Raw genomic sequence first — 55,022 nt, 5'->3', positions numbered from 1 at the left:
GAGCACTCAGCCCCGCGAACTCCACGACGTCCAGCCGGATGGCTTTTTCACGCGCGGCCTCGCCGATGCTGACGCTGCCGTATTCGCCGGCGTGGCCGCCGAACTGGAACGTGAGCAGACGCAGATCGAGCTGATCGCGTCGGAGAACATCGTCTCGAAGGCGGTGCTCGAGGCGCAGGGCTCGGTGTTCACGAACAAATACGCCGAGGGCTATCCGGGCAAGCGCTATTACCAGGGCTGCGCGCCGTCGGACACGGTCGAGACGCTCGCGATCGAGCGCGCCAAGCAGATCTTCGGCTGTGGGTTCGTCAACGTTCAGCCGCATTCGGGCGCGCAGGCGAACGGCGCGGTGATGCTGGCGCTGGTCAAGCCCGGCGACACGATCCTCGGCATGAGCCTCGATGCGGGCGGTCACCTGACGCATGGGGCGAAGCCGGCGATGTCGGGCAAGTGGTTCAACGCGGTCCAGTACGGCGTCGACGCGACCACGCACCTGATCGACTATGATCAGGTCGAGGCGCTGGCGGTCGAGCATCAGCCGAAACTGATCATCGCGGGCGGTTCGGCCTATCCGCGGACGATCGACTTCGCGCGCTTTCGGGCTATCGCGGACAAGGTCGGCGCGTATTTCATGGTCGACATGGCGCATTTCGCGGGGATCGTCGCGGCGGGCCTGCACCCGACGCCGTTCGGCCATGCGCATGTCGTCACGACCACCACGCACAAGACGCTGCGCGGTCCGCGCGGCGGGATGATCATGACCAATGACGAGGCGCTGGCGAAGAAGTTCAACTCGGCGGTGTTCCCGGGCCTCCAGGGTGGGCCGCTGATGCACGTGATCGCGGCGAAGGCGGTTGCGTTCGGCGAGGCACTGCAGCCTGACTTCAAGAGCTACATCGCTGCGGTCGTCGAGAACGCGAAGGTTCTCGCGGCGACGCTCAAGGAGCGTGGTTCGGACGTCGTCTCGGGCGGCACCGACACGCATCTGGCGCTGATCGACCTCACGCCGCTGGGCATCACCGGGCGCGATGCGGACGAGGCGCTGGAGCGTGCGGGGATAACCTGCAATAAGAACGGCATCCCCAACGATCCGCTGCCGCCGGTCAAGACCAGCGGCATCCGCGTCGGTTCGCCAGCGGGTACGACGCGTGGGTTCGGGCCGGCGGAATTCCGCGAGATCGGCAACATGGTCGCCGACGTGCTGGACGGCCTCGCGAAAAAGGGCGAACATGGGGACCCGGAAGTCGAGGCGGACGTTCGGACGCGTGTTCGTGCACTCTGCGCGCGCTTCCCGATCTATCAAGGATAAACAGCATGTCGAAGTTCGACGACGTCCAGAACGACATCAAGGCGACCCCCGGCCTCGGCAAGAGCATGGCCAAGTGGAGCGCGCTCGGCGCGGTCGTGGCGATCCCGGTGCCGGTGATCGGCCCGATCTTCGGCGCACTCGCGGGCGCGGGCTACGCGTACTACAAGGGCAAGAAGAAGGTCTGAATGCGCTGCCCCTTTTGCGGACATGAAGACAGCCAGGTAAAGGACAGCCGCCCCACCGAAGACGGGGCGGCAATCCGACGCCGGCGCCAATGCGAAGGCTGCGCCGCGCGTTTCACGACGTTCGAGCGGATCCAGTTGCGCGAGCTGTTCGTGCTGAAGAGCGAGGGGCGCAGGGAGCCGTTCGATCGGGAGAAGCTGCTCAGGTCGTTGTCGATCGCTACGCGGAAGCGGGCGATCGAGGCTGGGCGTATCGAGAAGCTGGTGAGCGGTATTCAGCGGCGGCTGGAGACGCTGGGCGAGAACGACGTCACGTCGAAGCGGATCGGCGAGATGGTGATGGACGGGCTCAAGGGGCTCGATTCCGTGGCGTATATCCGGTTTGCTAGTGTGTACCGGGATTTCAGCGAGGCGAAGGACTTCGAGGCTTTTGCCGGGAGCGTTGAGGAGGTTGGGCGGGCGGAGTGATTTGGGCCTGCCTTGCGACCCAAGTGAGGCACCCTTCGACTTCGCTCAGGGCGAACGGGTAGGGTAATGTCTGCCCCTGGTAGCAAGTTCAACACCCAACCCCGTTCGTCCTGAGCGAAGTCGAAGGACTTGTCCCGACACCACGCCCCCGCGTAAGCCGCCCCGATGACATTCTGGGCCTATGTGGTGCGCTGCGCCGACAACAGTTATTACACCGGACATACCGATAACCTGGAGCGCAGGATCGGCCAGCATAACCTCGGCGAGATATCGGGATACACCCAGACGCGCCGGCCGGTGACGCTCATGTGGTGCCAGGATTTCGGCAGCCGGCAGGAAGCGCTTGCAGCGGAGTTCCAGGTCAAGGGTTGGTCGCGGCGCAAGAAGGAAGCGCTCGCGCGTGAGGATTGGGCGGATTTGCACGACGCGGCGATCCCCCCGCGGGAGCGGGCCCTTCGACTTCGCTCAGGGCGAACGGAAGGGGGGGGCATCTCTTCGGAAGAGGAGAAGCGTGTCATTTCGGGTGGTGAGACCCACGACCGATCGGAAGAGGGGGAGGGGCCCCCATCTCCCCCCCCCGTTCGTGCTGAGCGAAGTCGAAGCACCTTGGCGGACGAAACCCCACCCCCAGTCATCGTCTTGGTCCGCCCCCAACTCGGCGAAAACATCGGCAAGGCCGCGCGCGCGATGCTCAACTTCGGCCTAACCGAGATGCGCCTAGTCTCCCCAAGGGACGGCTGGCCCAACCCCTCTGCCGGTCCCGCCGCCAGCGGTGCCGACATCGTGCTCCAGAACGCCAAGGTCTACGACAGCGTCGCCGCCGCCACCGCCGATTGCGCGCAGATCTACGCCACCACAGTGCGGAAACGCGGCGTAACCAAGCCCGTCGTCACCCCCGAACAGGCCTCGACCGAGATCCACGCCGCGCCCGGCCGCTCCGCCATCCTGTTCGGGCCCGAGCGTTCCGGGCTCGAAACCGACGACGTCGCGGTCGCGCGGACGATCATCACGGTGCCGATCAACCCTGAGTTCGGTTCGCTCAACCTCGCCCAGGCGGTGATTCTGGTCGCGTATGAATGGTCGAAGGGCCTGACCGCCGATCGCGCGCTGTCGCAGCCATCGATCAATCCGATCATGCCGCCTGCACCGCAGGAGGAGCTCGACGGGATGATCGGGCAGCTCGATGTGATGCTGACGGGGGCGGGGTTCTTCCACCTGCCCGACAAGATGCAGTCGACGCGGCGGACGCTGCGGACGTTGCTGACGAAGCCCGGCTGGTCGTCGCAGGAGGTCCGGACTCTCCGCGGGGTGTTGTCGTCGCTGGCGGGGAAGCGGCCGCGGGGCTGATTCCTGCCCGGCTCACCCCTTTCCGTCCGCCCCCGCCTTCCGTTCGCCCCCGCCTCCGTTCGCCCCCGCCTTCCGTTCGCCCTGAGCGAAGTCGAAGGGTGTGACCCAAGCGAAGGTGCTTCGACTTCGCTCAGCACGAACGGGTGAGGGGGCGGTGTCGGTGACGGGGTCGGGAACGAAATTGGTAGCAGGCTTAGCGCCTGTCGAACGCTGCCAGTTCATAGGCGATCGAGGCTTCGACCAGCGTCTCCCATAGGTCCGCGACCACCGCGTCCGGCACTCCAAGCTTAACCGCTTCAGCCCGCGCGTTGTCGATTACCTGCGTCTTCCGCGCTTCGTCTCGCACATGCCCGCGCTCGGGCTTGATGCGTGCGGCGGCGTCCATGTACGCGAACCGCTTGGCGAGCAACGCGACCAACTCTCGGTCGAGCGCGTCGACGCCCGCGCGGACGTCGGTCATGGTCGTGCAGTCTGGGCCGGATAGTATGGTCATGCGCCGCCTCTTGCCGAGACCCTCGCAGCCTGTCCAGCACGACCGCCGAGCTTGACTCTGACGTCCCTCCCGTCTAGGCGCCCGCGTTCGCAATGGCCCTGCACCCCGGTGAAGCGGTGGCCCTGCCCTGTCTCGTACAGCAAGCAGAGCGATACCGGGACAAACCCTGCCTTCCCCGCAAACGTGGGAACCGGTTTTCGGATCGGGAAGGCAGATCACGTTGTTCGAATTGCCAAGGACTTACTATGTCGAAGCGTCAAAGCGCGAAGTACAAACTCGATCGCCGTATGGGCGAGAACATCTGGGGTCGTCCCAAGTCGCCGGTCAACAAGCGCGAATACGGCCCGGGCCAGCACGGCCAGCGCCGCAAGGGCAAGGTCAGCGATTTCGGTATCCAGCTGCGCGCCAAGCAGAAGCTCAAGGGCTATTATGGCGACGTCACCGAGAAGCAGTTCCGTGCGTGCTACCACGAAGCTGCGCGTCTGAAGGGCGATACCTCGCAGAACCTGATCGGCCTGCTCGAGCAGCGCCTCGACATGATCGTCTACCGCGCCAAGTTCGCACCGACGATCTTCGCGGCACGCCAGATCGTTTCGCACGGCCACATCCGCGTCAACGGCGTGAAGTGCAACATCGCCTCGCGTCGCTGCTTCGTCGGTGACGAGATCACGCTGGGTTCGAAGGCGCAGGAAATGGCGCTGGTCATGGAAGCCCAGAGCCTCGCCGAGCGCGAGATCCCCGACTATGTCGCCCCCGACGGTGCGGCCAAGGTCACCTTCACGCGCGTTCCGACGCTCGACGAAGTGCCTTACCCGGTGAAGATGGAGCCGAACCTGGTCGTCGAATTCTACTCGCGTTAAGCCGAGTAAATTCGTCGACCGGCCGGCGTCGCTCAAGCGATGTCCGACGACGTGGCTTTGCCACGGCGAGGTTTGGAACAGAAAAGGGCGGTCCTGCGGGGCCGCCCTTTTTCGTTGCCCCCTGTCGCCGCGTGGACATAGGCCCCCGGCTTTGCCAGAACGCGCGCAACTCATCGGGGAAATGATCATGCGTGCTGCCATCCTGTCTCTGTTGCTGCTCGGGACCGCCGCGTCCGCGCAGACTACTCCCGTGATCTCGGTCGAGACGTTGAAGACCGTCACGCAGGTGCTGTCGTCCGACGCGTACGAAGGCCGCGCGCCGACCACGCCCGCCGAGGCGAAGACCGTCGCGTATATCGTCGAGCGGATGAAGGCGGCGGGGTTGAAGCCCGGCAATAAGGGGGCGTGGACGCAGGACGTGCCGATGGTGGAGATCACCGCCACGAACGTGAAGCCTTACGTGTTCACCGGCGGCAAGGCGCCCGTCAGCCTCGCCTATCGCACCGACATGGTGGCGGGCACGTACCGCGTGGCGCCGAAGTCCGCAGTGGCAAACAGCGACGTGGTGTTCGTAGGCTACGGCATTACCGCACCTGAAAAGGGTTGGGACGATTATGCCGGCACCGACGTGAAGGGGAAGACGGTGGTCATCCTCATCAACGATGCCGATTGGCAGACGATGTCGCGCGAGGGGCCGTTCGAGGGCCGCGCCATGACGTGGTACGGGCGCTGGCCGTACAAGTTCGAGAATGCGGCGAAGCACGGCGCGGCGGCGGCGATCATCGTCCACGATACCGAGCCGGCGGCGTATCCGTGGGCGGTGGTGCAGTCGTCCTGGACCGGGCCGCAGCTCGAGCTGGACGAGAAGGGCGATCATCTCGACCAGTCGCAGATCGTCGGCTGGATGCAGAAGCCTGCGGCGGAGCGCGTGTTCGCGAGCGCGGGCAAGGATTATGCGACGCTGGCGGCGGCGGCCAAGGTGAAGGGGTTCAAGGCGGTACCGCTCGGGCTGAAGTTCGGCGGTGGGTTCGACAACACGATCAAGCGGCAGGCGTCGAAGAACGTGATCGGCGTGCTGCCGGGGACGGCCGCGCCGAACGATTACGTGATGTATTCGGCGCATTGGGATCATCTCGGGCGCTGCGACGCGGTCGATGGCGACGACATCTGCAACGGCGCCGCGGACAATGCGAGCGGGGTCGCCGGGCTGGTGGCCTTGGCCGAGGCTCAGGCGAAGGCGGGGCCGGCCAAGCGCTCGATCGCGTTCCTGGCGGTGACGGCGGAGGAGTCCGGGCTGCTCGGGTCGCGCTATTATGCCGAGCATCCGATCTACCCGCTCGCGCATACCGTCGGCGGCGTGAACATGGATGTGCTGAACGTCGATGGCCGGGCAAAGGACTTCGTGCTGACCGGTGCGGGCAAGTCAGAGATCGAGGATCTGGTGAAGCCGTTCGTCGCTGCCGAGGGCCGCGTGATCGGCGTCGAGGCAAATCCTGAGCGCGGCGGCTATTATCGGTCGGATCACTTCAGTTTTGCCAAGCTCGGCGTGCCAATGCTCGATGGCGGCAGCGGCGAGGACCTTGTCGTTGGCGGTACGGCGGCGGGGCATGCGGCGCGCGAGGATTATGTCGCGCATCGGTACCACAAGCCTGCGGACGAATATGATGCGAAGTGGGACTGGTCGGGTGCGGTCGAGGACCTAACGATCTATTACGGGCTCGGGCGCAAGCTCGCGGACGATACCAGTCTGTGGCCAAACTGGTATAAGACCGCCGAATTCCGCGGCATCCGTGACCGCGATCGCGCAGGAGCCAAGTAAGTGACCACGACCGTCTCTACCCCCGCCGAATGGGCGCACCACAAGGCCGTCTGGATCGGCTTTCCGAGCCATGCGGACCTGTGGCTTGAGGATCTCGAGCCCGCGCGGGACGAGGTCGTCGCGTTTGCCAAGGCGGTGCACGCCGGCGGCAAGGGCGAGACGGTGATCCTGGTCGCGGCCGACGTCGGGTCGGCGACCACCGCCAAGAAGCTGGCCCCTTTCGCGGACGTGGTGGTCGAGCCGTTCGGCGATATCTGGCTGCGCGATACCGCGCCGATCATCGTCGGCGACGGCAGCGCGCGGGACTTCCGGTTCAACGGCTGGGGCGGGAAGTACGACCTGCCGGGCGACGACACGATCGGGCAGCGGCTGGCGGAAAGCCGGCATAAGCGGGTCGAGGCATGCGAGTGGGTGCTCGAGGGCGGCGCGATCGATGGCGACGGTACCGGGACGGTGGTGACGACGCAGCAGTGCCTGCTCAACCGCAACCGCAATCCGTCGCTGACCAAGGCGGAGATCGAGGCGCGGCTGGCATCCGATCTTGGCTACACTCGCGTGGTGTGGCTGGGCGACGGGCTGGTCAACGATCATACCGATGGCCATGTCGACAACCTCGCGCGGTTCGTCGGCGAGGGGCGGGTGGCGATCCCGAAGGCGACCGACAACGACCCGAACTGGCAGGTGTACCAGAACGCGGCGCGGGATGCCGAAACTGCTGGGCTGCAGGTCGTGACGATCCCTTCGCCGGGGCGCGTGCTGCGTGACGAGGAGGTCGTGCCGGCGAGCTACATGAACTTCTATATCGGCAATGCCGCGGTGGTGGTGCCGTTGTACGGCGCCGAGAACGACCAAGCGGCGGTGGTGGCGATCCAGGCGCTGTTCCCGGACCGTGAGGTGGTCGGGCAACGTGCGGATCACATCCTGACGGGCGGCGGGAGCTTCCACTGCATCTCGCAGCAGATTCCGGGGTAAGCGGGAGTTTCTCAACCAACTACCACCCCGGCGAAGGCCGGGGCCCAATTGGGGGACTTAGCCAACGGAGGACAACCCTTCGTTACGCCAACCTTTCCAATTGGGCCCCGGCCTTAGCCGGGGTGGTGCCTAATCAAAGCGGGCTTAGCGGCTCCAGCGGGCCCAGATCGCCGTCGGCAATACTAGGCCGCGCGCTTCTTCGCGGACGCCGAGTTCGCCAATTTCGATCTTGCCGGGGAGGTCTGCGAACACCTGGTTCAGCAACTCGCCGATCGCCAGCGCGGACATCCGCACCGCGTAGACCGTCAGGAACAGGAAGCGGGAGTTCTCGTCGAGGAGTTTCCGACAGTCGGCGATAAGCTTGGGAAGGTCCTCTTCAAGCCGCCAGACCTCACCCTCCGGCCCACGCCCATATTTCGGCGGATCGAGCAAAATCCCATCATACCGCCGCCCCCGCCGAACCTCCCGCGCGACGAACTTCGCCGCATCATCCGTCATCCAGCGGATCGGCGCGTCGGCCATGCCCGACAGTTTCGCGTTGGCCTTGGCCGCCTCGACCGACTTCTTCGACGCATCGACGTGCACCATGCGGACGCCCTTGGTCGCCATCGCCAGCGTGCCGACGCCGGTATAGCCGAACAGGTTCATGCATTCGGGCGAATCGAGCCCCGCGACGCGCTCGCGCATCCAGCTCCACACCGGCGCCATGTCGGGGAAGAAACCGAGGTGGCGGAACGGGGTGGTCTGCGCGGTGTACGACACCTCGTTCCACTTGAGCGTCCAGCCTTCGCGGGGGACGGGCTCGGAGAATTCCCATCGGCCGCCGCCGTCTTCGTCCGAGCCGGGGACAAATTCGCCCTGCGCCTGCCAGTCGGTCGAGGCGGGCGCCCACATGGCCTGCGGCTCGGGACGGATGAAGCGGAAGCGGCCATAGCGCTCGAGCTTCTTGCCGTGGCCGGAATCGATCAGGCCGTAGTCCGCCCAGGGTTCGCCGATGAGGGTTTCCAGCTTCATGCCGACGGCTTCGCGCGCTGGGTGATGTACGCGGTGATCGCCTCGAAGGTCGCAGGCAGCGTGGCGTAGCGCTCCTCGCGGTCGAACAGGTCGCCCACGCGGGTTGGTAGCGAGGGACGGACGCCGGTGGCGCGCTCGACCGCATCGCCGAACTTGGCGGGGTGCGCGGTGGCGAGCGTCACGATGGGAACGCCGGCGGGGACTTCGGTACGCAGGGCTGCGGCGAGGCCGATCGCGGTGTGCGGATCAATTACTTGGCCGGCGTGCTCGTGTGCCCAGCGCATCGCCAGCGTCATGTCGTCGAGGTCGATCCGCTCGCTCTGGAAGAGGGCCGCGGCACCCTGCGACTGCGCGTTGGTCAGGCGCATCGCTCCCGATGATTCGAAGCCGGCCATCTGTGCCGCGAGGGCTGCGCCGTCACGGTCGCCGAGATCGAACAGCAGGCGTTCGAAGTTCGAGCTCACTTGGATGTCCATCGACGGGGTCGGGGTCTGCTGGACACCCCCCTTCGAGTAATCGCCGGTGCTGAGCGCGCGGTGGAGGATGTCGTTGACGTTGGTCGCGACCACCAGCTTGGCCACCGGCAGCCCCATCTTTGCCGCGACATAACCGGCGAAGACGTCGCCGAAATTGCCGGTGGGGACCGCGAACGCGACTTCGCGATCGGGCGCGCCGAGGCGGACGGCCGCGTAGAAGAAGTACACCACCTGCGCCATCAGGCGGGCCCAGTTGATAGAATTGACCGCGGACAGCGCGAACTTGGTCGAGAAGGCGCGGTCGTTGAACATCGCCTTCACGAGCGCCTGCGCGTCGTCGAAGCTGCCCTCGATCGCGATGTTGTAGACGTTGGGGCTGAGCACGGTGGTCATCTGGCGGCGCTGGACGTCGGAGATCCGGCCGACAGGGTGGAGCATGAAGATGTCGATCCCCTCGCGCCCTGCGACCGCGTCGATCGCCGCCGAGCCGGTGTCGCCGCTGGTCGCACCGACGATCGTCAGGCGCTTGTCCGTGCCGGCGAGGAAGCGCTCGAAGAAGAGGCCAAGCAGCTGGAGCGCGACATCCTTGAACGCGAGAGTCGGGCCGTGGAAGAGTTCGAGCAGCCACTGGTCGTGGTCGAGTTGCACCAGCGGGGTCACGGCGGCGTGCGAGAAGCGACCGTATGCCTGTTCGCAGAGCGACTTTAGTTCGGCACGCGTCATCGCGTCGCCGACGAACGGGGCCATCACTGCAATCGCCGTGTCGACATACGACAGCCCGGCGAGCGCGGCGATCTCGTCGCAGGTCATCGTCGGCCACGCGTCGGGGAGGTAGAGGCCGCCATCGGAGGCGAGGCCGGTAAGTGTCGCCGCTTCGAAATCGAGGATGGGCGCCGAGCCGCGGGTGCTGATGTAACGCATGGCCAATCGGTTAGCGAATGGGGGGGAGGGCGACAAGCGTTCGGACGCTCCCTTACGCCGTCATCCTGGGCTCGACCCAGGATCCAGAGCCGCGGAGGGTGCGTGCTGTACCCCTGGGTCCCGGATCAAGTCCGGGATGACGGAGGAGGTGTTGGCCGGCGCCGTAGCGCGAGCGTGTAGATGATCGCGGCGGTGGCGGCGAAGAAGAACCATTGGCCTGCGTAGGCGAGGTGGTTGTTCGGGACCGACGCGATATCGGGCTTGCCGTTGGGACTTAGCCCCGCTTGCGGGGTGTCGGCGACCAGCATCAGGCGCTGCGGGGTGTGATCGAACAGCGATCCGATCAGCGAACGGCCGTCGGGCGCGTGGCTGATGAAGCCGGAGACTTCGCCGCCGCTCCAGGCGACTTTGGCCATCGGGTCGCGCGTCGTACCGAGCTGAACGATCATGCCGGGCCCTTCCGCGCCGGTCCTGCATTCGGCGATCGCGCGGAAGCCGGATTTGCCGGCGCCGGCAAGCTTGATATCGGTCGGCTGGAGGCAGAGGCCCGAGGCGCGGCGGAAGAGGAGCGTCTCGTCGGGAAAGCGCGGGAAAGCCATCTGCGGCTTGGCGGGGTTGGCGGCGAGCTGCGCGAGGAACGCTTCCTTTTTCGGGAGGCGGTCGAGGAGTTGCCATAGGCCGAGCGCGATCATCGCCGCGATCGCGAGCGTGACGAGGATGGTGGGGATGATCGGGATGCGTCGGGTCACGGGTCGATTCGGCCTTCGCGGGCTGCGTTGCGGTATTCGGCGGACATGAGCGCGCCCTTGGCTGCTCGGAGCGAGAGGACGACTCCGCCGGCGGTGAAGGGGATCCAGATCAGCATGTGCAGCCAGAGCGGCGGGTGGACTTTGAGTTCGAGCGTGATCGCGAGCGCGACGACGAGCGCGCCGAGGATCAGGGTCAGGAATGCAGCGGGGCCGTCGCCGACGTTGAACTTACTGAAGTCGAGCTCGCAGTTCGGGCAACGGTCGGCGAAGTTGGACCATTTCGCGAAGAGCGTGGGCTTGCCGCAGCGGGGGCATAGGCCTTTGAGCGCGACCTGGGCGATCGTGGGGGCGTTGGCGAGCGGGTATGGGTCTTCGGTCATGGCTTTATTGAGCCCACTTGTGTCCCCGCGAAGGCGGGGACCCAGACTGGGCTCCCGCCTTCGCAGGAGAACAAGGGAAGGGAGAAGGCTTGGATAAGTGCCCTGGCGTTCACCACCCCGGCGAAGGCCGGGGCCCAGTTGGGGGACGTTGCTAACGGAGGAACACGTTTCGTTACTGCAACCTTTCCAACTGGGCCCCGGCCTGCGCCGGGGTGGCGGCTAAAGACGGGACAGTAGAAGCTCAACCGCCGTGGACGGGGGCGCCCCAGCCGCCCCAGACGTAGACGGTGACGAACAGGAACAGCCAGACGACGTCGACGAAGTGCCAGTACCACGCCGCTGCTTCGAAGCCGAAGTGCTGACGCGGGGTGAAGTCGCCCTTGTACGCGCGGACCAGGCAGACGATCAGGAAGATCGTGCCGATCAGCACGTGGAAGCCGTGGAAGCCGGTCGCCATGAAGAACGATGCGCCGTAGTTGATGCCCTTGAACGGGAACGGCGCGTGGACGTATTCATACGCCTGGATCGAGCTGAACAGCGCGCCGAGGATGACGGTCAGCCACAGGCCCTTGAGCACGCCGTCGCGGTTGCCGACGCCGATCATCCCCCAGAGCCCGGTCTTTTCGCCGCCGCGCTGGTTGTGGATCAGTGCGTGATGCGCCCAGGTCACCGTGGTGCCTGAGGTGAGCAGGATCAGCGTGTTGAGCAGCGGCAGTTCGAACGGGTTGATGACCGTCAGTCCCTTGGGCGGCCACTGCGCAACGATCGCCGCGCCGCCTTCGACCGCCCGCGTGACGGTGCCGTCGGCGAAGGTCATCGCGGTGGGGAACAGCGAGAAGTCGAAGAACGCCCAGAACCAGCCGACGAAGAACATCACTTCGGAGGCGATGAACAGGATCATCCCGTAGCGGAAATGAAGCTGGACGACGGGGGTGTGATCGCCGTCGTGCGCTTCCTTGATGACCTGTGCCCACCAGCTGTAGAAGGTGAAGAGCAGCCCGGTCAGGCCGATGAAGAAGATCCAGCCGCCGCCATTGGGCTTGTCAATATGGCCGCCGTGCATCCACATGATGCCGCCCACCGCCATGATCAGCGCCGAGAACGATCCGACCAACGGCCAGATGCTCGGCGGCAGGATATGGTAATCATGGTTCTTGGCGCCAGCCATTGGTACTCCCCTAGTCGTTTTGCCGCACCCTAGCTTGCGATTTTCGCGGAATCCACCGGGTAAAACGTATAGCTGAGCGTGATCGTCTGGATATCGGCGGCGTCGGGATCGGTGAGGATCTTCGGATCGACGAAGAAGATCACCGGCATCCGCGCGGTCTCGCCGGGCTTGAGCGTCTGCTGGGTGAAGCAGAAGCACTGGATCTTGGTGAAATACTTGCCGGCCTGCGCGGGCTGGACGTTGAACGTCGCGGTGCCGGTGAGCGGCTTGCTCGACGTGTTCGTGGCAGTGAAGAACGCCATGTCGCGCGCGCCGATATCGACCGTGTCCGAACGATTCTCGGGCGTGAACTTCCACGGCAGCTTGGGGCTGACGTTGGTGTCGAAGTCTATCGTGATCTTGTGGTCGACCGCGCCGGGGGCGGCCAGCCCGCGGTTGGTGGTGCCGTTGAGCCCGGTCGCGGCGCAGAACAGGCGGTAGAGCGGTACGCTGGCCCAGGCGAGGCCGGTCATGAAACAGATGAAGAGCACCGCGAGCGCCGCGGTCCGGTTGGTGCGCGACATGGCCTTCCAGCCGGCCATCAGTGCGGCATGCCGGCGCGGATCTTGGCGATCGAGATCGCGAAGACGAGGATTACGAATGCGCCCAGCAGGATGGCCATTACGCGCGCGCGACCGCGTTGACGGCTCCGGATGAGATCTTCCTCGCGGATGGGATCGGGAATGCTCATGCGAACCACCGGTCGACGACCAGGGCGCCGAACATCACGAACAGATACAGGATCGAGTATTTGAACAAGGCCTTCTCCGGTTTCATCGCATCGTCGGCATGCGTGGTACGCTTCGCGACGCGGACGGCGAGCAGCGCGAACCAGCCGGTCAGCAGCACCGCGGCGATGCCGTAGATCTGACCTGTTAGCCCGAGCGGCCAGGGCAGGACCGCCACCGCTGCCATCGGGATCGTGTAGAGCCCGATCTGCGTCCGCGTGGTGCGCTCGCCCGACACGACCGGGAGCATCGGCACGCCCGCGGCGGCGTAATCGCTCTTCATGAACAGCGCGAGCGCCCAGAAATGCGGCGGCGTCCAGAGGAACACGAACAGGAAAAGCAGGACGGGGAGCAGCGCGATGTCACCGGTCGCCGCAGCCCAGCCGATCAGTGGCGGGAACGCACCCGCGGCCCCACCGATGACGATGTTCTGCGGCGTGCGGCGCTTCAGCCAGACGGTGTAGATCAGCACGTAGAACAGGATCGAGACGGTCAGGATCGCCGCGGCGACGGCGTTGACCGCAAACCCCATGAACAGGACCGAGAACGCGCCGAGCCCGACGCCGAAATGGAGCGCTGCCTGACGGTCCATCCGGCCGTCGGGAAGCGGGCGCTTCTGCGTGCGGCGCATGACGGCGTCGATGTCCGACTCGTACCATTGGTTGAGCGCTCCTGCTGCCCCGGCGCCGAGCGCGATGCAGAGGATCGCGGTAAAGCCGATCACCGGATGCACGCTGACCGGGGCCGCGAGCATCCCGCAGAGTCCGGTAAAGACGACGAGCGTCATCACGCGCGGCTTCGTCAGCGCAAGGAAGTCGCGCCAATGCGCCGGTGGCAGGAGCGGCGGCGGCAGGAGGGGGGCAGCAGGAGTCATGGTTCGGGTACGCTATACGCGCTGCGGCGGAGGTCGGAAAGCCTTCGCGTCGTGACGGTTCAAGGGGTTGGACGAGGCGCGGGTACGGCCTGGTGGATGACCGCGGTGCCGTCCGCATAGATCCGCCGCCACGCAGGGTCGTGGTCGAGCAACGGCACCAGATTCGATCGTGGCGGCAGGATCGTCCAGCCGAAATGCCATTTCGCGTTCGCGGCACGCCAGCGATCCACGTCGCCTTGGGCGATCGCGAAATAGTCGAGCGTGAACGGGTCGCCGTACATGTCGGATCGGCCATCGATATAGGGACGGATACCGGCGAGGATCAGCGAACCGCCGAAGCCATAGTCGTTGAAGACCGGCTGATCGCGAAGCTGCCGCGGTACGTGGCGGAGCGCCGTGACGGGGATGGCGGCGCTGTCGGCGCGGACGACCGGTACGGCAATTCGGTATGCCGAAAGACCCGCCGCGAGCAAACTTAGCAGCGCGATGATCGGCGCGCTCTCGCGAGCCCTGCGGAAGCCGGGCGCGGCGCTGACTGGCGTGGTCCAGGCTCTGCCGATCGGTTCGGCGAGCAGGAGCACGCCCACGACGACGAGGACGATCTCCTGGCGGGTATGCTGCAAGGTCAGATGGAGCACGGCGAGCAGCAGGATCAGGCGGACGGGCGGGATGCGGACCGGGCGGACTAGGAGCACGAACAGCGTGGCGAGCAGGATCAGCTCAAACCCGGAAAAGCTGGAGAAATCTGCGGGCTGCCATTCGTTGAGATGCTTCAAGAGCGCGAGGTTGTTGACGTAGAAGGGGAAGATCAGGCCGTCGATGCCCGCGGGGGTTGCCGTCGCGGCGATCGCCGACAGGATGCCGAACATGCCCCAGCCGATAACGACGTGGCGCCGGTCGGATGGCGTTGCGGCGATCAGCGCTTCGAGCGCGAAGACCCCGACCAGCGCGAGACCGAAAACGAAACTGCCATGTGCGTTCGCCCAGACCAGCATCAGCGCGGCGAGAACGAGCGGCGGCGATCGATCGCGGTCGCGGGCACGCAGGAGCGCGATCGTCCACCCGGCCAGCAACGGCAGCGCCAGGATATGCGGGCGCGCCAGCAGAGACGGTAGCAGGCCGGTGGCGAGCATCAGCAACGCGGCGATGCTGGCGCGCGTACTCAGCCAGCGACGAATCTGATAGGCGACGAGCGCGAACAGGGCCGCCATCGCCGCGCCGATGAGCACGATCAGGCCGCTCCAGCCAGCCGCGCGGTAACTCGCATGCATCGCCAGTTCGGATAGCCATTCGTGCGCCACCCAGTGGCGCCCGGCGGCGGTGAACGAGAACGGATCCGTGGTCGGGACGCTGGCGTGCGCGACGATCCACGCACCGGTCGCAAGGTGCCAGCCCGTGTCGCCGTCGCGCAGCGCGGTGGGGACGATGATCGTGAACGCGAACGCGGCGAAGCCGGCGAGCAGGGCGAAGGTCGCGCGCGGCATGCCGGTGGTGGCGTTGGGGCGGACTAGGGTTGGCGCGCGCGGCATGGCGGTGGGGTTAGCGCGATTGTCCTTTGGAATGGTGAATGGGGACGGGAGGGTGCATTGGCCGATGCCATTCCGTCAGTCGGTTTTTCCCATCGCGCAGACGCTTCCTGGCGTTCCAGCCTCCTCCCGTCGGCCCGGTCCTCTCCCTGACCCGAGAGCCATTCCCTCGCCCCAGGCGCTTCCCGCCACCTCCGCCCCAACCGTCGTCCCAGCGAAAGCTAGGGTCTCGCATTTGGTCAGCGCATGGAGTCACAGGTGTGATTCCAGCTTTGCTGGGATGACGGGTTGAGGGGACTGGCGTGGAAGGTGGCGGGCGTGGGGATCGCGTACGTGGGATGACGTAGGTCGGAGACGATGCAGGTCGGCTCCTGCCTCCTTGTTCTCCCGCGAAGGCGGGAGCCCAGACTGGGTCCCCGCCTCCGCGAGGAAACATCTTGGGTTTCAGGACGGCTGTCGGACGCGGCGTTGCCACGCCGGCCGGTCGGATGCGTGCGGCCGGGCCGCACCGGCGCGTAGCTGACGCTACGCGGCCTCGCATCCTAGTCGATCTTCGGCAGCGTCTCGAACTGGTGGTAAGGCGGGGGCGAGGAGATCGTCCACTCCAGCGTCGTCGCACCGTCGCCCCAGGGGTTGTCGCCTGCCGGCTTGCCCGCGACCAGCGACCAGATGAGGTTGACGAAGAACACCACCATGCCAGCGGCCATGATCATGTAGCCGACCGAGGCCACCGTGTTCCAATGCTCGTACTGCGGGGTGTAGTCCGGGATGCGGCGCGGCATGCCCTGCAAGCCCAGGAAGTGCATCGGGAAGAACATCACGTTCACGCCGACGAAGAACACCCAGAAGTGCAGCTGGCCGAGGAACTCGTTGTACATCTTGCCGGTCATCTTCGGGAACCAGTAATAGAACCCGGCGAACAGCGAGAAGACCGCACCCAGCGACAGCACGTAGTGGAAATGCGCCACCACATAGTAGGTGTCCTGCATGTAGTCGTCGATGCCGCCATTCGCGAGCACGACGCCGGTCACGCCGCCGACGGTGAACATGAAGATGAAGCCGATCGACCACACCATCGGTGTCTTGAAGGTGAGCGAGCCGCCCCACATCGTCGCGATCCACGAGAAGATCTTGATGCCGGTCGGGACTGCGATGACCATCGTCGCCGCGGTGAAGTACATCTTGGTGTTCACCGAGAGGCCGGTCGTGAACATGTGGTGCGCCCACACGACAAACCCGACGACGCCGATCGCGACCATCGCATACGCCATGCCGAGATAGCCGAAGACCGGCTTGCGGCTGAACGTCGAGATGATCTGGCTGACGATACCGAAGCCCGGCAGGATCATGATGTAGACTTCGGGATGGCCGAAGAACCAGAACAGATGCTGGTATAGCACGGGATCGCCGCCGCCGGCCGGATCGAAGAACGTCGTGCCGAAGTTGCGATCGGTCAGCAGCATCGTGATCGCCGCGGCGAGCACCGGCAGTGCCAGCAGCAGCAGGAACGCGGTGACGAGCATCGACCACACGAACAGCGGCATCTTGTGCAGCGTCATGCCCGGCGCGCGCATGTTGAAGATCGTGGTGATGAAGTTGATCGCGCCGAGGATCGACGACGCACCCGCGAGATGGAGCGCGAGGATCGCCATGTCGGTCGACGGTCCGGGCTCGCCGTAGGTCGAAAGCGGGGCGTAGAGCGTCCAGCCGTTACCCGCGCCACCGAAGAACGGCGACGCCAGCAACAGCGTGAAGGCGGGGATCAGCAGCCAGAACGACACGTTGTTCATGCGCGGGAACGCCATGTCCGGCGCGCCGATCATGATCGGCACGAACCAGTTGCCGAAGCCACCGACCATCGCCGGCATGACCATGAAGAACACCATGATCAGGCCGTGCGCGGTGATCAGCACGTTCCAGAGATGGAGCGATTCGTCGAGGCTGGCGGGACCGCCGTGGAGCATGCTCGCCCAGCCCTGGAGATACTGGATGCCGGGATGCGCGAGCTCGGCGCGCATGAGGCCCGAGACCGAGCCGCCGATGATCCCCGCGACGATCGCGAAGATCAGGTACAGCGTGCCGATGTCCTTGTGGTTGGTCGACATGAACCAACGCGCGAAGAAGCCCGGCTTGTGATCGGTATCGTGATGGTCGTGCGCTTCGTGGGGCACGAAGGCCGACGGGGTGAGAGCGGTGTCGGTCATCTTACTGTCCCGCGTTGCCGGCGCCGGCCGGGTTTGAGGTCGCGCCCTGCGTCGTCGCGGGAGCGGTTGCGTTGGCGGGGGTCGCTACGTTCTCGACCGGGCCGGTGGCGTTGGCGGTTTCCGCCGCCTCCTCGACCTTCGCCGCGGAGCCGTCGGCGCCGGGCTGCGGGATGACCTTATCGGACGCCTTGCCCGGGGTGGGCATCGTGCCGCCCTTGGCCTTGACCCATGCCGCGTACTCGGCGGGCGGAACCGCCTCGACCGCGATCGGCATATAGCCGTGGCGCGCTCCACAGAGTTCCGAGCACTGGCCGAAATATAGGCCGGGCTTTTCGATCGTGAAGCTGGTCTCGTTCAGGCGACCGGGGATCGCGTCGAGCTTGATCCAGAACGCTGGGACCGCCCAGCTGTGGATCACGTCGTTCGACGTCGTGATCAGGCGGATCGGCACGCCGACGGGGAGAACGATGCGGTTGTCGGTGGCGAGCAGCTTGGGGCCATCGGCATCGGTACGGCCACGCTCGCCGGCGGCGACGTCAGCCTTTTCCTTCAGCATGTTGGCGGTGATCTCGAAGCCGCCATTGTCCGGATACTGGTAGGTCCAATACCATTGGTTGCCGATCGCCTTCAGCGTGACGGCTCCCGAGGGCGCCGGCTTGAACTGCGCTTGCAGTAGACCGATCGACGGGACCGCGATCAGGACGAGGATCACGACCGGTGCGAGCGTCCAGATGATCTCGATGAAGGTGTTGTGGCTGGTCTTCGATGCGACCGGATTGCGGGCCTTGCGGTAGCGGAACGACACCCAGAACAGCAGCGCGAGGACGAACAACGAGATGATCGTGATCGTCGGCACCAGGATCGAATTGTGCATCCAGTGCGCGAACTGGCCGTTCTTGGTGACTTGGGGCTGGAGGCCGAACAGGCCATCGGTCGGCTGGCCGATCATCGGCTTGACCGTCATCACGGGGGCACCGTCCATCGCCAGCTCGGGGCTGGACGGGTTGGCGGTGGGTTTCGCAGCGGCTGTGGTCGGCGCAGTGTTCGACACACCGCCCGGAGTAGCGGCGGCCTGCGGTGCTGGTGCAGCTGGTGCAGCTGGCGCGGTTGTAGCAGCTACGGGCTGGGCCGCATGCCCGGCGACGCCACCGAGACTCGCCAGTGCGAGCCCCGCTGCCATCGCAAATCCTCTCATCCCCATCTTGCGCATCGTTTTTATTGACCCCGGTTTATAGCGAACCCGATTCCGGACGCGCGGATGTCTGCTTATGATTTGGGAAGAGCTATACCCAGCGGGGGGGCTCGCCTCAAGCCTTGTCTCGATTGCTCGCCAGTCTCTCGTCATCCTGACGAAAGTCAGGATCCAGAGTAACGACGGTCGACGTGCCTGGCTCTGGATCCTGACTTTCGTCAGGATGACGGGGTAGGTGACGTGTGATGCCTGAAGCACCGGTAGTCGTTGCACGTGGTTTCGCGCGCTCGTATCAGCGCGGCAGACCATTTGGAGCGATGACCCGCGATGACCGAAGACGACGTGCTCGCCGAATTCCGCGCTGCCGAAGCGTTGCTCGAAGGGCATTTCATCCTGTCCTCGGGCCTGCGCAGTTCGCGCTATCTGCAATGCGCGCGGGTGTTGATGGATCCGGCGCGGGGCGCCCGGCTGTCGGAGGCGCTCGTCGCGTCGATCCCGGCCGAGTTGCGGGCGCAGATCGATATCGTGGTCTCGCCGGCGATGGGTGGCGTGATCGCCGGCCACGAGATGGGCCGCGCGCTGGGTGTCGAGGCGGTATTCCTCGAGCGGCCCGACGGCGTGTTCGAGCTCCGCCGCGGGTTCCGGCTCGCGCCCGGCCAGCGCGTGCTGATGATGGAAGACGTCGTCACCACCGGGCTGTCGTCGCGCGAGGCGATCGCGGCGATCGGGCGCGCGGGCGGCGTGACGGTCGCGGCGGCGGCGCTGGTCGATCGCTCGAACGGGACGGCGGACCTGGGCGTTCCGTTCTTCCCGCTGATCCGGCTCGACGTGCCGACCTACCCGGCGGATGCGTTGCCGCGTGAACTCGCCGCGATCCCGGCCATCAAGCCTGGAAGTCGGGCGGCGGCATGAGCCCCCTTGGCAACGACCACCTGCGCCTTGGGGTGAACATCGACCACGTCGCGACAGTGCGGAATGCGCGGGGGGCGGGGTATCCTGATCCGGTGCGTGCGGCGCTGGTCGCGGCGGCGGCGGGGGCGGACGGGATCACCGCGCATCTGCGGGAGGATCGCCGGCACATTACGGATGACGACATCGCGCGTCTGTCGGCCGAGCTGACGATCCCGCTCAACCTGGAGATGGCGGCGACCGACGAAATGCTCGGTATCGCGCTTCGTCACAAGCCACACGCGGCGTGCATCGTGCCGGAAAAGCGCGAGGAACTTACCACCGAAGGCGGGCTCGACGTCGCCGGGCATTACGACCGGATGGCGCGGCTGGTCGACGCGCTGGCGGGGGCGGGCATCCGCGTGTCGCTGTTCATCGAGCCCGACGCGAGGCAGATCGAGGCGGCGGTCCGGCTCAAGGTGCCGGTGGTGGAGCTGCACACCGGGCTGTATGCGGAATTGTCGGGCGAGGCGCGGACGGTCGAGCTGCGGCGGCTGAGCGACGCGGCGGCGTTGGCGGCGAAGAACGGCATCGAGGTGCATGCGGGCCACGGGCTGACCTATGACAACGTCGCACCGATCGCGGCTATCCGGCAGGTTCGGGAGCTGAATATCGGGCACTTCCTGGTTGGCGAGGCGCTGTTCGTCGGGCTTGGCGAGGCGGTTCGGCTGATGCGTGAGGCTATGGATGCGGCGCGATAGCTTTCAGAATTTGTTCACGCAAAGGCGCAAAGGCGCGAAGAGAAAGGAGAGAGCCCATAGCTCGCTTCCCTTCTTGTTCTCTTCGCGCCTTCGCGCCTTCGCGAGAACCAAATCTGTCTTCCGACTCCAGGCCGCCTCGTGATCATCGGGCTCGGGTCGGACCTGTGTAACATCGAGCGGATCGCGGCGTCCGTCGCGCGGTTCGGCGATCGGTTCGAGCAGCGGGTGTTTACCGATGTCGAGCGGGCGAAGGCGGCGCGGCGGCCTTTTACCAAGGCCGACACGCTGGCGAAGCGGTTCGCGGCCAAGGAGGCGTTTTCGAAGGCGGTCGGGACCGGGTTTCGGGCAGGCGTGTTCATGCGCGATATCGGCGTGGTCAACGCCCCCAGCGGTGCGCCGACGCTGGCGTTGACCGGGGGCGCCAAAGCGAGGCTTGACGCGTTGACCCCTGAAGGCCACGCCGCGCGCGTGCATTTGACGATGACGGATGATCATCCGTGGGCGCAGGCCTTCGTGATCATCGAAGCTATACCTCTGATATCCCCGGACATGCGCCAGGATACGAATCGATGAAGGACGCGGCGTTGGACGGCAACGAGTTCCCCGAAAAGCCCCTCGCGCAGACCCCCCTTGCGCAGACCAGCGCGGCCGATACCGCGCCACCGGCCGGCACCGCACCGGAAACTGGTTCCGAGACTGGCCGCCGCCGCGGCACCGACTGGTGGGGGGAGGTGAAGGGCATCTTCTGGCTGATCCTGGTCGTGCTCGGCTTCCACAGCTTCATCGCCAAGCCCTTCTATATCCCTAGCGAGTCGATGCTGCCGGGCCTGCGCATCGGCGACCGGCTGGTGGTGACCAAGTTCGCGTATGGCTGGTCGTTCGTGTCGCCGACGATCCCCAACCCGGTCGCGATCTTCAAGGGCGTCGTGTTGCGCCAGCAGGAAGACAGCTGGAGCGTGTCGCTGCCGTTCATCCACGGCCGGCTGTTCGGCTCGCTGCCGACGCGCGGCGACGTGGTGATCGTGACGCCGCCGGGCACGCACAACGACTATATCAAGCGCGTCATCGGCCTGCCGGGCGACAAGCTCGCCGTGCGCGGCGGGATCGTGTTCCTGAACGGCGTCGCGGTGAAGCGCGGCCCGCTGCACGACACGCTGATCCCGGTCGACACCAACAGCCCGTGCAGCGAGATCGACTATCCCGGCGCGCGCGAGACGCTGCCCGACGGGCGCGAGATGTGCCGCTTGCCGACCTATACCGAGACGCTGCCCAATGGTCGCCGTTACGAGACGATCGATCTGGAGTCCGACAGCCAGGGCGACAATTTCGCGGAAGTTACGATCCCCGCGAACCACGTCTTCCTGATGGGCGACAACCGCGATCGCTCGGCCGACAGCCGGTTCGCGCTGAGCCAGCTCGGGCTCGGCGGGCCGGTGCCGTACGAGAATCTCGGCGGCCGTGCGGAGTTCATCACCTTCAGCCTCGACGGCGATGCGACGTTCAGTCCGCTGAGCTGGTGGAGTTCGCTGCGCCCGGATCGCGCGGGCACCTCGCTCCATCCCGCCAAGGCGAACTGAGATGGCCGAGACGAAGACGGTCGACGAACTGAGCCCGGTCGAGATGCGCGATCCGTTCCTGCGCAAGGAACTGAAGCGCGCGGCGATCTGGCTCGGACTCGCCTGCGTGATCGCGCTGCTGATCGTGCTGGTGCAGCCGTTGCTGATCATCTTTGCCGGCGTCGTGTTCGCGGCCTTGCTCGATGGCGGCGTGCGGCTGCTCGGGCGGGTGCTGCCGATCGGGCGTGGCTGGCGGTTGCTGATCGTCGTGCTGCTGACCTTCGCGTTCCTCGTCGGCACGTTCGTGCTGACCGGGGTGCAGGTGACCGAGCAGGTGACGCAGCTGCGCTCGACCCTGGAATCGCAGGCCAATCGCTTCACGGGCTATCTGACCTCGCAGGGGCTGATGCCGGGCGCGTCGGACGTCAACGGGATCGTCAAGCAGGCGCTCGGCTCGGTCGGGCGCGTGACGTCGTGGGTGGGCAGCGCGATCGGCGCGATCACCAGCATGTTCATGATCCTGATCCTCGGGCTGTTCATCGCGATGGACCCGGGGACGTACTCGCGCGGGCTCCAGTGGATGGTGCCGCTCGATCTCCGCCCCGAGTTCGCCAGGACTTTGGTCAAGATGGGCGCGACATTGCGGCGGTTGCTCGCCGGGCGCCTGCTCGGGATGGCGGTCGAGGGTGTCGCGAGCGGCATCGCGCTGGCGGTCGGCGGCGTACCGATGGCGATGCTGCTCGGCATCATTGCGGGCATCCTGGCGTTCATCCCCAATGTCGGCGCGATCGTGACCGGCGTGCTGATGGTCGCGGTCGGGTTCAGCGCGGGGGTCGATACGGGCTATTGGGCGATCGGCACGTACCTCGTGGTGCAGACGATCGACGGCTATGTGATCGTGCCGATGGTCGCCAAGCGCACGGTCGATTTGCCGCCGGCGTTGACGCTGGGCACGCAGATCCTGGCGAGCGCGCTGTTTGGGATCCTGGGGCTGGCGCTGGCCGATCCGATGACCGCGATGTTGAAGACTGCGCTGGAGCGTCGGTCTGAGCGGGAAGAGGAGAAGGCCGAGGCTGACGAGGGTGTGGCTGCTACTGCGTGAGTGGCGTTACTCGTCCGGTCGGCACGCGCAACCGTACTGACCTCCGGTGGGTAAGCACCCTCGTTCTACAATGGTGGTGAGATAGAGCTCACAATCCGTCATCCCCGCGGACGCGGGGACCCATATCCTCCGAGGTTTGCCAATATGGGTCCCCGCGTCCGCGGGGATGACGGAACGGGGGGTCGGTACCACGGAATAAGGTGGGGCCGGTCAGCTATTCACGGAACAGAGACGAGCAGGAAGTTACCGCCTTAACAATTGGTCGAAGAGAGCAAGGTAGCGCTCCGCTGAGTCTGCACCGGGTTGCGGTACTGGCGCCGGTCGCTGCGTAGTCGGCGCTAGCCATGCATCCAACGCCGCGATCAACGCAGCCGCGTCGTCTCTCGCGACCACCGTCCCACGGTCGGGACGATCAACGATCTCCGCCACCGCTGCGCTCGAGTCGGTCGAGATCACCGGCGTTCCGACCGACAACGCCTCGCGCAAAACCCCCGGTACGCCTTCGTATTCCGACGTCAGCACCAGTACCGCCGCGCGGGCCATCACCGGGAGCGGATCGCTGCTGTGGCCGAGCAGGAGCACGCGATCCTGCAAACCGAGCGCACGGATTTGCGCTTCAATCGCCCTCCGCTCGCTACCGTCACCAAGAAGAACGAGCGGTATCGCTTGGTCCGCCAGCAGCGGCAGCGCGGCGATCAGGCGGTCCCAGCGCTTCTGCGGTTCGAGGCGCCCTACCCCGAGAATGAAGCGCGCCGGCAGATCGGGCAGCGCGCCCGGAATCGCCACCGCCGGCGGGTTCGGAATGACGCTCGTCCGCCCGACCATCCGGGTCGCCAGCGCCGCCTCGTCCGCGGTCGCAGGCGTCATCGCGACGAGGTGATCAAGGAACCCGCCGTGCCGCGCCAGCCAGAGCTGGTGCGCCGCGTGCATCAGCCGCCCATGATCGGCGCGCGTCGGGGCGTTCGACATCTTCGCGACGATCGGCGGGCAAGCCTTGCCCAGCCGCAGCCTCGTCCACGCCGCGCTCCAGGTATAGAAATTGCCGGGGCAGAAGATCACGTCCGGCGACAAACGCCGCACGACATTCGGCAACGTCAGCAACCGAAGCGGCGAAACGATCTCCAGTCCCGCGGGCAGTTCCGCCGCCAGCGGCCCGGAGATATCCTCGATCGCCAGCGTCACGCGCCGCCCCGCCGCGAGCCAGCCGCGCGCGAGGCGCAGTTGCGCGCGCTCGACCCCGCCGCCGCGGAGGTCCTCGGCATAGGTCAGGATGTGCTGGGCGACCGGCGACATACACAACACTGAAACATGGGAGTCATCATAATGCACGATTGGTAGAGCGGAGATCGCGACCGAATGAAACCGACTTTACGTGCACGACCGGCGGCTAAAGGCTATTGTCTCGACCCGACACCGGCAATGGCTGGTGCACCGTGCGACCCTTGCAGACATGGCGTGAGGACAAGCGATTGACGACGCGACCGCCGATTGCGGCCGATCCTGCCGGTTATGCCGACGTCTCGAATGTCGGGCTGGAACCGCTGAAGACGGTCCGCAGCCGCTGGCCGGCGATCATCGGCGCGGTGCTGACGGGCGCGATGATCGTCGGGTTGGCGCGCGAGTTGTTCGGGCATGGCCTGGCGGGGCTCGGCCGCTCGGTGCCCGCCGATCCCCGCTTCTATCTGTGTTTCGTGCTGCTCTACATGGCGTCGCCGACCGGCGACTATGTGATCTTTCGGCGGCTCTGGGAGATTCCGATCGGCGGGCTGGTCGCACTGATCAAGAAGCGGATCGCGAACGAAGTCGTGTTCGGCTATTCGGGCGATGCGTATTTCTACGCCTGGGCGCGGGCGAAGGCGCAGATGGTCGCGTCGCCGTTCGGGGCGGTCAAGGATGTCTCGATCCTGTCGGCGATCGCGGGCAATGCGGTGACGTTGCTGCTGGTGGCGATCGCGCTGCCGTTCGGACGCGACCTGCTGACTCACGATCAGTTTCGCGCGGTGCTGGCATCGGCGGGCGTCACGCTGGTGATATCCCTGCCCTTCCTGATCTTCTCGCGGCGGGTGTTCTCGCTCGCGCGGCCGCTGTTGTGGTGGGTGTTCTCGGTCCATTGCATCCGGCTGTTGCTCGGGTCCTTGCTGATCGCGCTCGCCTGGCATTTCGCGTTGCCTGGCGTGTCGATCGGCATGTGGATGTTTCTCGCTGCCGGGCGGTTGCTCGTGTCGCGGCTGCCGCTGGTGCCCAACAAGGACCTGCTGTTCGCCAATGCCGCGATTCTGCTGATCGGCCAGGATCAGGCCCTGTCCGAACTGGTCGCCTTCACCGCGGCGCTGACCCTGCTCGTGCATGTCGCGCTGATCGTCGCGTTCGCCGCGCATGCGATCGCGATGCGACCGACTGTCGGCAGGGCAAGCGATCGCGGGCGCGATCACGGGGCTTGAGGGGCTATCGCAGGGCTGGGTTCGGCGATGCGGCGGGCGGCACGTAGAGCGTGAAGCGCGTGCCGGGAACCGCGACCGATCGATAGCCGCTGCGAATTGTCCAGGCGGCGAGCGCATGATCGAGACTGGCGTCGCCGCTGGTGTCCGCGGCTTCGCCGCCGGTGAGGATCGGTGCGTTCGTCACGCGCGCACGCGCACGTGACATCAGATGGAGCGTGCGCTCCTGTCGCGGATCGAGCAGGCTTGTGCTGCGGAAATAGAACGGGCCGGTGGCGAAGACCGGGTCGGGCAAGCGGTTCGCGGCGGGCAGCATCTGCGGAGACAATGTCGCGATCGTACCGCCGATCCCGCGTCGATCGAGGGCCCGGCCGAGCGCGCGGCCTTCGCGCAGCGCCTGGGCTAGCGATAGTCCGTCCGGGCTGGCCAAGGCTGCGATCGACGGCGCGAGTCCGGCAATCGCGAAGACACCGAGTGCGACTCGCCACGATCGGCCAAGGCGCGTGATCAGCGAGAGCCGGACGAACAGCGCGGGCAGGACGGGAAGCAGGTACTGCCGCCAGGTCGGGAACGGCAGCAGGGCGGCTACGAGCCCGGCGAGGATGAGCGCCTCGAACAGCCCGATTGCGCGGCGGCGGCTTGCGTCTCGGGCGACCAGGATCAGCGCGGGCAGCGCCGCACCGAGCGCGAGGAATTTGAGCGTGTCGATCGCCTTGGCGGGGAGCGACATCTTCCAGGGCCGGGACGCGTAATATTCGGCGGGGCCGCGCGCCGGGAAGGTCAGCGTCCCGAACACGAAGCCGGCGGGGCTCGTCGTGTAGCTCCATGCGACGAAGACGATCACCGGCAGCGTGCCGAGCAGGATCGCGCCTGGGCGGTGGCGGCGGTGGATCAGCGCGTACAGCCCATAGGCGAGCGCGGGGAACGCGTAGGAGATCTTGGCGGCGGCGGCACTGGCCAGAAGTAGCCCGATCAGCAGCGCCCGGTCTCGCGTCGCATCACGGGTTTCCGCGCGTGCGATCAGCGATAGCGCGGCGGCGAGCAGTGCGGCGGGGAGCGCATCGTTGCGCGCGGTACCGATGCTGAAGAGGAGAATGTCGCAGGCCGCGAACAGCGCGGCGCAGGCGAGCGCGGCTTTGGGTTTCGCGCCGAGGGTTCGGGCGGCGGTGTGGACGCAGGCGATCGTCGCGACGCCGAGCAGCGCGTTGACGATGCGGAGCGCTGGCCAGGTCCAGGTTCCGGCTAGGAGCGCGATTGGCGCGAAGAGGTAGGGCTGGAGCGGTGTCTGGAGGTAGGCGAAGTCCCTGTACGGGAGCAGGCCCTGCGCGGTCAGCGCGGCGGCGGCGACGTACTGGCTCTCGTCGTGGTCGACCGGGTGGAGGAGGGCGAGGGTGATGAAAATCGCGGCCATGGCTGCGACCGCCAAAAGCATGTTGACCCGCGAAGGCGGGTGTCCAGTCTGGGCACCCGCCTTCGCGGGTGAACAATTTTGGAGAGCGGTGTCCTCCATTACTTGGCCCCACCCTGCTCGCGACCACCCCGGCGGAGGCCGGGGCCCAATTGGGGGACGGTCATGGTTGAGGATGGCACTCCGTTACTGCGGCTTTCCCAATTGGGCCCCGGCCTTCGCCGGGGTGGTGTGAAAGGGGGCAAGGTCAGGCTTTGACGGCGGTCAGGAAATAATCGAGGCTCGTCGAATCGCTGAGCGTGAAGCCAGTCGCCGGCGAGAAGCTCAGCCCCCGCGTGTCCGTCACGCGAAGCCCCGCATCCTTCAGCAGCGCGGTCAATTCCTCAGGCGTCAGGAACTTGTTCCAGTCGTGCGTGCCCTTGGGAATGACTCCAGCACCCTCAGCCACGGTGATCATCGCCAGCCGCGACAGCGGCGTACGGTTGGGCGTCGAGAGGATCAGCAATCCACCCTCCGCCAACGTCCGCGCCAAGCCCCGCACGAAGCCGGCGGGATCGCTGACATGCTCGATTACCTCGAGGCTGGTGACCAGATCGAACTGCCCGACCAGCCCCTCGACGCCCCCCGCCCGGTAGTCGATCGCAAGACCACTCTGCGCCGCATGGATCTCCGCCACCGCGATATTCTCGGGCGCCGCATCGATCCCCGTAACCTCTGCGCCAAGCCGGGCGAGTGGTTCGCACAGCAACCCCGCACCACACCCCACGTCGAGCGCGGTCTTCCCCGCCAGCGGCGTGAAGGTCGAACCATCGCCCCCCCAATGCGCGTCGACCTGCTCGCGGATGTAGCGCAACCGCGGCGGGTTCAGCTTGTGGAGCGGGGCCGACGAGCCCTTCGGATCCCACCAGTCCTTTGCCATGGTGCCGAAATGCGCGGCCTCGCGCGGATCGATTGTTGCGTTATTGTGCGTGTCGCTTGCCAGTATCATGCGCGCTACCTATCAGGGCCGCCGCTTCGACCCAAAGGGATTTGCGCTGCCAATGGCCCGTATCGTGATGAAATTCGGCGGGACGTCGATGGCTGGGATCGAGCGTATCCGCAACGTCGCCGCGCGCGTGAAGCGCGAAGTCGACGCCGGCAACCAGGTCGCCGTCGTCGTCTCCGCGATGGCCGGCGAGACCGATCGGCTGGTCGGCTTCTGCCGCGAGGCGTCGTCGCTGTACGACGCGAAGGAATATGACGTCGTCGTCTCGGCCGGCGAGCAGATCACGAGTGGCCTGCTCGCGATCGCGCTCCAGGCGGCGGGCTGCAAGGCACGGAGCTGGCTCGGCTGGCAGTTGCCGATCAACACGTCGGACGCGCACGGCTCGGCCCGCATCGGCGAGATCGACACGGCCGCGCTCGACGCGAGCCTCGCGGACGGCGTCGTCGCCGTGATTCCCGGCTTCCAGGGCGTCGCGGATGGTCAGCGCGTCACGACGTTGGGTCGCGGCGGCTCGGATACGTCGGCGGTGGCGATGGCGGCGGCGATGAAGGCCGACCGCTGCGACATCTATACCGACGTCGACGGCGTCTACACGACCGACCCCAGGATCGTGCCTCGCGCGCGGAAGCTGAGCAAGGTCACGTACGAAGAGATGCTGGAACTTGCCAGCGTCGGTGCCAAGGTGTTGCAGACTAGGTCTGTAGGCTTGGCGATGAAAGAGAATGTGCGGGTACGCGTGCTGTCTTCGTTCGAAGACGGCGATACCAATGACGGACACCGCGGCACGTTGATCGTGGGCGAAGAGGAAATCGACGATATGGAACGCCAGCTCATCACCGGCATCGCGCACGACAAAAACGAGGCGAAGATCACCCTGACGCAGGTCAGCGATCGGCCGGGCTCGGTCGCCGCGATCTTCGCGCCGCTCGCCGATGCGGGGATCAACGTGGACATGATCGTGCAGAACGTCGCGCATTCGACCGGGTCGACCGACGTGACGTTCACGGTGCCGGCGGCGGATCTGGCGCGCTCGCTCGACGTGCTCGACAAGGCGAAGGACGCGATCGGCTATGCGACGATCGTCCACGACACGCGCGTCGCCAAAGTGTCCGTCGTTGGTGTCGGCATGCGCAGCCATGCCGGCGTCGCCTCGACGATGTTCACCACGCTTGGCGAGCGCGGCATCAACATCCAGGCGATCGCGACGTCGGAGATCAAGGTCAGCGTGCTGATCGAAGAGGATTATACCGAGCTCGCGGTGCGCGTGCTGCACACGGCGTACGGGCTCGATGCCGAGGATGCGGCTTGAGCTTGATACATAACGACATGATCCCGGCAGGCGTCGGGACGACGGGGATGGATGCATGACGATCGGTACTGAGCGGCTGCAACGCCGGATGGCGCGCGGCGCCGCGTTCCTCGGGTCGGAGGTCGCTATTCTCGGCGGCGCGATGTCGTGGGTGAGCGAGCGTCACCTCGTGTCGGCGATTTCGAACGCGGGCGGGTTCGGCGTGATCGCGTGCGGCGCGATGACGCCCGCGCTGCTCGATACCGAGATCGCCGCGACCAAGGCGATGACGGACAAGCCGTTCGGCGTGAACCTGATCACCATGCACCCCGACCTGTTCGAGTTGATCGCGGTCTGCGCCAAGCACAAGGTCGGCCACGTCGTGCTCGCGGGTGGCCTGCCGCCAAAGGGCAGCATCGAGGCGATCAAGGAGACGGGCGCCAAGCTGATCGCGTTCTCGCCCGCGCTGGCGCTGGCGAAGAAACTGATCCGCTCGGGTGTCGATGCGCTGGTGATCGAGGGGATGGAGGCCGGCGGGCATATAGGCCCGGTCTCGACCAGCGTGCTCGCGCAGGAAATGCTGCCAGAGATCGCCGAGCAGGTTCCCGTGTTCGTCGCGGGCGGGATCGGTCGCGGTGAGGCGATCGCGGGGTATCTCGACATGGGTGCGGCGGGCGTCCAGCTCGGCACGCTGTTCGTCTGCGCGACCGAATCGATCGCGCACGCCAATTTCAAGAAGGCGTTCATCCGGGCGTCGGCGCGCGACGCGATCGCCAGCGTGCAGATCGATGCGCGGCTTCCCGTCATCCCGGTGCGTGCGCTGAAGAACGCGTCGAGCGAGCTGTTCACGGCGAAGCAGCGCGAGGTTGCCGGGCATCTCGATGGTGGCCGCGTGGAAATGGCCGAGGCGCAGTTGCAGATCGAGCATTACTGGGCAGGTGCGCTGCGCCGCGCGGTGATCGACGGCGATGTCGAGCATGGCTCGGTGATGGCGGGCCAGTCGGTCGGCATGGTCAAGCGCGAGGAGCCGGTCGCGGACATCATCGGCGGCCTGATGGCGCAGGCAGCGGCGGCGCTAGAGGCGCGCGCGGTTTAACGCCTGATCCTCCCCCGCAAGGGGGAGGTGGCAGGCTCTTGCCTGACGGAGGGGGCGGCAGGCGCCAACCTCTGTTCCGTGTCCTCCCCCTCCGTCGCCTGCGGCGCCACCTCCCCCTGGCGGGGGAGGATCGTGAGGGATAGCGTCTTCTGTATACGGTGATCTTGGGTTCGTTGCCTGCATCCAGCACCACCCCGGCGGAGGCCGGGGCCCAGTTGGGGGACATCGCCGACTAAGGTCGCGGTCCGTTACTGCAACCTTTCCAATTGGGCCCGGCCTCCGCCGGGGTGGAAGTGATCCGTGGCAGGGCGCGACCTTCTGGCAATCTTGAAACTCCCAACCCCACCCATCTCCACTCGCCGCAAATCGCGTACGGCTTACGCATCGTTAACCTTCCCCATGCCAGACATGTCCCGTCGGGGGACATCACGAGGTGGTTGCGATGAGTCGTCGGTTTGCGTTGCTTTCATTTACCGCACTCGCCTTGGTGGCGGGGTGCGCGCCGAAGCCCAAGACGGTCGCCGTCGTTGCGCCGCCGGTGGTCGCGGCACCGGTCGCCGCGCCGGCAATGCCGAAGGGTGCGTCGCCGACCATGGTGATCCCAGTCGCGTTGCCCGATGGCACCTATCCCACGCCGAATCGCAACCTGACCCCGGCCGCCAAGGTCTGGCACCTGCGTGCCGCGCTCAACGTCGCCGCGCTCGCCTGCCGCGGACCGCAGGAAGGCGCGATCATCGCCAGCTACAATGCGATGCTGTCGGCGCAGAAGCCGGTGCTCGCCAAGGCCGAGGCGACCTATGCCAGCGAGTGGAAGTCGGGCGGCCGCGATTGGCAGGATCGCTACGACGATGCGATGACGCGGCTGTATAACTTCTTCTCGCAGTCGCCCGCGCGCGACGATTTCTGCGCGGCGGCGAGCACCGTGCTGGCGCAGAGCGCTGGTGTGACGGCAGAGGCGATGCCCGCGTTCGCGGCGCAGCAACTGCCGACGCTCGAACGGCCGTTCACCGATTTCTACCGTGCGTTCGATGCTTGGCGTGGTCGGGGTACCCCGGCACCGGTGTATGCGCAGCAACCGCGGCCAGTGCTGGCTTCGCGGCAATACGCGTCGAACATGACCGTCCAGACGATCACGCAGGCGCGTCTCCAGCCGATCTCGCAGCCGGTACCGCCATCGCAGCCACGGCTGAAGCTGGATCCCAGCGTCTTCCAGTAATCAGGTCTTGAGCGGCGATCCGAGCGACCAGCTATGGCCGAACGGATCGCGCACTTGGCCGTATCGATCGCCCCAGAACTGGTCGGCGACGGGCATCGTCACGATCGCGCCAGCCGTCGCCGCGCGCTCCACCCAGCCATCCGCATCGTCGACCTGCAGGTGCAGCGTGATACCGGCGGGCTCGGGTTCGTCGTGGCCGCGCCATTCGGGAAACTCGTCGCCCAGCATCAACCAGCCGTCGTTGATTCGGAGGCTCGCCTGCATCAGCCGGACGCCGTCATCTGCGACGTTGGTCTCGACGACCGTCGCGGCGAACGCGGCTTCGTAGAAGGCGAGTGCTTCGTGTGCGCGCTTGCCGCGGATGACCAGAAAAGGCGTGATACCGCGAGTGGGACGATCGGCCATGCGAGTCTCCTGCGTTCGAGGAGTCGAGACTAGGCGCATGATTCGCCCCCGGCCAGTGCCGACATGATGAAGGCAATGGTTGGCTTCGTGGCAAAGACTGGGTTAACAGCCGCGGCAATGGCTGAAGTTTCAGATCGTCCGGCGGAAGGCCGCTTCGAAGGGCGCGAGCACCGGTTTCCGGTGCGCGTCTATTTCGAGGACACCGACCTGTCGGGTGCGGTTTATCACGCCAATTATCTGCGCTACATGGAGCGCGCACGGTCGGACATGTTGCGGCTCGGCGGGATCGACCAGCGCGCGACGTTCGAGGCAGGCGAAGGCTCCTACGCGATCGCCAACGTGACCATCCGCTATGCCGCACCGGCGCGGCTCGACGACGCGCTCGTCGTCGTCTCGCGGATGACGCAGGTACGCGCCGCTGGCGTCGCCATTCATCAGAGAGTCATGCGCGACGGGCTTGTCTTGGCCGAGGCGGATGTTGTGGCGGCGTTGGTCGCTCCCAATGGTCGCCCACGCCGCCAGCCACGCGCCTGGATCGATATCTACGAACGCCTAGTCTGGCAGGGGGAAGCATGAATCCGGTGTTGACTATGGAGAGCGCGACGCTGTCGCCGATCCACTTGTTCCTCCAGGCCGACTGGGTGGTGAAGGGCGTGATGATCGGGCTGCTGCTCGCCAGCATCTGGACCTGGGCGCTGATCGTCGCGTTCTGGCGGCGGATCGGCAAGACGCGGAAAGGCATGACCCGGTTCGAGCGCGACTTCTGGAAGGCCGAGGATATCGACGTCTTCTACAAGGCGGAGGGCGAGAACGACCTACCGTCGGCGCGCGTGTTCGCGGCCGGCGTCACCGAGTGGCGGCGCTCGACCGCGGGCGGCACGATCGACAAGAGCGGTACGCGCGAGCGGCTGGCGACCACCATGGGCGCAGCCGTCGCTGGCGAGATCGACAAGCTGTCGGACCGGCTCAACGTGCTGGCAACGGTCGGCTCGGTCGCGCCGTTCGTCGGGCTGTTCGGCACGGTGTGGGGGATCATGCGGAGCTTCACCAGCATCGCGGCGGCGCAGAACACGTCGCTCGCGGTGGTCGCGCCGGGGATCGCGGAGGCGTTGTTCGCTACGGCGATCGGCCTGTTCGCGGCTATTCCCGCGGTGATCGCGTACAACCGGTTCTCACACGGCATCAATCGGATCGAGGCGAGCCTCAACCGCTTCGCCGACGGTTTCCATACCACCCTCTCGCGCCAATTGGACGGGTCGCGATGAGCGCGACGCAAATCCTCCCCGGCACGGGGAGGGGGACCGCGACGCGCAGTGGCGTGGTGGAGGGGGTTCTCCCCGCAGCGCAGCGCCCTTGGAACGAGGCCCTCTACGCACCACAGCATATGACGCACGCCCCCACCACCAGCTTCGCTGGTCCCCCTCCCCGCTTGCGGGGAGGATTTTAGATGGCGATGAACCTTCCTTCTTCCCGTGGCCGCGGTCGCCGCGCGCCAATGGCGGACATCAACGTCACGCCGCTGGTCGACGTGATGCTGGTGCTGCTGATCATCTTCATGGTGACCGCGCCGTTGATGACCGCGGGCGTTCCGGTGAACCTCCCCGACGCGCGTGCGAAGGCGCTCGACCAGGAGCAGAAGCCCGTCGAGATCTCGATGGATGGCACCGGCGCGCTGTTCATCGACAAGGATCAGGTGACCGACGACGCGTTGCCGGTGCGGTTGGCCGCGATCGCCGCCAGCCGAGCGGTCGGCGACGAACCGCAGGTGTTGCTGCGCGCGGACCGGAAGCTCGATTACGGGCGCGTGATGCGCGTGATGGGCGAACTCAACCGCGCTGGGCTGAACCGCGTCGCGCTGGTGACCGTCGAGGGTAATCAGAACTGATGGCGCTGGCCTGATGGATCGTTCGGAGAAGATCGGCTTAGGCGTTGCCGTCGTCGGGCATGTCGTGCTGTTCGGCTTGCTGTCGCTTAGCTTTCTCAGCGCGCCCGAACCGCCGAAGATCCAGCAGCAGCCGATCGACGTGAGCCTCGTCCCCGACGTCGCGCTCGAGGCGACCGCGCCGCAATCGGCGGAGACGCCGGCCGAGTCGGTCGCGCCGGACGAGGGCGCTCCCGAGGATGCCGCGCCGCCGGCCCCGCAAGAGGCCGAGCCCGAGCCGAAGCCCGATCCCGTGCCACCTGCGCCGAAGCCCGCACCGCCGAAGCCCAAGCCGCAGCCGGCACCCGAACCAAAACCCGAGCCCAAGCCGCAGCCTAAACCCAAGCCGCAGCCTAAACCCAAGCCTGCGCCACCAAAGCCCACCGCCAAGCCGGCACCGGTGCCTAAGCCGGCCGAGAAGCCAAAGCCGGTGCCCGCCAAGGCCAAGCCGACCAAGCCCGCGCCGGAGAAATCGGCACCTGCGAAGACCGCGACGAAGTCGAAGGACTCTGCTGCAAAGTCGTCTTCTAGTGCAGCCAAGCCCGCCAAGCCGTCCTCGACCAAGGGCAGCGGCTCGACCGCCGAGGCCAAGACCTCGCGGCCACGCGGTTCGCGGCTCGGCGACAATTTCCTCAAGGGTCTGTCGGCCGATCCGTCGCCAAGCAAGTCGGAAGCGCCCAAGGCGGCCAAGCTCGGCGCGCAGGCGGCGGCGAACATCGGGTCAGCGATCCTGCGCCAGGTGCAGCCCTGCGCGAACCGCCAGGTCACGCCTGGACCCGGCGCCGAGCGGATCCGCGTGACGATCAACCTGCGGCTCAACCGCGACGGCACGCTGAAGTCGCGGCCGACGATCAGTGGTCATGCCGGCGTCGACGACGACAACCGGCGCTATGTCGACCGCGTCGACGATCTGGCGATCGCGACCTTCGTCGGGTGTTCGCCGCTACGCGGTTTGCCCGACGACCTGTATGACGTGCAGAACGGCTGGAGCAATTTCAGCCTGCGCTACAAACTTCCCGGCTGAGGATGTCCGTTATGACTCGATCGATCCTGGGGTTTTTCCCTTCGCGCCCAACCCCGATTGAAGAATACCACCCCGGCGTAGGCCGGGGCCCAATTGGGACGGCCAACGTAATGATGCGCACCGCTTCCTCAGCGGCGTCCCCCAATTGGGCCCCGGCCTTCGCCGGGGTGGAGGTTGTGTTGGGTGGGCGTAAGGCTCGATCGGTTCTCGCATCGGTTGGGTTGCTCGCGTTCGTCTCTTGCGGTGCCGCCAACGCGCAGGACGCACCCGCTCCAGCGCCACAGCAAGCCCCCGCCGATCCAGCCGCCCCAGCCCCGGCAGGCGATCAGTCCGGTGGCCTCGTGGTCGACGTCACCGGCGGTATCTCCGCACCGATGCCGATCGCGATTCCCGTCATGCCGACGTCCGCGGTCGTTTCCACCCCAGCAGGCTCGACCGACGTACTCGGTCGCCAGCTCGCTGACATCGTCACCAACGACCTCCGCAACTCCGGCCTGTTCACGCCGCTGTCGCCCGGCCAGCTCCGCCCGATCACCTTCCCCGAAGTCACGGCACCCGGGTTCGATTACTGGGGCAGCACCGGCGCGCAGGCGCTGGTGCAGGGCTTCATCCGCGCCAACGGCGACGGCAATCTGACGGTCGGCTGCTACCTCTACGACGTGTCGTCGAAAGCCGAGCTGACGCGCACTGGCTTCGTCGTGCCGCCGTCGGACTGGCGTCGCGCAGGGCATAAGTGCGCCGACATGGTCTACACCCGCCTGACCGGCGAGGGCGCCTATTTCGATAGCCGCGTCGTCTACGTGTCCGAGACCGGCCCCAAGGGCCACCGCATCAAGCGGCTCGCGATCATGGATCAGGACGGCGCCAATCACCGCTTCCTGACCAACGGCCAGTCGATCGTGCTGACGCCGCGGTTCGCGCCGAACCAGCAGTCGATCGTCTATATGAGCTATCTCAACAATCGCCCGGCGATCTATGTCTACGATATCGGCTCGGGCAAACAACGGCTGGTGGTCGCGAACGCGAACCTGACGTTTGCGCCGCGCTTCTCGCCGGACGGTCGCAACATCCTGTTCTCGATGGCGCAGGGCGGCAATACCGACGTCTACCGCGTGTCGTCGCAAGGGGGGACCCCACAACGCCTGACCAACTCTCCCGGGATCGATACCGGCGGCAGTTACTCGCCGGACGGCTCGAAGATCGTGTTCGAGAGCGATCGCTCGGGCGGGCAGCAGATCTACGTGATGAACGCGGACGGCTCGAACCAGCAGCGGATCAGCTTCGGCGGTGGGCGGTATGCGACGCCGGTGTGGAGCCCGCGCGGCGACCTGATCGCGTTCACCAAGCTCGGCGGCGGGTTCCGGATCGGCATCATGAGCCCGAGCGGCGGCGGCGAGAAATTGCTCACCAACGACTGGCAGGACGAGGGGCCGAGCTGGTCGCCGAACGGCCGCGTGATCAACTTCTACCGCTCGGGACGCGGCAGCGGCGGCAAGGCGGACCTCTGGTCCGTCGACCTGACCGGCGTCAACGAGCGCAAGATCCCGACGCCGCTCGACGGCTCGGATCCGGCATGGGGCCCCTTGCGGCCCTGAACCTGCTATGGGGACGTAACGGGGAATATGATTTTCTACGGGAGACTGTCTATGTCGAAGCTTTCCAACATCTTGCTCGCATGTACCGCGTTGATCGCCGTTTCGGGTTGCGCAAAGAAGCGTCCTGCCGTGCTGCCGCCCGCACCGGTCGACAACAACGCCGCTGTCGATCCCAATGCGGGCCAGAACAACGGCAATGTCGGCGGCGCGATCGTGCCGGGGTCGGATGCCGATTTCCAGCGCTCGGTCAGCTCGAACACGGTGAATTTCGGGCTCGACATGTACGATATCGATCCGACCGCGCGCGCGATCCTGGATAGCCAGGCGCAGTGGCTCGCCAAGTTCCCGAACCAGCGGATCACGATCGAAGGCCATGCCGACGAGCGCGGCACGCGCGAGTATAACCTCGCGCTCGGCGATCGTCGGGCGAACGCGACCAAGAACTATCTGGCCGCCAAGGGCGTGTCGGCGTCGCGGATGACGACGATCAGCTACGGCAAGGAACGCCCGGTGGCGCTGGGCTCGGACGACCAGAGCTGGGCGGCCAACCGCCGCGCGGTCACGGTGGTGCTGAACTGATCTGACTTGTCCCTCTTCCCTCCGGGGAGAGGGAAGGAGGAGCTCTTGCGACGGGAGGGTGAGAGGCTGTTGGCGCGGGTGTCCCGAGCCTCACGCCCCCTCGCCCTCCCACGTGCAAGGGCACGCGGGCCCCTCCCTCTCCCCGGAGGGGAGAGGGGTTTTAGCCCAGCGCCTTGTCGAGCAGCTTCGCCAGGCGAATACCCCCGCGGCGGACTTCTTCTCGCGACACCGGCACCATCTTGGCGATCGTCGCGTCGTCCATTTTTACCCGCGCCGGCACCGTACCGCACGCATCCCCGCCCAGCGCCGCAGCATACGCCGTATGCGCGGCTTCGTAGCTCTCCCGGCTCCAGTCGGTAACCGTCCCAGCCCCAACCTTCGCCCGCTCGGCCGCCGGATAGCGCCTTATAAGCGACGGCGGCGTCGAGATCGCGCGCTCAGCGAGCGGGCCGTCCCAGATCGAATGCAGATTGAACCGCGCCGGACCATAGATCCCGTAATCCGCCTTCACGTCGTTGCCACCTTTGTCATGCCGATCGCCCGCATGGAGCGGCTGATGCAGATCGCCGACGAAGTGGATCAGGAACGCTAGCGCCTGGACGCGGTCCTTCGGCAAAGTGGCGCGGTCACGGAGCAGTTTCACGTCGCGGTCGATCTGGACCGAGACGCAATTGCCGTCTTTGCACGACTCGGTGACGTCGAACGGCGCGCAAACGTCGGCGTCCTGGAAATGCCAGTTATATGCAAAGCCGAAACGCGATTTGCCGTCGGCGGTCTTGAGCGGCTTGATGCAGTCCGCCCAGACGCTCGCCTCCTCAATCGTGCCGGCCGGGCATTCGGGCGTGCCGAGCAACGCCTGTTGCGCGAGCAGCCGGCGGATCGCGGCCTTGGTCTTAGGCGTGACGTTGGCGTAGGCGATCTGCGCGACGGTCTGGTGGCCATACTCCCAGAACGCGGTGGCGGGGGAGGCGAGGCCGAGCGAGGCAATCGCGGCAAGGAGAAAGCGCTTCATGCCGGCTCGTTAGCGTAGATCGCGACGGTCCGGCTACCCTCGGACGACGCACGTCCGCGGTACATGCCGACGGTGTTGAACCCCCACGCAATGTCGCCGTCCGGCCCCGCGACGATCACCCCGCCAGTGCCGCCAAGCGCCTTCACTTCGGCGAGCACCCTGTCGGCGGCGACTTGTAGCGATTCGCCCGACAGGCGGACGCGCGCGGCGATCTCATGACCAACGCCGACGCGGAGGAAGAACTCGCCCGAGCCGGTGCAAGATACCGCACAGGCGCGATCGTCGGCGAATGTCCCCGCGCCGATCACAGGCGTGTCACCGATCCGGCCCCAGCGCTTGCCGGTGACGCCGCCGGTCGAGGTGGCGGCGGCGACGTGGCCGTGCGTGTCGCACGCGACCGCGCCGACCGTGCCGTATTTCATGTCGACGTCGAACCCGCCGCCATCGGCCTGGAACTCGGCGAATTGCCGGCGACGTTCGTCGGTCGCGAACCACGCGGCATCCGCCTGGGGAAGGTCGCGTTCGAGCGAGAACGCATCCGCGCCCTTGCCGGCGAGGAAGACGTGGCGGCCGTCGTCTAGGATCGCGCGGGCTAGGCCGACGGGGTTGCGCGTGGCGGTGGCTGCGGCAACGGCCCCCGCCGCCCGCGTGCGCCCGTCCATGATCGCGGCGTCGAGCTCCAGCGTGCCGTAATGCGTGAAGACCGCGCCGCGCCCCGAATTGAAGTGCGGGTCGTCCTCCAGGGTACGAACCGCCGCCTCGACCGCGTCGAGCGCGCTGCCGCCGTCCGCCAGCACCTTCGACCCGACGTCTAGCGCGCGCGACAGGCCGGCCCGCGCGCCCGCGTCCTGTTCGGGCGAGACCATTTCGCTGTCGAGTTTGCCGGCGCCGCCGTGGATGACGAGGGTCCAGGTCATGCTGAGTCTTTCGAGGGTAGGGCGCGGAGGCCGATGAGGGGACGGAGCGGCGCGATGCTGCGGCCGATCCAGTAGAAGGCGATGCAGCCGATCGTCGTCGCGGCGAGCAGGCATGCGAACTCCGCCCAGCCCGGCAGGCCGGCGGGGAGCAGCGCGTACATCACGAGGACGATGATCGTCTGGTGGATCAGGTAGAACGGGAACACCGCCTCGGTCAGCGTGCGGCGCCAGCGGTGATCGCGGTTCCAGTGGCGCTCGGCGATCCCGATCAGCGCGACGATCGCGCCCCATTGCTCGAGTGCGTGCGCGATGCCGTAGCCGGGATAGATCCAGCGCGGCGCGACGATGTCGCCGGGCCATTCGAGCTCGACGCCGATGATCGCGACATAACCGAGCACTGCGGCGATCGCGCCGATCTTCCACCAGCGCGCCATCGCCGCCATTACGGGCTCTGAGCGAGCGAGGCCGAAGCCGAACAGGAAGGCAGGGAAATAGGTGACGTGCGCGACCCAGTCACCGAACAAAGCCTGGCTCTCGGCGGCCATCTGGAACCACCATGCGTGGACGAACACGAGCCACGCGACGGGGAGGACGAGCACCGCCCGGCTGCCGAAGACCCAGTCGAACGCGCGTTGCAGCCAGTCGCCGCGAACAACGACCAGCCCGAGCGTCAAAACACTCGTGTAGACCCAGAGGTAGACGACGAACCAAAGGTGGTTCCACGTCGGCAGCGACAGCCCGGCGAGCTTGCCGAAGCGGAAATAGTCGTGGCTCCAGAACGTCAGATAGCTGCCGGCATAGGCGTGCTTGGTGACCAGCTCTACCCAGGGTTGCGGCGGCACGATCACCGCCATGCCGAACAGCAGCGGCACCAGCAGGCGGTAGCAGCGATTGGCGAAGAATCCGCCTGTGCCGCTCGACCGGTTGAGCAGCGCGCGGCTGGCATAGCCCGAGACGACGAACAACAATGTCAGCCGCCACGCGTTGCTCGCCAGCATCGGCAGCCGCACCCAGTCCTCGACATGGAGCGACTTCACATGGAAGTTCCACGGCACGAAGACCATGCCGATATGGTAGAGGATCAGCAGCGCGAACGCCCCGATCCGCAGCCAGTCCATGCCATAATGCCGCGTCATCGCGCGGCCCTACGGGGCGGGGGGCAGTGCCGCAAGCGTGCGACCGGTGAGGTGGTGTTCGGGACGGACCGGTGTCTCTCTGAAATCCTCCCCCGCCAGAGGGAGGTGGCTGGCCCTTGCCAGACGGAGGGGGAGGACACGGAACAGAGGCTGCCCTTACCGCCCCCTCCGTCACCTTCGGTGCCACCTCCGCCCTGGCGGGGGAGGATCGCTTAATCCGGGTACCTGCGTTCCAGTCGGTTCACGCCTTCATGCGCGGGGTGCCCATGAAGTCGCGCTTGCCGATCGGTACGCCTTGCGCGCGCAGGATTGCGTAGGCGGTGCTGGCGTGAAAGTAGAAGTTTGGCTGCGAGAACGAGAGCAGGAAGTTCGCGCCGGTGAACGGCATGACGAACGTGCCGAACTCGAAGGTGGTGTCGTTGTCGGCAAGCGCGTCGAACGTATCGCGGTCGATCCCCTCCAGCGTGGCGATCGCGTCGCGCATCACCTTGTGGAGACCCGCGAAATCGGTCGGCCAAGCCGAGCGATCGGGCGCGAAGGTACCGGCGCGGACGCCTTCGATCCCGCCGACCGAATGTCCGGCGCAGGCCTTCACCTGATAGCCGAAGGGCAGCATGTCGTCGGCGAGCTTCGCATCGATTAGCGTCGCGGGTTCGATACCCTTCTCGGCAGCGAACGCTTCCGCCTTGTCGAGCAGCGCGTCGACCGCGCGGAGAATCTGGAGGTTCGAGGGAATCGTCGCATCGTACAGGGACAGGGTCATCGCGTTCGCTCCTAAAGCCGTGCGCCGCTATGGCCGACGATCGCTACTCCGGCCAGCGATGTTCCGTTCCAGCGTGCAAGTCGCTATATAGGCCTCGAACTCCCGAGGAATCTCCATGTCCATTCGTCCCTGGCGCGATATCACCCGCCGCAAGAGCCGCCAGATCATGGTCGGCAACGTCCCCGTCGGCGGCGATGCACCGGTCACGGTGCAGACGATGACCAACACGCCAACCGACGACGTGCGCGCGACGGTCGACCAGATCCGGCGCTGCGAAGACGCGGGCGTCGACATCATCCGCGTCAGCTGCCCCGACGTCGAATCGACCGCCGCACTGAAGCAGATCGTCCGCGCGAGCCGCGTGCCGATCGTCGCGGACATTCATTTCCACTACAAGCGCGCACTCGAAGCCGCCGATGCGGGCGCGGCGTGCCTGCGCATCAACCCGGGCAATATCGGCTCGGCGGCGCGCGTGAAGGAGGTCGTCGACGCGGCCAAGTCCAATGGCTGCGCGATCCGGATCGGCGTCAACGGTGGCTCGCTCGAGCGGCACCTGCTCGAGAAATACGGCGAGCCTTGCCCCGATGCGCTGGTCGAGTCGGCGCTCGATCATATCAAGCTGTTGCAGGACCATGATTTTCACGAGTTCAAGGTCGCGGTGAAGGCTTCCGACCTGTTCCTCGCGGTGGCGGCGTATCAGCAGCTCGCCGAACAGGTCGATTGCCCGCTGCATCTCGGCATCACCGAGGCGGGCGGGTTCGTCGGCGGCACGGTCAAGTCGGCGATCGGAATGGGCAGCCTGCTCTGGTACGGCATCGGCGACACGATCCGCGTGTCCCTATCCGCCGAACCGGAGGAGGAAGTCCGCGTCGGTTTCGAGATCCTCAAGGCGCTCGGCATCCGCAACCGCGGCGTCCGCGTCGTCTCGTGCCCATCGTGCGCGCGCCAAGGCTTTGACGTGATCCGCACCGTGCAGGCGCTCGAGGAGCGGTTGCAGCATATCCGCACGCCGATGTCGCTGTCCGTGCTCGGCTGCGTCGTAAACGGTCCGGGCGAAGCGCGCGAGACCGATATCGGCATCACCGGCGGCGGCAACGGCAAGCACATGGTGTATCTGTCGGGCGTCACCGACCACCACGTCCAGGACGCCGACATGGTCGACCACATCGTCCGCTTGGTCGAGGCGAAGGCGGCTGAGATCGAGGCGGCGGACGAGGCGATGGCTGCACTGGTGCCTGTGGCCGCGGAATAATGGGCTTTCGGGTTTCTTGGATGGCGGTAAGCGGCGTGAACTCGGATGCGTTGCTGGCGCATTTCGGATTTCGGGATACCGGAGTGCTTGATGCAGCGAACGAGTCGCTCTTTTCTATCGCCGAACTTGGGACCGGCTGGACTGTGTTATGGTCCAATGACGAAGCCTTTGCCAGTGATGAGACGGCGGCTCTATTGTCGCAGTACGGGCCCGTGCTCGCGGTATGCGTCAACGAAACATGCATGCACTCGACTGCTGTTATGTTCGAAAACAAAACTTCGCGCTGGCGTTTGCATCACGAGGGGGACAAGGTCCTTGATCACTTAGTTATCGAAGGCAATCTTCCGTTTCAGGCTTCGGCTATGATCGCTGATTTTCGAGCAAAGCAGGCGCACGCGACGGATGTAGATTTTATGTTTGATATTCCGCTTGAGGTCGCTCGCTCGATCTGCGGATTTAAGCATGATCTAACAGAGCTAGACGGGATTGAGCCGGCCTTCACAGTCGTAGAAGCTGGAGGGCAAAGGCGACAAACCGGCTTGTGGAACCGCCTGATGGGGCGTTGACCTTGCTGCCGCCGGTCATGTTCGGAGCCGGCCGTTGTCAATGACGGCACGCACAGTTTCCCCCGCTCTGGCCTTCGCAATTGCCGCGTTCGGCATTGGCCTGTTCTCCATGATGGATGCGGTGATGAAGTCGCTGGTCCTCGCGATCGGCGTCTATAACGCGCTGCTGTGGCGGCAGATGATCAGCGTCGGGCTGGGCGCGGTCGCGTGGAAGCTCGGGAACAGCGGGCGGCCGAGCGCGCGCGCGTTGAAGCTGCATCTGGCGCGCGGGCTCGTTACGACGGCGATGGCGGTGCTGTTCTTCTGGGGGCTCGCGCGCGTGCCGATGGCGCAGGCGATCTCGCTGACCTACATCGCGCCGATCCTAGCGCTGCTGCTTGGCGCGGTGACGCTGGGCGAGCGGGTCGGGCTGAAAACTGCGTTTGCGTCGATCGCCGCGCTCGGTGGCGTGGTGGTCGTGATGATCGGGCAGGGGCGCGAGGTGCCTGGACCCGAGACGTTCCATGGCACGCTCGCGATCCTCGGCTCGGCGGTACTGTATGCGGTCAACCTGGTGATCGCGCGGCTGCAGAGCCAGGCGGCGCGGCCGGGGGAGATCGCGTTCTTCCAGGCGCTCGTCATCACCACGACGTTGGCGTTGGCGGCGCCCTGGCTCGCGGTGGTGCCCGGGGCGGCGCAGTGGCCCGAGCTCCTGCTGGCCGCGGGGCTTGCGACCGCGTCGCTGTGGCTGCTCGGCTGGGCCTATGCGCACGGCGATACGGGGTTTCTCGCGACCACCGAATACACCTCGTTCGTCTATGCCGCCGTGCTGGGTTTCCTGGTGTTCGGCGAGCGGGTATCGGCGTTCACGCTGGCGGGCGCGGCGATCATCGTCGTCGCGTGCCTGTACGCGGCGCGGCGACGTGACATCGCGTAGACATCGATCGAGGCTAGTGCATGACTCATATCCGTTCCGCCACCGCTGCCGATGTCGGTACGATCCTGCGCTTCGTCCGCGAGCTCGCCGCGTTCGAGCGCGAACCGGATGCGGTCGAGGCGACCGAGCCGATGCTGACGGCGGCGTTGTTCGGCGAGCGGCCTGCCGCGGAGGCCTTGATTGCGGAGACTGCGGACGGTCCGCTAGGGTTCGCGCTGTTCTTCCACAATTTCTCGACGTGGACGGGCAGGCGCGGGCTTTATCTCGAGGATCTGTACGTGACGCCCGAGGCGCGCGGGCAGGGGGTCGGGGGTGCGTTGCTCGCGCATCTGGCCGGCGTGGCGCTCGATCGCGGCTGCGCGCGGTTCGAATGGTCGGTGCTCGACTGGAATGCCGACGCGATCGCATTCTATCGGAAGGTCGGCGCGGTCGGGATGGAAGGCTGGACGATCCAGCGGATGTCGGGCGAAGCGCTGGTTCGGTTGGCGGGGCGGCAAAAGGGCCACCGCCGCACCGAACCGGTTCCGTCAGATACTACCCCCCGGCGCGGGCTGGGGCCCAATTAGGGGCCAGAGGTAACGATGGATAGTCCTCCGTTACTTCGACCTTCCACTTGGATCCCGGCCTGCGCCGGGGAGGTAATTTAGAACGCTCCCAGGGCAGTAAACCGACACACGTCAGATCAGCGCCCTGCGGCGTCGTCCGAATTCATCGGCTCCTTGCCCTTCGCCTTCTCGGCCTCATAGCGCTCGATCGCCTCGATCGTGACGCGCTTGGCTTCCTCGGCGTCGCCCCACTTGCCGACGCGGACCCACTTCGTCTTCTCGAGGTCCTTGTAGTGCGTGAAGAAGTGCTCGATCTGCTCGAACACGATTTCGGGCATGTCGGCACGCTCGCCGATGTTGGCGTAATACGGGAACACCGCATCGACCGGCACGCAGACGAGCTTCTCGTCGCCGCCGGCTTCGTCTTCCAGGTTCAGCACCGCGATCGGGCGCGCGCGGACGACGCAGCCGGGGATGAACGGCGAGCGTGCGATCACGAGCGCATCGAGCGGATCGCCATCGGGGCTCAGCGTGTGCGGCACGAAGCCATAGTTCGCGGGATAGCGCATCGGCGTGTGCAGGATGCGATCGACGAACAGCGCGCCCGATGCCTTGTCGAACTCGTACTTCACGGGCTCGCCGCCGGTCGGCACTTCGATGATGACGTTCAGGTCCTCGGGCGGGTTCTTGCCGGTCGGGATGAGATCGATACGCATGGCGGTCCTTTCGAATATGACGGTGCCGGCGCTCCTCGTCTGGGGAGCAACCGGCACCGATAGATTTCAAAGGCTCAACGCGGCGTCAGCAGCTTGTCGAGCCCGCCTTCCCCTGTACCGACCTTCTGAAGGCGCGGATAGCGCGGCCCGTCATGGTAATCGAGCGTGATGTCCCGGAATCGGTCGTTGTTCTTTACAGTCAGGCGAATCGGCGCCTTCGTTCCCTGCGCTGCGAGGATCGCCGCCTTGATCCGGTCGGCCGAATACGCCTCGCTATTCACGGCCTCGATCTCGGTACCGACGTCGAGCCCGGCCTTGAACGCGGGGCTATCCCAGATCGACGAGGTGACGACACCCTCCTTGTTGATCACCATGCCCAGCGAATAGCTGACATCGGTGCCGCGGGTCTTCTCGGCCTGCTTCAGATACGGGCTCTGCTCGGGGCCATAGACCAGCTTGTAGCCGTTCATCGCGAAGCCGTTGATCGGCGCGGGCTTGCCCGTCTCGGTCAGGCGCGTGTCGAGGAATGTCGCCCAGTCATAGGGGACGATACCGTTCAGCGTCTTCGCGACGTCGGCAAAGGTGTAGGTGAGCTCGCCGTAATCGCCGTCGCGGACGCCGAAGAACGCTTTTGCGAAATCGTCGATCGACTTGGTGCCGTTCGACTTCTGGCGGAGCATCGCGTCCACCTCCATCCAGACCATCAGGCCCTCGTTGTAGTAATCCTCCGAGCGCTGCCAGCTGGTCCAGCCCTTGGGCTTCCGCGCCGAGATGACGGGGTCATTCGTCGTGTCGATCAGCGGGCGCCATTCACGACCCTTCGCGCTGTCGTAGATGCCCAGGATCGCGGCATAGCCGTCGAGCGTGTCCTGCTTGCTGACCAGCCCCGAGCGCGCCTGGAGCACATAGCCCCAGAACTGCGTCTGGCCTTCGTACACCCACAGCAGCGAATCGCGCATCGGCGTGCGGAAGTCTGGGGTCCACAGGTCGGCGCCGCGGCGGAACTTGCCGTCCCAGCTGTGCGTGAACTCGTGCGGCAACAGGTTGCGCGCCGCGGCGCCCGTATCCCATTCGGTGAAATATCCCGGCTTCACGCCATCCTCGGAACTGCGGTGATGTTCGAGGCCGATCCCGCCGAGCAGATCGCTGATCGACAGCAGGAAGTGGTAATGATCGTAATGCTGCGCGCCGAAAGTCTTGGCGGCCTGGTCGACGAGGCGCTTGTGCGCGTCGATCTGTTCGGTCTTGGCGGCGAGCTGGTCGGGGCTGTCGGCGAAGACGTCGAGATCGACCTTCGGGCTGAGCGGCCAGACCCTGCCGTATTTACCCGCCAGCGTCGGCGAATCGACGAGGATCTCGTAGTTGGTGGTGTCGTAGCTGTAGGTCGATCCCGAGACCTTCGCCGGCACCGCACCCGCGGCGGTCCAGCCGGTCGGATAGGTGACGGTCATCTTGATCGGGATCTGGCGCGTGAAATAGCCCGCCGGATACAGGCTGACGAGGTTCGGCTCGAGGCTGACCATCGTCGGCGTCATCACGACCCTGCCCTGATCGCCCTTGGTCGCGGAGACGAACTGGAACTCGGCGACGACCGACTTCGCGCCGGTCGGCACGTCGATGTGGAAGGCGAAGACGTCGACCGGATCGCGCGTCCAGGGGACGATCTTGCCGTTCGCGCGTATCACGAGACCGGCGAGCTTCTCGATCTCGCCACGCGGGGAATGCGCGCCGGGCAGCCACTTCGGATACAGCAACGCCATCGGCCCGGACTTGGCGACCGGAATGGTCTGCTTGACGCGAAAAATGCCGCGCTCGGTATCGGTCGCATCGACGTCTAGCAGCAGCGTGCCCGGATAGGGCGTGTCGACCGCGTCGGGGATGGTGTCGACGAACGGCACCGGTTGCGGCGCGGTGTTGCCTGCGGGGACCTGCGCAAATGCAGGGGCGGCGGACGCGAGCAGGGACGCGACGAGAAGCTTGCGGATCAAGGAAGGGCCTTCCGGCTGAGAGACGATGACCCGAGGTGTAATCGCGATAAAGGGCAGCCGTCCAGTCCTTTACCCGGTACCCTCAGCCAGCACTCCCGAGCACGTTGATCGTGAACGCCAGCACGCCGATGTTGAACACGAACGCCGCCATGCACTGGCCGAGCGCGGCTTTGCGGACCCGGCGCGAGGTGATCTCGACGTCGGAGGTCTGGAACGTCATCCCCAGCGTGAACGCGAAATAGGCGAAGTCCCAGTAATCGGGCTCGTCGCAGCTCGGAAAATCGAGGCCCTTCGCATCCTTGCCGTCCGGATCGTCGACATAGAACAGATGCGCATAATGCAGCGTGTAGATCATGTTTGAGAACAGCCACGCGAGCGCCAGCGTCGAGATCGTCAGCGCGATTCCGACCGCGTCGTTCTTGCCCTGCAACTCCTTCGCCACCGCGACCAGGATGACCAGCATGATCGTCCCGCTGAACCCGAGCAGCACCGCGCGGTTGGCGTCGTTCTCTTCCGCCGCGCGGCGCATCCGGGCGGCGGTGGCGTTGCGGAACAGCGTCGAGACCGCGATCAGGAACACGACCGCCGCGACGTCGAACGCCGCCATAGTGCCGCGCCCGAGCCCGAAGCGCGGGATCAGCGCGGCGAGGCCGATCGCGAAGACCAGCACGAACAGGATGAAGCGCGGCGGGGCAACGCGTTGGCCGAGGCCCCAATATCTGGGTTTGTCGTTCATGCCACAGCGCTAGCGCTTAGCGGGCACGTCGCCTAGATACGCGCGCATCATGGCTAAGACAGAAACTCCGCGCCGCATCCGTGGCACCCAGGACATTTTCGGTGAGGAGCAGCGCCGTTTCGCGCATGTCCTGTCGACATTCGAACGCGTGCGGGCGCTGTATTGCTTCCAGCGCGTCGATATCCCGGTGTTCGAGTCGACGGCGGTGTTCGCGCGATCGCTCGGCGAGACGACCGACGTCGTGTCGAAGGAGATGTACACGTTCGAGGATCGCGGCGGGGATTCGCTGACGCTCCGCCCCGAGTTCACCGCCGGTATTGCCCGCGCCTATCTGACCGAAGGCTGGCAGCAGTTCGCACCACTGAAGCTCACCACCAGCGGCCCGGTGTTCCGCTACGAGCGCCCGCAAAAGGGGCGGTTCCGCCAGTTCCACCAGATCGACGCCGAGGTGATCGGTGCGGCCGAGCCGGCGGCGGACGTCGAGCTGCTCGTGCTCGCGGACCAATTGCTGCGCGAACTCGGCATTTCAGAGGGCGTGACGTTGCAGCTCAACACGCTGGGCGACGCGACGACGCGCGATGCGTGGCGCGAGGCGCTGGTCGCGCATTTCGAGGCGCACCGCGGAGAGCTGTCGGAGGACAGCCTGACGCGGCTTGAGAAGAACCCGATGCGGATCCTCGACTCGAAGGACCCCCGCGACCGCCCGATCGCCGACAGCGCGCCGGATATCGATGCGTATTTGACCCCCGAGGCACGCGCGTTCTTCGAGGCGGTGACCGCCGGGCTCGATGCGGCAGGCGTCGCATGGGAGCGCAACGCGCGGCTGGTCCGCGGTCTCGATTACTACCGCCACACCGCGTTCGAGTTCGTGACCGACCGGTTGGGCTCGCAGGGGACCGTGTTGGCGGGCGGGCGGTATGACGGGCTGATCGGCTCGCTTGGCGGGCCCGAGACGGCCGGCGTGGGCTGGGCTGCGGGTGTCGAGCGGTTGGCTATGCTCCTGGAAGAACCGGGAACTCTAGTTCCTGAAGTAACTGTCATCCCAGAATCGGCTCAAGCAGAACTGGTAGCTACGCGACTTCTTGCAACGTTGCGTATGGCTGGGTTGCGGGCGGACATGCCTTTCCGAGGAAACGCAAAAAGGCGATTCGAGCTCGCAGCCAAAACTGGATCGCTAAGCCGTTTGATAGTGACTGCTCCGCGGGTGGGGCCGACGGGATTACCAAACGTGGGTATTTCCGTGCGCGCCAATCATGAACACGAGGGTGGCGATCATCAGATCGAACGGGTTCTGAACCCGCTTCGCAATAATTTTTCGGTAAGCAGCGATTTAACTGCACCGAGAGGTTCTCAGTTCGACGCGGTTATTGAGCCTTGGGAAGCATGACCCAGATCTCCCCCGACCGCATCCGCGCGATCGAGGCGCGGCGTGACGAGCTCCAAGCTCTGATGTCGACCGGCGATCTCCCGTCGGACCGCTTCGTCGCGGTATCGAAGGAATATGCCGAGCTCGAACCCGTAGCCCAAGCCGCCACCGAAGTGCGCCGGTTGCGGCAGGAGGCGGAGAGCCTCGCGTTCATGGCCGAGGATGCCGACGACGAACTGCGCGCGATGGCGTCGGACGAGCTGCACGAGAACCGCACGCTGCTCGAGACCGCGGACCGCAAGCTCGCGCTCGCGCTGTTGCCGCGCGATTCCGCCGACGAGCGCTCGGCGATGCTCGAGGTCCGCGCTGGCACCGGTGGCGACGAAGCGGCGCTGTTCGCGGGCGACCTGTTCCGGATGTACCAGCGCTATGCCGAATCGCAGGGCTGGCGGGTCGAGATGATCTCCGGATCGTCGTCCGACGCGGGCGGCTTCAAGGAAGTCGTCGCCAGTGTCACCGGCCAAGGCGTGTTCGCCAAGCTTAAGTTTGAGAGCGGCGTCCACCGCGTCCAGCGCGTGCCGACGACCGAGGCGGGCGGCCGAATCCACACCTCGGCGGCGACCGTCGCGGTGCTGCCCGAGGCGGAGGAGGTCGACGTCAAGATCGACGACAAGGACCTGCGCATCGACGTCTATCGCTCGTCGGGCCCCGGCGGCCAGTCGGTCAACACGACGGACTCCGCGGTGCGGATCGTCCACATCCCGACCGGGCTGACCGTGATTCAACAGGACGAGAAGTCGCAGCACAAGAACAAGGCCAAGGCTTTGCGCGTGTTGCGGACGCGGCTGTACGAGGCGGAGCGCGATCGGTTGCACGCCGAGCGCGCGGGCGCGCGGAAGTCGATGGTCGGCTCGGGTGACCGGTCTGAACGCATCCGCACGTATAATTTCCCGCAAGGTCGCGTGACCGATCACCGCATCAACCTGACGCTCCACCGCTTGCCGGAGATCGTCGCGGGCGAGATGGACGAACTGATCGGCGCGCTGGTCGCGCAGGACGAAGCGGACCGCCTGGCGCAGCTCGATGGCTAAGCTTTCCCCAACCGCAAAGGCATTCCCCTTCCGCTTGCGGGAGGGGTTAGGGGAGGGGCTTCCCGCTAAGGGCATCGCTCGGTGACAGCCCCTCCCCCGACCCCTCCCGCAAGCGGGAGGGGAGCAGTGAGGACGGCGATCGCAACCGCCGCTGCGCAGTTCACCTTCTCCGCCACCCCGCGCCTCGACGCGGAACTCCTCATGGCGCACGCACTCGGCGTCGACCGCAACGCGATCCTCCTCGACCCGGATCGCTACGCCGTCCCCGAGACCTTCGCCGCGCTCGTCGACCGCCGCCTCAATCACGAGCCGATCGCCTACATCACTGGCACCCGCGGCTTCTGGTCGATCGACCTCGCCGTCGGCCCCGGCGCACTCGTCCCCCGCGCCGACAGCGAAACCCTCCTGATTGCAGCCCAAGCGCACTTCGTCGGCCGCGCCCCCGCAACAATACTCGACCTCGGCACCGGCCCCGGCACCTTGCTCCTCGCCGCGCTCGACGAATGGCCCGCGCAAGGCCTCGGCGTAGACTATTCCCCCCAAGCGCTCGCCTACGCCCACGCCAACGCCGCAACCCTCGGCGTCACCGACCGCGCGCGCTTCATCCGCGGCAGCTGGGCCAGCGCGATCGTCGGCCAGTTCGACCTGATCCTCGCCAACCCCCCCTACATCGCCACCGACGAACGCCTCGCAGCCGAAGTCCACGACCACGAACCCCACGCCGCGCTCTTCGCCGGCGCAGACGGGCTCGACGACTACCGCATCCTCGCAAAGCAACTCCCCGCGCTGATCGCCCCCGGCGGCGCGGCGGTGATCGAGATCGGCTCGACGCAGGCTCCCCCCGTCACCGCGTTGCTCGAAGCGCAGGGCCTGCACGTCGCGCTCCATCACGACTATGGCGGCAACGCGCGTGCGTTAGTGGCAACCCACGCCCCCGCGACTTGAACAATATGGCGCTAAACCTCACATTTCGCTTGTAGTAGGTCCCTTGCGGACGCTATCACGCGGGCAGGGGCACGCACTCTCGACGATTGGTCGGTTTAGAGCGATGACCCGCATCCTTCGCTTTGAGGTCGCTGCAGTCCGGCGGCCCTGGCAAGTTCGACGCACCGATCTCGTCTAGATCATCGGTGCGCGACGGGGGTTTGCACCGCATTTCGGAGCACGACCAGATTTTGGTTCGACGACTGAGGACACAAGCTTGATCAACAACCGGCAAGCCGGCCGCCGTCGCGGTCGTGGCAACAATAATAATGGCGGCGGCGGTAGTGGTGGCGGTCAACGCCAGGGTGGCGGCGGCGGCCAGGGTGGTCGCGATACCGGCAACCGCATCGACAGCCGCGCGCGCGGCAACGCGAGCCAGCTGTACGAGAAGTACAAGAACCTCGCGCGCGACGCGCAGCAGCAGGGCGACCGCGTCAACATCGAATATTACCTCCAGTTCGCGGATCATTATTTCCGCGTCCTGAGCGAAACCCGCGCCCGCTTCGAAGAGAGCCAGCCACAGGCGCAGCAGCAGCCGCGCCGCCAGCAGCCGTTCGATCTCGACGGCGACGACGATTACGGCGACGAGGGCGAACCGATCCGCTCGGGCGAGCAGCAGGGTACGCCCGAGCAGTCGCGCAGCGAGAACGGTGGCCAGCAGAACGGCCAGTACCAGAACGCGCCCCGCCAGAATCGTGAGGGCCAAAATCGTGAGAACCAGGCTCGCGACAACCAGAATCGCGAGGACCGCCCTCAGCGTGACGATCGTCCGCAGCGCGAAGAGCGTCCGCGGTATGAGAACAACCGCTATGAGGGGCAGCGCAACGAGGCTCAGCCTCGCAACGAGGGCCAGCGCGAAGACCGCGTCCGTGGCGACAACCCGCGCAACCAGCGCAACGCCCCGCGTGATGCCCAGCCGCGCGACGATCGCAGCGGCGAAGAGCAGGGCCAGGCTCGCGAAGCGCAGGCGCGTGAGACCCAGCAGCGCGAGACGCAGCCCCGCGACGAGCAGGTCCGCGAGCCCCGCAGCGAGTACCGCGACACGCCCCAGCGCGAGACGGTCCGCCGCACGCCCCGCGTGAGCGCACCGGTCGCCAACGCCAACCAGGATTCGGAAGCCGACGCGGTCCGTTCGGTAACCGAATCCACCGAGCAGGTGGCGCAGCCGACCGAAGCCATCGAGACGACGATGCCCGTCGCTGCGACCGAGGAGCAGCCCCGCCGTCGCGGTCGCCCGCGCCGCGATCGCAGTCTCGACGCCCCCATCGCGCAGGATCAGGGTGCACGGGACCAGGGCGGGCAGGACGAGCACGCACCGACCGCGTTCGATGCGGATCGCCTGCCGCCGTCGCTCGGCATCTCGGCAACGGTCGCTCCTCCACCATCGCCGGCGCCCGCAGCCGAAGCGGCTCCTGCCGACACCGCTGCCGAAGAAAAGCCCCGCCGCCGCCGCGTTCGCGCGGTACCGGACGAAGTTCAGGCTGGCTGAGCCTAGCGCCGACGTCGGTCCGAGGATTGAAAAGGCCGGTACCGCTTCGCGTGGTGCCGGCCTTTTTCGTCGGCGGGGGTTTCGGAAGGTGGGTGGCTAATCGTCTCCCCCACCCGCTTGCGGGAGGGGGCTGGGGGGTGGGCTCCCGCCATCCGCGTCCGCACTGGTCGAGACCGCGTGCCCACCCCCGGCCCCTCCCGCAAGCGGGTGTGGGGAGAATGTACGCGATTTTAGCGCCATCCCCCTCAGTCGATCCGGGTAACGTCCTCGTCGTGCCCACTACCCGAACTGAGAAACGCGAGGCCCATCAGCAGGCCGGCCATCATCACCGATCCACCGACCCCGCCGATCACCGCCAGCATCGTCACCAGATGCAGCGGCCCCTGGATATGCGCCATCGCCGCGATGATCGCCGCGACGCACACTGCGGCGGCCAGCACCATCCACGCCATGATGGCCCGGAACCGCGCCCAGGCAAACGCGGCATAGTCCGGGTCGTCCAGGCCGGGCGGCAGGTCGCTCATCGCTTCCCATTGCCGCGCAAACATGGTTTCTTCAATCCACGCGCTACAAAGACGCAAGAGATGGAGAGGCGAACATGACGATCGCGGCAATCCTGAGCGGCAAGGATGCAGGGGACGTCCTCTCGCTGCATCCCGATTCGACGGTGGCGGACGCGGTGGCGTTGCTCGCGGAAAAGCGGATCGGCGCGGCGCCGGTGCTCGAGAACGGCCGAGTGGCCGGTATTTTCTCCGAACGCGATGTGATCCACTGCCTGCACGCCGACGGGGCCGCCGCGCTGGCGCGTCGGATCGGCGACGTGATGACCACCGCGGTGAAGTCGATCGGCCCCGCCGAGTCGGCGATCGGCGCACTGTCGTTGATGACCCAGCGCCGGATCCGTCATCTGCCGGTGATCGACGGTGACACGCTGGTCGGGTTCGTCTCGATCGGCGATCTCGTCAAATATCGGATCGACCGGATCGAGGCGGACGCCGCGGCGATGCGCGAGTATATTCAGTCGGCGTAGCGTAGGCGCGTCAGACTAGGCGGGCAGTGGCTGCTTCCGGGTGATCGCGATCACCTCGCGGATCGTCGCGCGTGCGAAAACCAGCATCCAGCTTGCGTATACCGCCGCGCCGATCGGCACGAGTATAGCCAGCCGCCAGTGTGCGTCGAGCGGCGGCAGGGCGTGGTCGACCAGCCCGACCACCAGCGCCATCGCGATTCCCCCGAACGCCGGAGCGGCGACCGCGGCGGCGACGTCGCGCGCGCGCACGCCGATCACCGGCAGGGTCCGCCACGCGCTGATCGACAGATACAGCGGATAGGCGAGGATCCACGCGACGCCCATGCCGGTCGGTCCCCAGTGCACGCCGACCAGGAACGCGCTGGCGAGAATGATCGCGCCGGTCGCGCCGTTCCGCACGCCGATCCCGGGGCGACCCCGCGCATCGGAGGCCGGCGTGAACAACACCTGCAACGTCATGAACGGCATCGCGAGCGCCAGCAGGTGCACCACCGGGGCGGTCTCGCGCCACTTCTCGCCGAGCATCGTCAGCACGAGTGGTTCGGAGGTCGCCGCCAGCCCCATGTAGAACGGCATCGCGACGATCATCACCATCCGCACGCCGCGCACGAACGCCCGGCCGATCGCATCCGGATCATGCTGCATTCGCGCATAGGCGGAGAAGGCGACCTCGTTCAGCGGCGGCACGAATTTCGAGACGAAGATCTGCGTCAGGAACAGGCTGGTGGTATAGATGCCGAGCGTGTGCGGCGAAAAGCTGCGTCCGGCGATGAAGACGTCGGCCTGGCTTTGCAGGAACCAGAACAGCTGGCTCGCGGCCATTACCCCGCCATAGCGCGCGATCGTCCCGGCCCCACGAAAATTGAAGCTCGGCCACACCAGCGAGCGCGCCGACCACGTCATCATTGCGCCGCGCACGCTGAACAGCACGATCGGCGCGAGCACCAGCGTCCAGACGCCCAGACCGTACATCGCGCCACCCAGCGCTGCGCTGGCCGATGCGACCGATGCGGTGATGTTAGCCTTAGCCTGGTGGCGAAAGTCCATCGCGCGCGACAGCAGGGCATAGGGAAGGGCAATGAACGGCGTCGTCAGATAGAGCAGCGCTTGGACGCGCAGCATGTCGCCGACGATCGGTTGCCGATAATATGCTGCAGCGAGCGGCGCTAGCGAGAGCTGGGCGATCGCAAGCGTCACGTTCAGTACGATCAGCATTCCGAACAGCTGCCGCACCTCGTGGTGGCTGATCTCCTTTTGCTGGATCAGCCCGCTCGCGAGGCCATAGCCATTGAGCATCGCCATGAAGGTGAGAACCACCTGGCACATCGCGAACAGCCCGTAATCCGCGGGGGCAAGAATCCGGATCACCAGGAAGGTGGCACTCCATTGCACCAGCTGCGCAACGATCTGGCTGCCCGAGCGCCAGATCAATGCGCTCCGGACTTGTCCGGCCAGCGAGGGCTGATCGTCGGCCGGCATCGAGGCAGGAGTCGCGGTATCCATCGTATCGGGCATGTAGCGATATGTCCCTT

57 protein-coding genes (2 of these 57 cut by a window edge) are annotated in these 55,022 nt (G+C 66.2%); 32 read left to right on the top strand and 25 right to left on the bottom strand.

The window, feature by feature from the left end; all coding sequences use genetic code 11:
* Nucleotides 1–2, top strand: partial view of a ribose 5-phosphate isomerase B gene (gene rpiB / locus ASF09_RS09300; protein ID WP_060525956.1) — a 2-nt sliver only. The gene continues 439 nt to the left of window position 1, outside the view; a 2-nt sliver of its 441-nt coding sequence is all that appears in the window; the start codon falls outside the window, past its left edge; the stop codon is cut by the window's left edge — 2 of its three bases fall inside, at nucleotides 1–2.
* Nucleotides 1–1,309, top strand: the 3' portion of a protein-coding gene (locus ASF09_RS09295; RefSeq protein ID WP_060525955.1) for a serine hydroxymethyltransferase. The gene continues 2 nt to the left of window position 1, outside the view; only the last 1,309 of its 1,311 coding nucleotides appear in the window; its start codon straddles the left edge of the window (only 1 of its three bases is visible, at nucleotide 1); the stop codon is at nucleotides 1,307–1,309. The genes rpiB and ASF09_RS09295 overlap by 4 nt, the downstream gene beginning before the upstream one ends.
* 5 nt (nucleotides 1,310–1,314) lie before the next feature.
* Complete coding sequence (locus ASF09_RS09290) at nucleotides 1,315–1,494, top strand: hypothetical protein (protein ID WP_056053298.1); 180 nt, start codon at nucleotides 1,315–1,317, stop codon at nucleotides 1,492–1,494.
* Nucleotides 1,495–1,959, top strand: coding sequence for a transcriptional regulator NrdR (nrdR, locus tag ASF09_RS09285; RefSeq protein WP_056487307.1), 465 nt, complete (start codon nucleotides 1,495–1,497; stop codon nucleotides 1,957–1,959). It begins immediately after the preceding gene.
* Between the two features lie 165 nt (nucleotides 1,960–2,124).
* The gene (locus ASF09_RS19775; protein ID WP_082444213.1) at nucleotides 2,125–3,306 is read left to right on the top strand and encodes a TrmH family RNA methyltransferase; all 1,182 of its coding nucleotides are present in this window, start codon (nucleotides 2,125–2,127) and stop codon (nucleotides 3,304–3,306) included.
* A 193-nt stretch (nucleotides 3,307–3,499) separates the two neighbouring features.
* Here ASF09_RS19775 and ASF09_RS09275 read toward each other — a convergent pair whose 3' ends face one another.
* Nucleotides 3,500–3,799 (bottom strand): chorismate mutase, encoded by a 300-nt coding sequence (locus tag ASF09_RS09275; RefSeq protein WP_060525953.1) that lies wholly within the window; start codon nucleotides 3,797–3,799, stop codon nucleotides 3,500–3,502.
* A gap of 245 nt (nucleotides 3,800–4,044) precedes the next feature.
* On the opposite strand from ASF09_RS09275, the gene rpsD reads away from it, so the two are divergent.
* The 3 genes from rpsD (at nucleotide 4,045) to ASF09_RS09260 (ending at nucleotide 7,450) form a co-directional block, all read left to right on the top strand.
* Entirely contained in the window at nucleotides 4,045–4,659 is a 615-nt protein-coding gene (rpsD, locus tag ASF09_RS09270) for a 30S ribosomal protein S4 (protein WP_056017869.1), read from the top strand.
* Between the two features lie 187 nt (nucleotides 4,660–4,846).
* Nucleotides 4,847–6,478 (top strand): M28 family peptidase, encoded by a 1,632-nt coding sequence (locus tag ASF09_RS09265; protein ID WP_060526299.1) that lies wholly within the window; start codon nucleotides 4,847–4,849, stop codon nucleotides 6,476–6,478.
* On the top strand, nucleotides 6,479–7,450 hold the full coding sequence (locus ASF09_RS09260) for an agmatine deiminase family protein (RefSeq protein ID WP_060525952.1): 972 nt from the start codon (nucleotides 6,479–6,481) through the stop codon (nucleotides 7,448–7,450).
* A 144-nt stretch (nucleotides 7,451–7,594) separates the two neighbouring features.
* Here ASF09_RS09260 and ASF09_RS09255 read toward each other — a convergent pair whose 3' ends face one another.
* From ASF09_RS09255 to coxB, 11 genes are all read right to left on the bottom strand, one after another.
* On the bottom strand, nucleotides 7,595–8,464 hold the full coding sequence (locus tag ASF09_RS09255) for a class I SAM-dependent methyltransferase (RefSeq protein ID WP_060525951.1): 870 nt from the start codon (nucleotides 8,462–8,464) through the stop codon (nucleotides 7,595–7,597).
* Nucleotides 8,461–9,861: a threonine synthase gene (gene thrC, locus ASF09_RS09250; protein WP_060525950.1), complete on the bottom strand. Its 1,401-nt coding sequence runs from the start codon at nucleotides 9,859–9,861 to the stop codon at nucleotides 8,461–8,463. The genes ASF09_RS09255 and thrC overlap by 4 nt, the downstream gene beginning before the upstream one ends.
* A 125-nt stretch (nucleotides 9,862–9,986) precedes the next feature.
* On the bottom strand, nucleotides 9,987–10,610 hold the full coding sequence (locus tag ASF09_RS09245) for an SURF1 family cytochrome oxidase biogenesis protein (RefSeq protein ID WP_235529771.1): 624 nt from the start codon (nucleotides 10,608–10,610) through the stop codon (nucleotides 9,987–9,989).
* Complete coding sequence (locus tag ASF09_RS09240; protein WP_060525949.1) at nucleotides 10,607–10,990, bottom strand: DUF983 domain-containing protein; 384 nt, start codon at nucleotides 10,988–10,990, stop codon at nucleotides 10,607–10,609. The genes ASF09_RS09245 and ASF09_RS09240 overlap by 4 nt, the downstream gene beginning before the upstream one ends.
* 241 nt (nucleotides 10,991–11,231) lie before the next feature.
* Nucleotides 11,232–12,158, bottom strand: a complete 927-nt coding sequence (locus ASF09_RS09235) for a cytochrome c oxidase subunit 3 (protein WP_060525948.1) — start codon at nucleotides 12,156–12,158, stop codon at nucleotides 11,232–11,234.
* 29 nt (nucleotides 12,159–12,187) lie between these two features.
* A complete protein-coding gene (locus ASF09_RS09230) occupies nucleotides 12,188–12,739 on the bottom strand; it encodes a cytochrome c oxidase assembly protein (protein WP_060525947.1) in 552 nt (183 codons plus the stop codon).
* On the bottom strand, nucleotides 12,739–12,888 hold the full coding sequence (locus ASF09_RS20700; protein ID WP_175518304.1) for a hypothetical protein: 150 nt from the start codon (nucleotides 12,886–12,888) through the stop codon (nucleotides 12,739–12,741). Before ASF09_RS20700 ends, ASF09_RS09230 begins: the two co-directional genes overlap by 1 nt.
* A complete protein-coding gene (locus ASF09_RS09225; RefSeq protein WP_060525946.1) occupies nucleotides 12,885–13,799 on the bottom strand; it encodes a heme o synthase in 915 nt (304 codons plus the stop codon). The genes ASF09_RS20700 and ASF09_RS09225 overlap by 4 nt, the downstream gene beginning before the upstream one ends.
* Before the next feature lie 59 nt (nucleotides 13,800–13,858).
* Nucleotides 13,859–15,328, bottom strand: a complete 1,470-nt coding sequence (locus tag ASF09_RS09220; protein ID WP_060525945.1) for a hypothetical protein — start codon at nucleotides 15,326–15,328, stop codon at nucleotides 13,859–13,861.
* Nucleotides 15,329–15,867: 539 nt separating this feature from the next.
* Complete coding sequence (gene ctaD / locus ASF09_RS09215) at nucleotides 15,868–17,529, bottom strand: cytochrome c oxidase subunit I (protein WP_060525944.1); 1,662 nt, start codon at nucleotides 17,527–17,529, stop codon at nucleotides 15,868–15,870.
* Nucleotide 17,530: 1 nt separating this feature from the next.
* Nucleotides 17,531–18,709, bottom strand: coding sequence for a cytochrome c oxidase subunit II (coxB, locus tag ASF09_RS09210; RefSeq protein ID WP_235529770.1), 1,179 nt, complete (start codon nucleotides 18,707–18,709; stop codon nucleotides 17,531–17,533).
* A gap of 339 nt (nucleotides 18,710–19,048) precedes the next feature.
* On the opposite strand from coxB, the gene pyrE reads away from it, so the two are divergent.
* From pyrE to ASF09_RS09185, 5 genes are all read left to right on the top strand, one after another.
* The gene (gene pyrE / locus ASF09_RS09205; RefSeq protein ID WP_056066243.1) at nucleotides 19,049–19,633 is read left to right on the top strand and encodes an orotate phosphoribosyltransferase; all 585 of its coding nucleotides are present in this window, start codon (nucleotides 19,049–19,051) and stop codon (nucleotides 19,631–19,633) included.
* Nucleotides 19,630–20,370 carry a pyridoxine 5'-phosphate synthase gene (locus tag ASF09_RS09200; RefSeq protein WP_060525942.1) on the top strand — a complete coding sequence of 247 codons (741 nt, stop codon included), beginning with the start codon at nucleotides 19,630–19,632 and terminating at the stop codon, nucleotides 20,368–20,370. Before pyrE ends, ASF09_RS09200 begins: the two co-directional genes overlap by 4 nt.
* A 138-nt stretch (nucleotides 20,371–20,508) precedes the next feature.
* Nucleotides 20,509–20,943 carry a holo-ACP synthase gene (acpS, locus tag ASF09_RS09195; protein WP_060525941.1) on the top strand — a complete coding sequence of 145 codons (435 nt, stop codon included), beginning with the start codon at nucleotides 20,509–20,511 and terminating at the stop codon, nucleotides 20,941–20,943.
* On the top strand, nucleotides 20,940–21,947 hold the full coding sequence (gene lepB / locus ASF09_RS09190) for a signal peptidase I (protein WP_082444212.1): 1,008 nt from the start codon (nucleotides 20,940–20,942) through the stop codon (nucleotides 21,945–21,947). Before acpS ends, lepB begins: the two co-directional genes overlap by 4 nt.
* 1 nt (nucleotide 21,948) lies before the next feature.
* Nucleotides 21,949–23,028: an AI-2E family transporter gene (locus ASF09_RS09185; protein ID WP_060525940.1), complete on the top strand. Its 1,080-nt coding sequence runs from the start codon at nucleotides 21,949–21,951 to the stop codon at nucleotides 23,026–23,028.
* Nucleotides 23,029–23,271: 243 nt separating this feature from the next.
* Here ASF09_RS09185 and ASF09_RS09180 read toward each other — a convergent pair whose 3' ends face one another.
* The gene (locus ASF09_RS09180) at nucleotides 23,272–24,321 is read right to left on the bottom strand and encodes a glycosyltransferase (RefSeq protein ID WP_082444211.1); all 1,050 of its coding nucleotides are present in this window, start codon (nucleotides 24,319–24,321) and stop codon (nucleotides 23,272–23,274) included.
* 176 nt (nucleotides 24,322–24,497) lie between these two features.
* On the opposite strand from ASF09_RS09180, the gene ASF09_RS09175 reads away from it, so the two are divergent.
* Nucleotides 24,498–25,469, top strand: coding sequence for a hypothetical protein (locus ASF09_RS09175; protein ID WP_060525938.1), 972 nt, complete (start codon nucleotides 24,498–24,500; stop codon nucleotides 25,467–25,469).
* Nucleotides 25,470–25,473: 4 nt separating this feature from the next.
* Here ASF09_RS09175 and ASF09_RS09170 read toward each other — a convergent pair whose 3' ends face one another.
* Together ASF09_RS09170 and ubiG are read right to left on the bottom strand one after the other, a co-directional pair.
* Entirely contained in the window at nucleotides 25,474–26,877 is a 1,404-nt protein-coding gene (locus ASF09_RS09170; protein WP_156359301.1) for a glycosyltransferase family 39 protein, read from the bottom strand.
* A 244-nt stretch (nucleotides 26,878–27,121) separates the two neighbouring features.
* Nucleotides 27,122–27,862, bottom strand: a complete 741-nt coding sequence (gene ubiG / locus ASF09_RS09165; protein WP_060525936.1) for a bifunctional 2-polyprenyl-6-hydroxyphenol methylase/3-demethylubiquinol 3-O-methyltransferase UbiG — start codon at nucleotides 27,860–27,862, stop codon at nucleotides 27,122–27,124.
* Between the two features lie 52 nt (nucleotides 27,863–27,914).
* Here ubiG and ASF09_RS09160 point away from each other — a divergent pair, with 52 nt between their 5' ends.
* The 3 genes from ASF09_RS09160 to ASF09_RS09150 all read left to right on the top strand — a co-directional run bounded on the left by ASF09_RS09160 (nucleotide 27,915) and on the right by ASF09_RS09150 (nucleotide 31,459).
* Entirely contained in the window at nucleotides 27,915–29,168 is a 1,254-nt protein-coding gene (locus ASF09_RS09160) for an aspartate kinase (RefSeq protein ID WP_056054666.1), read from the top strand.
* 55 nt (nucleotides 29,169–29,223) lie between these two features.
* Nucleotides 29,224–30,243, top strand: a complete 1,020-nt coding sequence (locus tag ASF09_RS09155) for an NAD(P)H-dependent flavin oxidoreductase (protein ID WP_235529769.1) — start codon at nucleotides 29,224–29,226, stop codon at nucleotides 30,241–30,243.
* A gap of 442 nt (nucleotides 30,244–30,685) precedes the next feature.
* Nucleotides 30,686–31,459 carry a hypothetical protein gene (locus ASF09_RS09150; protein ID WP_060525935.1) on the top strand — a complete coding sequence of 258 codons (774 nt, stop codon included), beginning with the start codon at nucleotides 30,686–30,688 and terminating at the stop codon, nucleotides 31,457–31,459.
* Here the strand turns inward: ASF09_RS09150 and ASF09_RS09145 are convergent, their stop codons facing one another.
* Nucleotides 31,460–31,864: a VOC family protein gene (locus tag ASF09_RS09145; RefSeq protein WP_060525934.1), complete on the bottom strand. Its 405-nt coding sequence runs from the start codon at nucleotides 31,862–31,864 to the stop codon at nucleotides 31,460–31,462.
* A gap of 117 nt (nucleotides 31,865–31,981) precedes the next feature.
* On the opposite strand from ASF09_RS09145, the gene ASF09_RS09140 reads away from it, so the two are divergent.
* The 6 genes from ASF09_RS09140 (at nucleotide 31,982) to pal (ending at nucleotide 36,983) form a co-directional block, all read left to right on the top strand.
* A complete protein-coding gene (locus ASF09_RS09140) occupies nucleotides 31,982–32,440 on the top strand; it encodes a YbgC/FadM family acyl-CoA thioesterase (protein WP_060525933.1) in 459 nt (152 codons plus the stop codon).
* Nucleotides 32,437–33,129, top strand: a complete 693-nt coding sequence (gene tolQ, locus ASF09_RS09135) for a protein TolQ (protein WP_060525932.1) — start codon at nucleotides 32,437–32,439, stop codon at nucleotides 33,127–33,129. The genes ASF09_RS09140 and tolQ overlap by 4 nt, the downstream gene beginning before the upstream one ends.
* Nucleotides 33,130–33,311: 182 nt before the next feature.
* The gene (gene tolR, locus ASF09_RS09130; protein WP_056053220.1) at nucleotides 33,312–33,749 is read left to right on the top strand and encodes a protein TolR; all 438 of its coding nucleotides are present in this window, start codon (nucleotides 33,312–33,314) and stop codon (nucleotides 33,747–33,749) included.
* Nucleotides 33,750–33,762: 13 nt separating this feature from the next.
* Nucleotides 33,763–34,809, top strand: a complete 1,047-nt coding sequence (locus ASF09_RS09125; RefSeq protein ID WP_060525931.1) for a hypothetical protein — start codon at nucleotides 33,763–33,765, stop codon at nucleotides 34,807–34,809.
* Nucleotides 34,810–35,030: 221 nt separating this feature from the next.
* Nucleotides 35,031–36,404: a Tol-Pal system beta propeller repeat protein TolB gene (gene tolB, locus ASF09_RS09120; protein ID WP_060525930.1), complete on the top strand. Its 1,374-nt coding sequence runs from the start codon at nucleotides 35,031–35,033 to the stop codon at nucleotides 36,402–36,404.
* A 51-nt stretch (nucleotides 36,405–36,455) separates the two neighbouring features.
* Nucleotides 36,456–36,983, top strand: a complete 528-nt coding sequence (pal, locus tag ASF09_RS09115) for a peptidoglycan-associated lipoprotein Pal (RefSeq protein ID WP_056053212.1) — start codon at nucleotides 36,456–36,458, stop codon at nucleotides 36,981–36,983.
* Between the two features lie 160 nt (nucleotides 36,984–37,143).
* On the opposite strand, the gene ASF09_RS09110 is transcribed toward pal, so the two are convergent.
* From ASF09_RS09110 to ASF09_RS09095, 4 genes are all read right to left on the bottom strand, one after another.
* Complete coding sequence (locus tag ASF09_RS09110; RefSeq protein WP_060525929.1) at nucleotides 37,144–37,995, bottom strand: S1/P1 nuclease; 852 nt, start codon at nucleotides 37,993–37,995, stop codon at nucleotides 37,144–37,146.
* Complete coding sequence (locus ASF09_RS09105) at nucleotides 37,992–38,912, bottom strand: isoaspartyl peptidase/L-asparaginase family protein (RefSeq protein WP_060525928.1); 921 nt, start codon at nucleotides 38,910–38,912, stop codon at nucleotides 37,992–37,994. Before ASF09_RS09105 ends, ASF09_RS09110 begins: the two co-directional genes overlap by 4 nt.
* Nucleotides 38,909–40,048, bottom strand: a complete 1,140-nt coding sequence (locus tag ASF09_RS09100; protein WP_060525927.1) for an acyltransferase family protein — start codon at nucleotides 40,046–40,048, stop codon at nucleotides 38,909–38,911. Before ASF09_RS09100 ends, ASF09_RS09105 begins: the two co-directional genes overlap by 4 nt.
* A 241-nt stretch (nucleotides 40,049–40,289) precedes the next feature.
* Nucleotides 40,290–40,811 (bottom strand): DUF1993 domain-containing protein, encoded by a 522-nt coding sequence (locus tag ASF09_RS09095; protein ID WP_060525926.1) that lies wholly within the window; start codon nucleotides 40,809–40,811, stop codon nucleotides 40,290–40,292.
* A gap of 115 nt (nucleotides 40,812–40,926) precedes the next feature.
* Between ASF09_RS09095 and ispG the strand changes: the two genes are divergently transcribed.
* From ispG to ASF09_RS09075, 4 genes are read left to right on the top strand one after another with little or no spacing between them, the layout of a single operon-like run.
* Entirely contained in the window at nucleotides 40,927–42,063 is a 1,137-nt protein-coding gene (gene ispG, locus ASF09_RS09090) for a flavodoxin-dependent (E)-4-hydroxy-3-methylbut-2-enyl-diphosphate synthase (RefSeq protein WP_060525925.1), read from the top strand.
* A 20-nt stretch (nucleotides 42,064–42,083) separates the two neighbouring features.
* The gene (locus tag ASF09_RS09085; protein ID WP_156359300.1) at nucleotides 42,084–42,629 is read left to right on the top strand and encodes a hypothetical protein; all 546 of its coding nucleotides are present in this window, start codon (nucleotides 42,084–42,086) and stop codon (nucleotides 42,627–42,629) included.
* A gap of 40 nt (nucleotides 42,630–42,669) precedes the next feature.
* A complete protein-coding gene (locus ASF09_RS09080) occupies nucleotides 42,670–43,545 on the top strand; it encodes a DMT family transporter (protein ID WP_060525923.1) in 876 nt (291 codons plus the stop codon).
* Nucleotides 43,546–43,565: 20 nt separating this feature from the next.
* Entirely contained in the window at nucleotides 43,566–44,111 is a 546-nt protein-coding gene (locus ASF09_RS09075) for a GNAT family N-acetyltransferase (protein ID WP_082444210.1), read from the top strand.
* A 116-nt stretch (nucleotides 44,112–44,227) separates the two neighbouring features.
* Here ASF09_RS09075 and ppa read toward each other — a convergent pair whose 3' ends face one another.
* The 3 genes from ppa to ASF09_RS09060 all read right to left on the bottom strand — a co-directional run bounded on the left by ppa (nucleotide 44,228) and on the right by ASF09_RS09060 (nucleotide 47,530).
* Nucleotides 44,228–44,806: an inorganic diphosphatase gene (gene ppa, locus ASF09_RS09070; RefSeq protein ID WP_056053185.1), complete on the bottom strand. Its 579-nt coding sequence runs from the start codon at nucleotides 44,804–44,806 to the stop codon at nucleotides 44,228–44,230.
* A 74-nt stretch (nucleotides 44,807–44,880) separates the two neighbouring features.
* Nucleotides 44,881–46,794, bottom strand: a complete 1,914-nt coding sequence (locus ASF09_RS09065; RefSeq protein ID WP_060525922.1) for a M61 family metallopeptidase — start codon at nucleotides 46,792–46,794, stop codon at nucleotides 44,881–44,883.
* Nucleotides 46,795–46,876: 82 nt separating this feature from the next.
* Nucleotides 46,877–47,530, bottom strand: a complete 654-nt coding sequence (locus ASF09_RS09060) for a DUF1345 domain-containing protein (protein WP_060525921.1) — start codon at nucleotides 47,528–47,530, stop codon at nucleotides 46,877–46,879.
* Nucleotides 47,531–47,579: 49 nt separating this feature from the next.
* Here ASF09_RS09060 and hisS point away from each other — a divergent pair, with 49 nt between their 5' ends.
* From hisS to ASF09_RS20285, 4 genes are all read left to right on the top strand, one after another.
* Entirely contained in the window at nucleotides 47,580–48,917 is a 1,338-nt protein-coding gene (gene hisS, locus ASF09_RS09055; RefSeq protein ID WP_082444209.1) for a histidine--tRNA ligase, read from the top strand.
* Entirely contained in the window at nucleotides 48,914–49,987 is a 1,074-nt protein-coding gene (gene prfA / locus ASF09_RS09050; protein ID WP_056053173.1) for a peptide chain release factor 1, read from the top strand. The genes hisS and prfA overlap by 4 nt, the downstream gene beginning before the upstream one ends.
* A 126-nt stretch (nucleotides 49,988–50,113) precedes the next feature.
* On the top strand, nucleotides 50,114–50,932 hold the full coding sequence (gene prmC, locus ASF09_RS09045) for a peptide chain release factor N(5)-glutamine methyltransferase (protein WP_060525920.1): 819 nt from the start codon (nucleotides 50,114–50,116) through the stop codon (nucleotides 50,930–50,932).
* 256 nt (nucleotides 50,933–51,188) lie between these two features.
* Complete coding sequence (locus tag ASF09_RS20285; protein ID WP_060525919.1) at nucleotides 51,189–52,460, top strand: DUF4167 domain-containing protein; 1,272 nt, start codon at nucleotides 51,189–51,191, stop codon at nucleotides 52,458–52,460.
* Nucleotides 52,461–52,705: 245 nt separating this feature from the next.
* On the opposite strand, the gene ASF09_RS09035 is transcribed toward ASF09_RS20285, so the two are convergent.
* On the bottom strand, nucleotides 52,706–53,008 hold the full coding sequence (locus tag ASF09_RS09035; RefSeq protein ID WP_235529765.1) for a hypothetical protein: 303 nt from the start codon (nucleotides 53,006–53,008) through the stop codon (nucleotides 52,706–52,708).
* Nucleotides 53,009–53,058: 50 nt separating this feature from the next.
* Here ASF09_RS09035 and ASF09_RS09030 point away from each other — a divergent pair, with 50 nt between their 5' ends.
* Nucleotides 53,059–53,490, top strand: coding sequence for a CBS domain-containing protein (locus ASF09_RS09030; RefSeq protein ID WP_060525918.1), 432 nt, complete (start codon nucleotides 53,059–53,061; stop codon nucleotides 53,488–53,490).
* Between the two features lie 15 nt (nucleotides 53,491–53,505).
* On the opposite strand, the gene ASF09_RS09025 is transcribed toward ASF09_RS09030, so the two are convergent.
* Complete coding sequence (locus ASF09_RS09025; protein ID WP_060526295.1) at nucleotides 53,506–54,993, bottom strand: lipopolysaccharide biosynthesis protein; 1,488 nt, start codon at nucleotides 54,991–54,993, stop codon at nucleotides 53,506–53,508.
* Between the last annotated feature and the right edge of the window lie 29 nt (nucleotides 54,994–55,022).

The organism is Sphingomonas sp. Leaf242 (assembly GCF_001422045.1).
In the GTDB taxonomy this organism is placed as follows: Bacteria; Pseudomonadota; Alphaproteobacteria; order Sphingomonadales; family Sphingomonadaceae; genus Sphingomonas.
The sequence above is the reverse complement of the archived record's forward strand: the minus strand, read 5'-3'. Positions and strand labels throughout refer to the sequence as shown.

What these genes read in the sequence shown, in the direction of transcription:
- tolR (WP_056053220.1), top strand. Translation starts at nt 33,312, where the DNA reads ATGGCGATGAACCTTCCTTCTTCCCGTGGCCGCGGTCGCCGCGCGCCA.
- ubiG (WP_060525936.1), bottom strand. Translation starts at nt 27,862, where the DNA reads ATGATACTGGCAAGCGACACGCACAATAACGCAACAATCGATCCGCGC.
- ASF09_RS09200 (WP_060525942.1), top strand. Translation starts at nt 19,630, where the DNA reads ATGAGCCCCCTTGGCAACGACCACCTGCGCCTTGGGGTGAACATCGAC.
- ASF09_RS09160 (WP_056054666.1), top strand. Translation starts at nt 27,915, where the DNA reads ATGGCCCGTATCGTGATGAAATTCGGCGGGACGTCGATGGCTGGGATC.
- ASF09_RS09100 (WP_060525927.1), bottom strand. Translation starts at nt 40,048, where the DNA reads ATGACGCGGCATTATGGCATGGACTGGCTGCGGATCGGGGCGTTCGCG.
- ASF09_RS09105 (WP_060525928.1), bottom strand. Translation starts at nt 38,912, where the DNA reads ATGACCTGGACCCTCGTCATCCACGGCGGCGCCGGCAAACTCGACAGC.
- ASF09_RS09180 (WP_082444211.1), bottom strand. Translation starts at nt 24,321, where the DNA reads ATGTCGCCGGTCGCCCAGCACATCCTGACCTATGCCGAGGACCTCCGC.
- ASF09_RS09170 (WP_156359301.1), bottom strand. Translation starts at nt 26,877, where the DNA reads ATGGCCGCGATTTTCATCACCCTCGCCCTCCTCCACCCGGTCGACCAC.
- ASF09_RS20700 (WP_175518304.1), bottom strand. Translation starts at nt 12,888, where the DNA reads ATGAGCATTCCCGATCCCATCCGCGAGGAAGATCTCATCCGGAGCCGT.
- ASF09_RS09095 (WP_060525926.1), bottom strand. Translation starts at nt 40,811, where the DNA reads ATGACCCTGTCCCTGTACGATGCGACGATTCCCTCGAACCTCCAGATT.
- ASF09_RS09125 (WP_060525931.1), top strand. Translation starts at nt 33,763, where the DNA reads ATGGATCGTTCGGAGAAGATCGGCTTAGGCGTTGCCGTCGTCGGGCAT.
- ASF09_RS09225 (WP_060525946.1), bottom strand. Translation starts at nt 13,799, where the DNA reads ATGACTCCTGCTGCCCCCCTCCTGCCGCCGCCGCTCCTGCCACCGGCG.
- pal (WP_056053212.1), top strand. Translation starts at nt 36,456, where the DNA reads ATGTCGAAGCTTTCCAACATCTTGCTCGCATGTACCGCGTTGATCGCC.
- ASF09_RS19775 (WP_082444213.1), top strand. Translation starts at nt 2,125, where the DNA reads ATGACATTCTGGGCCTATGTGGTGCGCTGCGCCGACAACAGTTATTAC.
- ASF09_RS09155 (WP_235529769.1), top strand. Translation starts at nt 29,224, where the DNA reads ATGACGATCGGTACTGAGCGGCTGCAACGCCGGATGGCGCGCGGCGCC.
- thrC (WP_060525950.1), bottom strand. Translation starts at nt 9,861, where the DNA reads ATGCGTTACATCAGCACCCGCGGCTCGGCGCCCATCCTCGATTTCGAA.
- ASF09_RS09140 (WP_060525933.1), top strand. Translation starts at nt 31,982, where the DNA reads ATGGCTGAAGTTTCAGATCGTCCGGCGGAAGGCCGCTTCGAAGGGCGC.
- ASF09_RS09080 (WP_060525923.1), top strand. Translation starts at nt 42,670, where the DNA reads ATGACGGCACGCACAGTTTCCCCCGCTCTGGCCTTCGCAATTGCCGCG.
- ASF09_RS09150 (WP_060525935.1), top strand. Translation starts at nt 30,686, where the DNA reads ATGAGTCGTCGGTTTGCGTTGCTTTCATTTACCGCACTCGCCTTGGTG.
- ASF09_RS09145 (WP_060525934.1), bottom strand. Translation starts at nt 31,864, where the DNA reads ATGGCCGATCGTCCCACTCGCGGTATCACGCCTTTTCTGGTCATCCGC.
- ispG (WP_060525925.1), top strand. Translation starts at nt 40,927, where the DNA reads ATGTCCATTCGTCCCTGGCGCGATATCACCCGCCGCAAGAGCCGCCAG.
- prfA (WP_056053173.1), top strand. Translation starts at nt 48,914, where the DNA reads ATGACCCAGATCTCCCCCGACCGCATCCGCGCGATCGAGGCGCGGCGT.
- tolQ (WP_060525932.1), top strand. Translation starts at nt 32,437, where the DNA reads ATGAATCCGGTGTTGACTATGGAGAGCGCGACGCTGTCGCCGATCCAC.
- lepB (WP_082444212.1), top strand. Translation starts at nt 20,940, where the DNA reads ATGAAGGACGCGGCGTTGGACGGCAACGAGTTCCCCGAAAAGCCCCTC.
- ASF09_RS09035 (WP_235529765.1), bottom strand. Translation starts at nt 53,008, where the DNA reads ATGTTTGCGCGGCAATGGGAAGCGATGAGCGACCTGCCGCCCGGCCTG.
- hisS (WP_082444209.1), top strand. Translation starts at nt 47,580, where the DNA reads ATGGCTAAGACAGAAACTCCGCGCCGCATCCGTGGCACCCAGGACATT.
- ASF09_RS09290 (WP_056053298.1), top strand. Translation starts at nt 1,315, where the DNA reads ATGTCGAAGTTCGACGACGTCCAGAACGACATCAAGGCGACCCCCGGC.
- ASF09_RS09075 (WP_082444210.1), top strand. Translation starts at nt 43,566, where the DNA reads ATGACTCATATCCGTTCCGCCACCGCTGCCGATGTCGGTACGATCCTG.
- ctaD (WP_060525944.1), bottom strand. Translation starts at nt 17,529, where the DNA reads ATGACCGACACCGCTCTCACCCCGTCGGCCTTCGTGCCCCACGAAGCG.
- ASF09_RS09025 (WP_060526295.1), bottom strand. Translation starts at nt 54,993, where the DNA reads ATGGATACCGCGACTCCTGCCTCGATGCCGGCCGACGATCAGCCCTCG.
- ASF09_RS09030 (WP_060525918.1), top strand. Translation starts at nt 53,059, where the DNA reads ATGACGATCGCGGCAATCCTGAGCGGCAAGGATGCAGGGGACGTCCTC.
- ASF09_RS09085 (WP_156359300.1), top strand. Translation starts at nt 42,084, where the DNA reads ATGGCGGTAAGCGGCGTGAACTCGGATGCGTTGCTGGCGCATTTCGGA.
- ASF09_RS09240 (WP_060525949.1), bottom strand. Translation starts at nt 10,990, where the DNA reads ATGACCGAAGACCCATACCCGCTCGCCAACGCCCCCACGATCGCCCAG.
- ASF09_RS09230 (WP_060525947.1), bottom strand. Translation starts at nt 12,739, where the DNA reads ATGGCCGGCTGGAAGGCCATGTCGCGCACCAACCGGACCGCGGCGCTC.
- ASF09_RS09255 (WP_060525951.1), bottom strand. Translation starts at nt 8,464, where the DNA reads ATGAAGCTGGAAACCCTCATCGGCGAACCCTGGGCGGACTACGGCCTG.
- nrdR (WP_056487307.1), top strand. Translation starts at nt 1,495, where the DNA reads ATGCGCTGCCCCTTTTGCGGACATGAAGACAGCCAGGTAAAGGACAGC.
- coxB (WP_235529770.1), bottom strand. Translation starts at nt 18,709, where the DNA reads ATGGCAGCGGGGCTCGCACTGGCGAGTCTCGGTGGCGTCGCCGGGCAT.
- ASF09_RS09220 (WP_060525945.1), bottom strand. Translation starts at nt 15,328, where the DNA reads ATGCCGCGCGCGCCAACCCTAGTCCGCCCCAACGCCACCACCGGCATG.
- pyrE (WP_056066243.1), top strand. Translation starts at nt 19,049, where the DNA reads ATGACCGAAGACGACGTGCTCGCCGAATTCCGCGCTGCCGAAGCGTTG.
- ASF09_RS09110 (WP_060525929.1), bottom strand. Translation starts at nt 37,995, where the DNA reads ATGAAGCGCTTTCTCCTTGCCGCGATTGCCTCGCTCGGCCTCGCCTCC.
- ASF09_RS09185 (WP_060525940.1), top strand. Translation starts at nt 21,949, where the DNA reads ATGGCCGAGACGAAGACGGTCGACGAACTGAGCCCGGTCGAGATGCGC.
- ppa (WP_056053185.1), bottom strand. Translation starts at nt 44,806, where the DNA reads ATGCGTATCGATCTCATCCCGACCGGCAAGAACCCGCCCGAGGACCTG.
- ASF09_RS09235 (WP_060525948.1), bottom strand. Translation starts at nt 12,158, where the DNA reads ATGGCTGGCGCCAAGAACCATGATTACCATATCCTGCCGCCGAGCATC.
- ASF09_RS09265 (WP_060526299.1), top strand. Translation starts at nt 4,847, where the DNA reads ATGCGTGCTGCCATCCTGTCTCTGTTGCTGCTCGGGACCGCCGCGTCC.
- ASF09_RS09275 (WP_060525953.1), bottom strand. Translation starts at nt 3,799, where the DNA reads ATGACCATACTATCCGGCCCAGACTGCACGACCATGACCGACGTCCGC.
- rpsD (WP_056017869.1), top strand. Translation starts at nt 4,045, where the DNA reads ATGTCGAAGCGTCAAAGCGCGAAGTACAAACTCGATCGCCGTATGGGC.
- ASF09_RS09060 (WP_060525921.1), bottom strand. Translation starts at nt 47,530, where the DNA reads ATGAACGACAAACCCAGATATTGGGGCCTCGGCCAACGCGTTGCCCCG.